Raw genomic sequence first — 57,671 nt, forward strand, 5'->3', positions numbered from 1 at the left:
GCACCACCCCGTCAGTAGCTGAACAGGAGGGACAGCTGATAGAAACAGAAGCCACTGGAGCACCTCAAAAACACCATCATACACTAAATCAGTAAGTTGGCAGCATCACCAAGGCAGATAAGAAACCAACATGACCGCGCTACTCACCGGTAAAGGGATACTGCAAAACAGTCGTGTGAGTGCCGGAACCAGTGCCACCAGCAGGCAAATAACGCTGCCATAAATAAACGATCGTCGCGTGTAATCGCCAGTCTGGGTTAATAAACCAATGGATGAAACAAACGGTGAAAATGGAATTACCGCCAGCGGCACGGTTATCAGCGTCATAAATCCGGTCGCCACAAAGCTGCGACGATAACGCGTATTCCCCGCGCCCTGTTGCGGATAAAAAACATCCGTGCCACGAATCGCACCGTAGGTATTGCTGATATTTACCAGACCTGTAATCACCGCCGTCAGAATAATCCCCGGCGACAAAGCACCGCCACTGCCGAGCGGGAACCACTGCCAGTGCAACTCACCGGAGAGCGAATGCGAAGAAGGAAAGCAAAAGTACCACAACAACCAGCCGGTTATCGTACCGACCAGCAGGCCATAACGGGCAAAACGTTGCGGCAGGAAGATAATCATCGCCAGTACCAGGCACATCACCGCCACCGAGAGCGCGAACGGCGGTAACTGAATTTTAAAATTCGGGTCGGCTATGCCAAACGGCAGCCCGAGCATACCTTTGAAAAAGATAGTGGTCAGCTGCGCGCCCAGCATCAACATAAACAAGACCATCACCGACGGCGTAAATAACCGCGCCAGACGATGACCTAATCCGCTAAAACCAATCAACATCGTCAGCACGCCAGAGAGCGCAATTCCCACCGCCAGGCTGGTAGCGATATCGTTGATCGGTGTCCCGCGCGATGCTTCGCCAAGGGTGATAGTCAGGATGGTTCCCCACCACAGGCCACCCGGCCCTTCCATAATAGCGCGACGATGACCGCAGAACGCCTGAGCGAAGCAGGCCAGTGCGGTAGCAAGAAAAGCATATTGCGTGAGCGTAAGCAGGCTACTTTGCGGCAACTGAAAAGCAGAAAGTAGCGTAGGAGGAACCACAACCGTGTTGCAAAAAATAAAGAAAAACCACTGAAATCCTGATAACAGGCTTTCGCGGCCCACTGCAAAATTGAACATAAACACACCTTAACCGGAGAATGCCCGCCACAAGGACGGGCATTGCAGGGCCAGATTACTGCTGATGTTTAAGGATAAATTGACCTTTCGGCGCAACAGGGAAGCCCTGTTCGATGTCGTAAATCACATCACCACGTAAGATGGTTTTCGTGATACGCGCGCCAATAGTACGGCCAACATACGGGCTGACTTTGTGGCGATATTCCAGATCGTCATTGGTAAGAACATAGCTGCTATTCGGCTGAATGAAGACGAAGTCGGCATCTTTTCCTGGGGCGATACGGCCTTTTTGCTGCAGACCGAAAATATCTGCTGCGTTAGTCGCCATTAATTTGCCGAACATTGGCAGAGACATTCCGCGTTTCTGTACCGCTTCATCGAACATCACGTCCATGCAGCTTTGCAGACCAGCGATACCGCCCCACGCTTTCATGATGTTACCGGCTTTCATTTCCGGCGGGCATGGAGAGTGGTCGGAAACCAGGCAGTCTATTTCACCGTTAAACAGTTTTTCCCACATGCCTTTCTGGTTTTCCAGATCGCGGATCGGCGGTGAACACTTCGCCAGGGTGCCAATTTCTTCGAACTGATCGGTATCCAGCACAAAGTAATGCGGGCAGGATTCACAGGTAACATCCTGGCCTTCCTGACGTGCACGAGTCACTTCTTCAACACCTTCCGGGCTGCTGATATGGCAAACGTGCAGACGGCAACCGGCAACTTTCGCCAGGTACAGCACGCGGCGAATCGCTTCCACTTCGGTAAATACCGGACGCGAAGCCACATAGTCATGTGCGGTTACGCGACCTTCACGTTTCGCTTCTTCGCCAAGTTCGTCACAGATCAGCGCGTTTTCGCAGTGCACCAGCACCGGCTGTCCCAGTTCGCCCAGCTTCTGCGCACCTTTGAAGAACTGCCAGTCATTGACGTCACGGAAGTCGTTGTCGATACCGCGATCGCCACAGGTCGCAACGAAGCATTTGAAGCCGACAACGCCCACTTCATCCAGCTCATGCAGACGGTCGATGTTGTAAGACACCAGGCCACCGAGTTGCGCCGCATCGATAGTCAGCTTGCCTTTGGCGGCATCAAACTTCAGTTCAATCGATGCGCGGTCAACCGTTGCAGGCAGCTGGTTGAGCGGCATTTCGATCATGGTGGTGATACCACCTTTTGCTGCTGCGCGAGTACCGGTTTCATAACCTTCCCAGTGGCTGCGACCCGGTTCAGAAATATGGGTGTGCGCATCAACCATGCCTGGCGAAACCACCAGACCAGACGCATCCATAACTTCTTTTGCATCGCCCAGATCCTGACCGATAGCAGCAATTTTTCCGCCTTTAACGGCGACATCCACTACGCGAGCTTCGTTTTCTAAAATAACGGTGCCGTTTTTAATGATTAAATCAAAAGACATAACAAACTCCTTGTAAAATACAGATTGGTTTTTTAACTCAATGTTCAATATCGGGATTAATTAACCTGTGACTTTTTGTTCTCCTGTTTTTTCTGCTGCAGTACGCTTCTTTAATAAGGCGTAGGCCGCAAAGGCGACAATAACGCCGACAAACCATGAAACGCGTGATAAAGGCTCCATGAACGGAATAAATTTACCACCGAGAGATAAAATAACGGCGACCAAAGTTACTGAGAACGCGGTAAGGTTAAAGCCGTTATCGTAATATTTGAAATCCCCTGCTGCGGTATACAGTTCATCAAGATTAATTTGTCCGCGCATCACCACAAAATAATGCGCCATCATGACACCAATTACCGGACCCAGCATTCCGCCGATAATATCGAGGAACAGATAAATGCTGTCCTGATTTTCCATTAATTTCCACGGGCAGATCAGCAAGCTGATAATACTGGCAATCAGTACGCCGTTTTTATAGGTCAGTTTCGTCGGTGCAATAGCGGCTATCTGATAACCAGCCGGAATAATATTACCGGTGGCGTTAGTGGAGATAGTCGTCATCAGAATAACCAGTACCGCAAAGAACGAGGCAAACAGGCTGTCCCAACGCTGAACAATATCCAGCACGTTCCAGGTGTCCGCGCCGTAGTGAATACTGGCTCCGGCAATAATACATACCCCGGCGACCGCAAACAGAATATAGGCCACAACTAAACCCAGCGTTTGCCCCAGCGCCTGCTCACGAAACGAGTGGGCGTTTTGCGTAAAGTCGGATGCGCTCACCGCCGGTGCCGCCCAGACCGCAACTACCGCGTTAATCACCACCAGGAACAGGAAGCCACCGTTTTCTGCTTTCTGAATACCGCCCGGAATATAGTCAAAGATTGGACCGATCCCGACCAGCGAAATCGCCCAAATCGCCATACCGCCGAAAACGATATAGATGCACGGGTTAAGAATGGCAGTGAATTTATTTAAAACTTTGCCATCACCGAAACCGATTCCGACGTTCACCAGCCAGAAGAGTAAGAAAGTGATTAAACCCGGTAGAGAAAGCCCTAACAGGGTAAAATCACCACCGAGAGTTAAAAATCCCGGCCAGATTTTGCCAATCAGGATCAAGCAGGCCAGCGATCCAGCGTAACATTGCAGGCCAAACCACATAATGGCAGCAATCCCGCCTCTTAATAATCCGGGAAACAGTGCACCACGTACGCCGTAAGAAGCACGCAGGATCATGGCAAAAGGCACACCGTATTTACTGCCCGCAGCACCGTTTAATACCATTACCGCGGCAATGAAAAAGGCGCTGAGGATAATTGCCAGCATAATACTAAAGGTAGACAAGCCGAGAATAAAAAAGCCGCCGACCATCACATAATTGGGAACGTTATGAACCGAACCCATCCATAAGGTAAAATAGTTAAATGTTTTCCAGGTCCGCTGGCTTTGCGTTTTCGGCAATAGATCTTCGCTATAGCCGCGTTGCTGGAATAGTTTTCTCTGATGTTCCATAAATCCCTCTTAATTTCACGTATCGAATAACGTCTTTTTAATCTAGCTATGAGGAACAAATAAAATAAAAATATTATTTTTAATACTGAAGCAACATCTTTGGCTGCTTTCTTTTTTTAATATTGCTGGCCGATTCATTTTCTGATATCGGCCATTTTTATTGCGGGTATCAGGCCAGTTTATGGTTAGCCATTAATTCCAGCGCCTGCACTAACGCAGAGTGATCCAACTGGCTACCACCGTTTGCCGCACAGGTATTAAACAATTCCTGGCAGGTCGCGGTGTTTGGCAGATTCAGCGCCAGTGCTTTCGCACTTTGCAGTGCCAGGTTGAGATCTTTCTGGTGCAGCGCAATTTTAAAACCTGGATTAAAGGTGCGTTTAATCATGCGCTCACCGTGAACTTCCAGAATACGTGAGGAAGCAAAGCCGCCCATCAGCGCCTGGCGCACACGTACCGGATCCGCTCCGGCTTTTGAAGCAAATAGCAGGGCTTCAGAAACCGCTTCAATATTGAGCGCCACGATAATCTGATTTGCCACTTTGCAGGTTTGACCGTCGCCGTTACCGCCCACGAGGGTGATATTTTTACCGAGCAGTTCAAACAGCGGTTTAACACGTTCAAATACCGCTTCGTCACCGCCAACCATAATCGACAACGTCCCTTCACGCGCGCCGATTTCACCGCCGGAGACGGGCGCATCGAGATAATCGCCGCCCAGTTCATTCACCTGACGAGCGAAACGTTTAGTTTCGATCGGGGAAATGGAGCTCATATCAACAATGGTTTTGCCCTTCAGCGAGGCTTTGGTACAACCATTTTCACCAAACAGAACGTCTTCAACCTGTGGCGTATCCGGCACCATAATAAAAATGATGTCCGATGCTTCCGTTACCTGGCGCGCAGTTTCAACACTGACGGCACCCAGTGACAGTAATTCATCAGCAACCGGACCAATGGTTGTGACATGCAGTTGATGACCGGCACGCGCCAGATTAATGGCCATCGGAGTACCCATAATGCCTAAGCCAATAAATCCCAGTTTCATAATTAACCTCTTTTAAATTTCGCTTTTCCTGAATTCAGACAACACGATCCCCTGCCGACTTAGCGACCTAAAAAAGCATTGTCTGAATAGCGTTACGTTTTAACGGTACGGATCCATCCAGCGTAAACCAGCTTCCGTGGTGGTTTGGGGTTTATATTCACAGCCAATCCAACCGTTGTAGTCAGAATTTTCAATTACCGTAAAGAGATATTCGTAATTAATTTCTCCGGTTCCCGGTTCGCCGCGATGCGGATTATCAGCGATTTGCAGGTGACCAATTTTATCGGCCCATTGCGTCATAGTGTTGGTTAATTCACCCTCCATCCGCTGCATGTGATAAATGTCATACTGAATTTTCAAATTGCAGCAACCAACATCATCAATCAATTTCAGCGCCTGCCGAGTTCCGGTGAGATGGAAACCAGGAATATCAAAATGGTTGATAGGTTCAATCAGTAATAAAATATCTTCTTTCATCAGCATATTCGCGGCATAACGCAGGTTTTCTACAAGCGTTGCGTGAATCTGTTCACTGCTGAAACCAGCCGGCGTTTTACCGACCAGACAGTTAATTTTTTTATTACCCAGCGCACGAGCATAACGAATCGCTGCTGCTACGCCATCCCGAAACTCTTCTTCACGGCCAGGAATACAGGCAATACCCCGCTCGCCCGCCGCCCAGTCACCTGCCGGTAAATTGTGCAGCGTATGTTCGAGTTTATTACTCGCCAGCACCTGTTTTAATTCTTCAATGTCGTAGTCATAAGGGAACATAAATTCAACGCCGCGAAAACCACACTGCGCAGCTTTCTCAAAACGGGCGAGAAAATCATATTCACCAAATAACATCGATAAATTAGCAGAGAAACGTAACATTATTTATCTCCCTTATTCATAGTGCATGAAACAGGTTTCAGTCGGTGCGTCCGCTGCGTTATCGGCGATATCTTCAAATTCCATGACGTTATCCAGTTCACTGCCCATCGAAATATTGGTCACACGCTCGAGAATAACTTCCACGACTACAGGTACCCGATATTGCGCTATTAAGACTTTCGCCTGTTCAAAGGCTGGTGCAATATCTTCCGGTTTGAAAACGCGAATTGCTTTACAACCTAAACCTTCCGCTACTTTTACGTGGTCGACGCCATAACCGTTCACTTCGCTGGAGTTAATATTTTCGAAAGCGAGCTGTACGCAGTAATCCATATCAAACGCGCGCTGCGACTGGCGAATCAGCCCCAGATAAGCGTTGTTCACCAGTACATGGATGTACGGAATATTGAACTGTGCGCCAACGGCTAATTCTTCAATCAGGAACTGGAAGTCGAAGTCACCGGAAATCGCCACCACATTGCGCTCTGGATCAGCGGCACACACGCCCAGCGCCGCCGGAATGGTCCAGCCCAACGGGCCTGCCTGCCCACAGTTGATCCAGTGGCGGTCTTTAAAGACATGCAGCATTTGTGCCGCAGCGATTTGTGACAGACCAATGGTGGTGACATAACAAACATCGCGACCAAAGGCTTTGTTCATCTCTTCATACACGCGCTGCGGTTTCACCGGCACATTGTCGAAGTGGGTTTTGCGCAGCAAAGTGCGTTTGCGCTGCTGGCAGTCGGCGACCCATTCTTTACGACACGGCAGACGACCCGCTTTTTGCATCTCCTGCGCCACTTCAACCAGCAGCGTCAGCGCTGCTTTAGCATCAGAGACAATGCCGAGATCCGGACACAGCACGCGGCCAATTTGCGTCGGCTCAATATCGATATGAACGATTTTGCGCCCTTCGGTGTATTTCTCTACCGAACCGGTATGACGGTTAGCAAAACGGTTACCGATACCAAACACCATGTCGGACGCCAGCAGCGTTGCGTTACCGTAACGATGCGCGGTTTGCAGACCCACCATCCCGGCCATCAGTTCATGATCGTCGGGAATACAGCCCCAGCCCATCAGCGTTGGGATCACCGGAACGCTGGTCAGTTCAGCAAACTGTTGTAACAGTGCAGCAGCGTCAGCATTGATTACCCCGCCCCCGGCAACAATCACCGGACGTTCGGCCTGAATTAACATTTCTACAGCTTTTTCGATCTGCATACGGCTGGCAGCAGGTTTGTAGACCGGCAGCGGTTCGTACATGTCAGGATCAAACTCGATTTCCGCAACCTGAACGTCGAACGGTAAATCCACCAGTACCGGACCCGGGCGACCAGAACGCATCAGGTGAAACGCCTGTTGCAGCACACGAGGCACCAGCGCCGCTTCACGAACTGTAACCGCCATTTTGCTGACCGGTTTAGCAATTGCTTCAATATCAACGGCCTGGAAATCTTCTTTATGCAGACGGGCGCGCGGAACCTGGCCGGTAATACACAGAATAGGAATGGAATCAGCAGAAGCAGAATAGAGCGCGGTGATCATGTCCGTGCCCGCAGGACCGGAAGTCCCCAGACATACGCCGATATTCCCTGCCGTTGCGCGGGTATAACCTTCCGCCATGTGCGAAGCACCTTCCACATGACGCGCCAGAATGTGACGAATACCGCCGTGCTTACGCATCGCTGAGTAGAACGGATTGATTGCAGCTCCCGGAACGCCGAAGGCGGTGATGATACCTTCTTTCTCCAGCACATACATTGCCGCGTCAACGGCTCTCATTTTTGCCATTTTATTCCTACCTCTATTAATTGGAAAAATTTTCCAACTTTCAAATTTTGTCAAAAAAACCCGCTCCGCAGAGCGGGATGCGACAGACACTATGGATGTGCTTTCAGTCCCAACGCCGTGCTGATATCGCGGGCGGTGTCTCTGACCAGCTCACCCTGACTGACAAAACGATCTTCTGTCAGTCTTGATGAAGGCCCGGAGATGGAGATAGCGGCAACAACACTACCTACATCATCGTAAATTGCTGAAGCTATGCAATTCAGGCCAACAACATGCTCTTCTTTATCTACGGTATAGCCCAGTTCACGCGCTTGTTCCAGGTCCTTCAGCAAGGTGGGCATATCCACAAGCGTCGTTGGCGTAAACTGCTGCAAACCGGTTTGCAGAATGATGCTCATCAGCTCCTCTTCCGCCAGCGGATAAAGCAGCGCCTTGCCCGCACCGGAAGCATGCAGCGGCAGACGACTGCCCAGCGGCGCACACATCCTGACCATCGATTTACACTCTAACTGACCAATTAATACCGCTTCATTGCCGTTACGGATCGCGACATTGACCGTTTCGCCGGAAAGTAACATCAGGCGGCGCATAAACGGCCCGGCGACGGAGAGGACATCGCGGTTATGGATGTACGCTGCACCGACGTTAAAGACACCTAATCCTATATGCCACCAGCCTAACTGACTGTCCTGATAGACAAAATCCGCTGCCTGTAAAACCTTCAGCAAGCGAAAGGTCGTGGAGAGCGGCAAATCCAGATTGAGAGAAATATCGCTAACCGATGAACTTCCCCCACTTTTTTCCAGATATTGCAGAATCGCAATTCCCCGCTCTAACGCCTGTGCGCCCTTCTGTGCCACAGGCTCCGCCTGTCCTGGCCTGCCGCGCCGTCTAACTTCCGTCATACCTACGTTAACTCCGACCTACAAGTGAGCATAAACAATGAACAATTCGTTTATCTTATGCAAGTCGGTTGCAGGCGTCACGCAAAACAGAGTTCCTGTTCAGGAATACTTTCAACATCACAGTTGTCACTGCCGCCGCGATCGATGGTCAAGAAATCGGTGACGCGCTGCCAGGCGAAAAGTGGATGATGCCAGACGTTACGATGGTAATTCACCCCCTGTTCGCCGTTGGTAATAAACGCCCGCAGAGTTGACAGGTCTGGTTTGTCGTCACCTAACGCCACGACCACCACAAACACTTCCCCTTTCATCGGGATAAAGGCCTGAGTACCCAGCGGATGACGTTCGAGTTCGTGAAGGGTCAGCGGCAGATTCGCCGGTTGCGCGCGGTTAATGCTGATAAGCGTACGGTCTTGCTCAAGAATCTCAACCAGCGCCAAATCGTGGTAACGCTCCACCAGTCCATTGTTAATATGGAAAAAATCCCGTTGCTGCGTTTCGATTACGTCGCCATAAGCACTAAAGGCTTCCTGACTTAACGGTAATACCTGAAGTTTCATCTTTTTGTCCTTGTAACATAATTCCGTTCAACCACCGCCGACCGGTCAGCTTGGTTTCAATAACAGGCAATCTAAAACCTTAAGAGAACAACATCAACACAAAAGTTGGAATATTTTTCCAAAACTAGATTTAGTCCACAAATTGAACAGGGTTATCATGTAAAAATACTGATAAATCAGAGGATAAGAAAATCACGCAACTTGCGGATTTAAAAGGGGATACCTGAAGATGTTCGATCCAGAAACCTTGCGGACTTTCATTGCGGTTGCTGAAACAGGTAGTTTTTCAAAAGCGGCAGAACGATTATGTAAAACCACGGCGACGATCAGTTATCGCATTAAACTTCTGGAAGAGAATACCGGAGTAGCGCTGTTTTTCCGTACGACTCGTAGCGTAACGTTGACAGCGGCTGGCGAGCATCTACTTTCCCAGGCCAGAGACTGGCTGAGCTGGCTGGAAAGTATGCCAAGCGAGCTGCAACAGGTGAATGATGGCGTGGAACGCCAGGTGAATATTGTCATCAACAACCTGCTCTATAACCCCCAGGCCGTTGCCCAGTTGCTGGCGTGGCTGAATGAGCGTTACCCCTTTACCCAGTTTCACATCTCCCGACAAATCTATATGGGCGTCTGGGACTCGCTATTGTACGAAGGTTTTTCGCTGGCTATCGGCGTCACGGGAACTGAGGCGCTGGCAAATACCTTTAGTCTTGATCCCTTAGGATCGGTGCAATGGCGCTTTGTCATGGCGGCGGATCATCCGCTGGCGAACGTTGAAGAGCCGCTAACAGAAGCGCAGTTGCGGCGCTTTCCGGCGGTCAATATTGAAGACAGCGCCCGCACACTAACCAAACGCGTCGCCTGGCGATTGCCGGGGCAAAAAGAGATTATTGTTCCCGATATGGAAACGAAAATCGCCGCCCATCTGGCGGGCGTTGGCATTGGTTTTTTGCCAAAATCACTTTGCCAGTCAATGATCGATAATCAACAACTGGTCAGCCGGGTAATCCCAACGATGCGCCCTCCTTCACCATTGAGTCTGGCATGGCGCAAATTTGGCAGCGGCAAAGCGATAGAAGATATTGTGACCTTGTTTACCCAGCGCAGGCCGGAAATCAGCGGATTTTTAGAAATTTTCGGCAACCCACGCAGTTAAAAATCAAGTTTCCTTGCGCGTTGGCGCGTAAAATAGCGCGCAAGCTGATTTGAGGTTCACTTTTTACTATGCAAGAGAGACACACGGAACAGGACTATCGTGCCCTGCTGATTGCTGATACGCCCATTATTGATGTTCGCGCCCCCATCGAGTTTGAGCAAGGCGCAATGCCTGCCGCTATCAACCTGCCGTTAATGAATAACGATGAACGCGCCGCCGTTGGCACCTGCTATAAACAGCAAGGGTCAGACGCGGCGCTGGCGCTGGGTCATAAACTGGTGGCGGGTGAAATTCGTCAGCAGCGCATGGACGCCTGGCGGGCAGCGTGCCTGCAAAATCCGCAAGGTATTCTCTGCTGCGCCCGAGGCGGTCAGCGCTCACATATTGTCCAAAGCTGGTTGCATGCAGCGGGGATTGATTATCCGCTGGTGGAAGGCGGTTATAAGGCACTGCGCCAGACCGCGATTCAGGCGACTATTGAACTGGCACAAAAACCGATAGTGCTGATTGGCGGTTGTACCGGCAGCGGTAAAACGCTGTTAGTGCAGCAACAGCCGAACGGTGTTGATCTGGAAGGGTTGGCGCGTCATCGCGGTTCGGCGTTTGGTCGCACCTTACAACCACAACTTAGCCAGGCGAGTTTTGAAAACCTGCTGGCTGCCGAAATGCTAAAAACCGACGCCCGTCAGAATTTGCGCCTGTGGGTGCTGGAAGACGAAAGCCGGATGATCGGTTCGAATCACCTGCCGGAATGCCTGCGCGAGCGAATGACTCAGGCGGCGATTGCGGTGGTAGAAGATCCGTTTGAGATCCGTCTTGAGCGCCTGAACGAAGAGTATTTCTTGCGTATGCATCATGATTTTACCCACGCGTACGGCGACGAACAGGGCTGGCAGGAGTATTGCGAATACCTGCATCACGGACTTTCGGCTATTAAGCGTCGGCTGGGGCTACAGCGATATAACGAACTGGCTGCAAGGCTGGATGCAGCACTGACAACGCAACTCACCACCGGCAGCACCGACGGTCATCTGGCCTGGCTGGTGCCGTTACTTGAAGAATATTACGACCCGATGTATCGCTATCAGCTTGAGAAAAAAGCGGAAAAAGTTGTCTTTCGCGGTGAGTGGGCGGAAGTGGCGGAATGGGTGAAGTCGCGGTAATAGGCGGTATTCTGTGCACGCTGTTCATGCCGGATGCGGCGTGAACGCCTTATCCGGCCTACGGTTAAGTGCAGTTTTGTAGGCCTGATAAGACGCGCCAGCGTCGCATCAGGCAATCTAACGCCTGTCATCATCCCGCAAACTGCCTGAACAGCGCCTTACCCTTAACCAGTCGCGCACCCAGCCAGCCGCCGCAAAGCGACAGCAGCAGCGCACCGCTGCACGGCAGCACAATCCACAATCGCCAGTCTGGCTCCCACGGGAAATCAAACACTTTCGCCTGCAACACTGCCAGCGCCGTTTCCGCACCAATTGCGGCCACCAGGCCAGAAACAAACCCAAGCATGGCGAACTCACACCACAATGTCGTGCGCAGCAGCTTTTTCCCCGCACCGAGTGTGCGCCACACCACCAGCTCCTGATGACGCTGACGCATTCCCACCTGCACCTGTGCCAGCAACAGCAACATACCGCAGGCGGTGACCAGCACCACCATCACCTCCAGCGCCCGACTTACCTGCTCCAGCACCTGACCGACCTGTTTTAAAATCGCGCCAATGTCTAACAGGCTAATGGTCGGGAACTGGCGGTTGAGTTGCGTCAACATGCCGTTGCCATTCTCCCAGCGGAAACTGGTAAGCCAGCTCTGCGGTTGCCCGTCTAATGCCCCTTCAGGGAAAATAAAATAGAAATTAGGCCGCAGACTTTCCCAGTCCACTTTGCGCAGGCTGGTCACTTTAGCGCGGAACTCCTGGGTATCGCCCATAAAAGTCACGGTATCACCGAGGGCAACGTTTAAGCGTTTCGCCAGCCCCTCTTCCATCGACACTTCATCGGCTTTTGGCGGCCAGTTACCGGCGACAATCGGATTATGATCGGGCCGCGTATTTTGCCAGGTAAGATTGAGTTCGCGATTGAGCGCCTCATCTTCATTGCCTTCTGTCGGCTTGCCGTTAATCGCCGTCAGTCTCGCCCGCACCACCGGATAAAACGATTCCGGGACTATCTGATGTTCCGCGAGGAACGCTTTTAGCGGTGCTACCTGTTCTGTGGCGATGTTAATTAAAAAGTAGTTCGGGCTTTCTGGAGGTAGCTGCTGCTGCCAGCGGTCGAGCAGATCGCCACGCAACACCAGCAGCAGTGCCAGCAGCATAAAGGAGAGCGAAAATGCCGAAAGCTGGCTTAACGTTGACCACGGCTGACGTAACAGGCGGCTAACCGCCAGGCGCAGAGGCAGCGATTTCAGCGTCATGCGGCGAAGTACATTCAGCAGCATCCAGCCCAGCACACCGCACAGCAAAGCCAGTACTACCGCGCCCGCCAGCACCGCCCAAAGCAGCATGCTGCCACCCATTAATCCGGCGAGCAGCAGCACAACCACTACACTGACAATCGGCAGATAAAACTTCAGCGGCCAGACGTTCGCTACCACATCATTACGTAATACGCGTAAAGGCTGCGTTGCCAGCAACAAGCGGTATGGTCGTAGCCCCACCAGCAGCGAGATAACCGTCATGGTGCCGAGCGCCCACAGCCACGGCCAGAGGCTGGCTGGCGGTAGTGCGGCAGGCAGAACGGGCTTGAGCAGCACCATCAACACGTTTTCGAACAACAGGCCTATCGCCCCACCGGTAACGGCTGAAAGCGTCAGCACCATCAACCACTGACCGACGATTAGCTTACGCAGTTGCGCTCGCCCTGCCCCCAGCGTTTTGAGGATCGCCACCAGATCGTAGCGACTGCGACAGTAATGATTCATCGCCACCGCCACCGCTGCCACTGCCAGCAGCAAGGTCAGAAGCGCAGAAAGCAGCAGGAACTGTTGCGAGCGTTCCATCGAGCGCCCCAGCGCGCCTTCGTCCTGTTCCAGACCGTACCAGCGTTGTTCGGGTTTAAGCTGGGGTAACAACCATTTCTCATAGCCGTCGAGCTGGTTCTCGTTGCCGCCGAATTTATAGCGCCAGGTGACCCGACTTCCCGGCTGCACGGCTCCGGTTTTATCGACATCCGCCAGATTCATCATCAGACGCGGAGCCATCTGGAAGGGGTTAAAACCGGAATCCGGTTCCTGAATCACTTCTCCGGCAATCCGCAAGGTGGCATCGCCCACGTCAATGGTGTCGCCCGTTTTCAGGTTAAGCAGTGCCATCAGGCGTGGGGCCAGCAATACGCTGCCCGCCTGCGGTTTCAGGCCTGGGGGATTGGTTTGCAGATCGCCATACATCGGGTAGATATCATCCACCGCTTTGACGTTCGCCAGCTGCGGTGTGTCGCCTGCAAATGTCATGGTGGCGAAAGTCAGCTGCTTGCCGACTTTCAGGCCGCGCTTTTGCGCTTCCTCCAGCCACGCTTGCGGCACTTCGCGCGAACTGCGCAACGCCCGATCGCCCGCCATAAACTCCCGGCTTTGCTGGCTTAAGCCCTTCTCCATGCGATCGCTGATATTGCCCAGCGCCAGCACGCAGGCCACCGCCAGGCTTAGCGCCAGCCAGACAATTAATAGCGACGGCGAGCGCCATTCGCGCCAGAACCAACGTGCAATCATGTTTCCTCCTGCAACTGCCCGTTCACCAGCCGTAAGCAGCGGTCGCAGCGTGCCGCCAGTTGCAGGTCGTGGGTCACCATAATCAACGTGGTGCCATGTTCACGGTTGAGGGAAAACAGCAGGTCGGCAATTTTATCGCCCGTCTGGCGGTCAAGATTGCCGGTGGGTTCGTCGGCAAACAGCACATCAGGCCGACCATTAAAAGCTCGCGCCAGCGCCACTCGTTGCTGTTCGCCGCCGGAAAGCTGTGCCGGAAGATGATCCAGACGTTTACCCAGTCCTAACTGTTCGAGCAACGCTTTTGCCCCGTTACGACTTTCTGCGCTACTCTCACCACGCAGCAGCGCCGGAAGCTCGACGTTTTCCAGCGCGTTAAGGGTAGGAATTAACATAAATGACTGAAAAACAAAGCCTACGTGCTTCGCGCGCAACTTTGCCCGCGCTTCTTCGTCCATATTATGTAGCGGTTGTCCCACCAGACTCACTTCGCCACTGCTGCCGTCATCCAGCCCGGCGAGGATCGCCAGCAAGGTTGACTTACCCGATCCCGACTCGCCCACCAGCGCGATGGTCTCGCCACGTTTGACAACCAGCTCAACTCCGGTGAGGATGGAGAGTTCATGCTCCCCCTGACCGACGGACTTCTTAAGATGATGAACTTCAACAATGTTTTCCGCTGGCATTTGCCCTTCCTGTTCCTGGTCCTGTTAACCTTCCGTGCCGCTGCAGCGGACACGTTATTGATTCTGGGTGATAGCCTGAGCGCCGGGTATCGAATGTCTGCCAGCGCGGCCTGGCCTGCCTTGTTGAATGATAAGTGGCAGAGTAAAACGTCGGTAGTCAATGCCAGCATCAGCGGCGACACCTCGCAACAAGGGCTGGCGCGCCTTCCGGCTCTGCTGAAACAGCATCAGCCGCGCTGGGTGCTGGTAGAACTGGGCGGCAATGACGGTTTGCGTGGTTTTCAGCCACAACAAACCGAGCAAACGCTGCGCCAGATTTTGCAGGATGTCAAAGCCGCCAACGCTGAACCATTGTTAATGCAAATACGTCTGCCTGCAAACTATGGTCGCCGTTATAATGAAGCCTTTAGCGCCATTTACCCCAAACTCGCCAAAGAGTTTGATGTTCCGCTGCTGCCCTTTTTTATGGAAGAGGTCTACCTCAAACCACAATGGATGCAGGATGACGGTATTCATCCCAACCGCGACGCCCAGCCGTTTATTGCCGACTGGATGGCGAAGCAGTTGCAGCCTTTAGTAAATCATGACTCATAAAGCAACGGAGATCCTGACAGGTAAAGTTATGCAAAAATCGGTCTTAATTACCGGATGTTCCAGTGGAATTGGCCTGGAAAGCGCGCTCGAATTAAAACGCCAGGGTTTTCATGTGCTGGCAGGTTGCCGGAAAGCGGATGATGTTGAGCGCATGAACAGCATGGGATTTACCGGCGTGTTGATCGATCTGGATTCACCAGAAAGTGTTGATCGCGCAGCCGACGAAGTGATCGCCCTGACCGATAATTGTCTGTATGGGATCTTTAACAATGCCGGATTCGGCATGTATGGCCCCCTTTCCACCATCAGCCGTGTGCAGATGGAACAGCAGTTTTCCGCCAACTTTTTCGGCGCACACCAGCTCACCATGCGCCTGTTACCCGTGATGTTACCGCACGGTGAAGGACGTATTGTGATGACCTCATCGGTGATGGGATTAATCTCCACGCCGGGTCGTGGCGCTTACGCGGCCAGTAAATATGCGCTGGAGGCGTGGTCAGACGCACTGCGCATGGAGCTACGTCACAGCGGAATTAAAGTTAGCCTGATCGAACCCGGTCCCATTCGTACTCGCTTCACCGACAACGTCAACCAGACGCAAAGTGATAAACCTGTCGAAAATCCCGGCATCGCCGCCCGCTTTACGTTGGGACCGGAAGCGGTGGTCGACAAAGTGCGCCATGCTTTTATTAGCGAGAAGCCGAAGATGCGCTATCCAGTAACGCTGGTGACCTGGGCAGTAATGGTGCTTAAGCGCCTGCTGCCGGGGCGCGTGATGGACAAAATATTGCAGGGGTGAGTTGAAGCGCGCGCTTAAGCCCCCATGTCAAAGAAAATATCGACAACAGAGAGCGACTCCATGTCCGTAGAAAATATTGTCAACATTAACGAATCTAACCTGCAACAGGTTCTTGAACAGTCGATGACCACTCCGGTGCTGTTCTATTTTTGGTCTGAACGTAGCCAGCACTGTTTGCAGTTAACCCCAATTCTGGAAAGCCTCGCGGCGCAGTACAACGGGCAATTTATTCTGGCGAAGCTGGACTGCGACGCGGAGCAGATGATTGCCGCCCAGTTTGGTCTGCGCGCGATTCCGACCGTGTATCTGTTCCAGAACGGGCAACCGGTAGACGGCTTCCAGGGGCCGCAACCGGAAGAGGCGATCCGCGCCCTGCTGGATAAAGTGCTGCCGCGCGAAGAAGAGCTGAAAGCGCAGCAGGCGATGCAGCTGATGCAGGAAGGCAATTACACCGACGCCTTGCCATTGCTGAAAGACGCCTGGCAGTTGTCGAATCAGAACGGGGAGATCGGCCTGCTGCTGGCAGAAACGCTGATTGCGCTGAACCGTTCTGAAGATGCTGAAGCCGTGCTGAAAACCATTCCTTTACAGGATCAGGACACCCGCTACCAGGGGCTGGTGGCGCAAATCGAACTGCTGAAGCAGGCGGCAGATACGCCGGAAATTCAACAGCTGCAACAGCAGGTGGCGGAGAATCCAGAAGATGCCGCACTGGCGACGCAACTGGCACTGCAACTGCACCAGGTTGGGCGCAATGAAGAGGCGCTGGAGTTACTGTTTGGGCATCTGCGTAAAGATCTCACCGCCGCAGACGGTCAGACGCGTAAAACGTTCCAGGAGATCCTCGCTGCGCTGGGTACAGGTGATGCACTGGCGTCGAAGTATCGCCGCCAGCTGTATGCGTTGTTGTATTGAGTTTCCGTTGAAATGCGATGTGCTGGTTTGTAGGCCTGATAAGACGCGCCAGCGTCGCATCAGGCATCCGCGCATAGCCGCCGGATGCGGCGTGAACGCCTTATCCGGCCTACCAAACCGTGCTAATTCAATACATTGCAGGTGCCATGTAGGTCTGATAAGACGCATCAGGCATCGCATTATTTCTTCTTCAATTGCGTCACCACCAACTGGTGGCGCGAATTATAAAATTTACGATAGGTTAAATAGCAGGCAATAATGGTCGACAGGCTGGCAGTTGAGAGCAGCATAAAGGTCACCATAATCTGATATTTAATCGCCTTCACCGGATCAATCCCGGCAAATATCAGCCCGGACATCATTCCTGGTAAACTCACTAAGCCAACCGTTTTTGCTGAATCGACCGTCGGAATTAAAGCCGCGCGAATACTGTCGCGAATCAATATCGCTGAAGCCTGTTTCGGCGTCGCGCCAAGACTCAGTTTCTCCTGAATCTGTTGCTGTTCGCTAATCACGCGTTGCCCTAAATTGTTGTAACACAACCCCACCGCTACCATGGCGTTACCGGCTATCATCCCGGCGATAGGGATCACCTGCATCGGGATAAATTCAATCGACCCTGAGAGAATCAGCACCGCCAGGGTAATTCCCGCCCCGACCGTAATGGCAATAAACGATGAGATAAAAGCTTTAGCAATATATTTACTGCGTTTTTGCGCATTCCACGCCGCATTAAAGCAGATAAATAACACCATCAATAATGTCAGGCTGGCATCATCCACGCTGAAAATATACTTCAGCACATAGCCGACAATAATCAGCTGAATTATCGCGCGCCCGACGCTCCAGAGAATATCTTTCTCCAGCGCCAGTTTTTCTTTATGGCTAATTAAGATTGCCACCACCACCAGCATTAATGCCAGTGCCAATGATTCGTTAGTAATATTATGCGAGTTCATAGCGTGCTTCCTGCATTTCTCCGGCATGCGGTTGCAGTGTAATCACCTTATCCGCATGATTAATTTCGTCTTTATCGTGTGTCACCCACAGCACGGCAATATTTTGCTCGTGCACATAACGATGGATCATCTCATTAACGTTATGTTTATTACTTTCATCCAGCGCACTGGTGATTTCATCCAGCAATAAAACCTTCGGCATAAATTGAAGATTACGAATCAATGAGATGCGTTGTTTTTCACCACCAGATAGCTCGGCGATATTTTTCGTCAAAATGGTGTCCGGCAAAGCGAAGCGTTCGAGAAAATCGAGAAAAATGGCTGGTTCAGGCTGCTGGTTACGGATCTGCCAGGGAAAGATCAGATTATCGTATACCGTATCGCCAAACAGCGTCGGCGTCTGGGCGCAGTAAGACACTTGCTGGCGGTAGATTTCTGGCTTTAGTGTGCTGACATCCTCACCTTCAAACAGTAACGTTCCGCTGGTTGGGCTGATCAATGAAGCAACTATTTTTAGCAGCGTACTTTTGCCACAACCAGAAGGACCGGTAATTAACTTAAATTCGCCAGCACGCAGCGAAAAATTGATGTTATTAAGAATCTTCGCATCACTCGCCAGATATCCTACGTTTTGTAGCTGAAGCAAAGGACTATTTTCCTGCATCACTGTTCCCTTTTTCTGATTTTTACTAAAAACAGTTTATCCTTCGCAGGAATAAGGGGGAACTCTCTTTCAGTAATCAGGTATAATTTGTTTAATCAAGCAGCAATTTTGCTGATTATGGACGGTACAACAGGAGGTTTTTCCGATGCTTATCTTTATCCCTATTCTCATTTTTGTCGCGCTGGTCATTGTCGGCGCGGGCGTCAAAATCGTGCCGCAGGGCTATCAATGGACGGTAGAGCGTTTTGGTCGCTATACCAAAACGTTACAGCCAGGTCTAAGCCTAGTGGTGCCCTTTATGGATCGCATTGGTCGCAAGATCAATATGATGGAGCAAGTGCTCGACATCCCTTCCCAGGAAGTTATCTCGAAAGATAACGCCAACGTTACCATCGACGCCGTGTGCTTTATTCAGGTGATTGATGCCCCGCGCGCCGCTTATGAAGTCAGCAATCTGGAGCTGGCGATCATCAACCTGACCATGACTAACATCCGTACCGTGCTGGGTTCAATGGAACTTGATGAAATGCTCTCTCAGCGCGACAGCATCAACTCACGCCTGCTGCGTATTGTCGATGAGGCCACCAACCCGTGGGGGATTAAAGTCACCCGTATTGAAATTCGCGACGTGCGCCCACCGGCAGAGCTTATCTCTTCAATGAACGCGCAGATGAAAGCGGAACGTACCAAACGCGCTTACATCCTTGAAGCGGAAGGGATCCGTCAGGCGGAAATCCTCAAAGCCGAAGGTGAAAAACAGTCGCAAATCCTGAAAGCGGAAGGTGAACGTCAGTCGGCATTCTTACAGGCCGAAGCGCGTGAACGTTCTGCCGAAGCGGAAGCCCGCGCCACCAAAATGGTGTCTGAAGCCATTGCCTCCGGCGATATTCAGGCGGTGAACTACTTCGTCGCACAGAAATACACCGAAGCGTTACAGCAGATCGGTTCCTCCAGTAACAGCAAAGTAGTGATGATGCCATTAGAGGCCAGCAGCCTGATGGGGTCGATTGCCGGGATTGCCGAGCTGGTGAAAGACAGCGCCAACAAACGGACTCAGCCATGATGGAGTTAATGGTCGTTCATCCACATATTTTCTGGCTCAGTCTCGGCGGGTTGCTGCTGGCAGCCGAGATGCTGGGCGGAAATGGTTATTTGTTGTGGAGCGGCGTGGCAGCGGTGATTACCGGCCTGGTGGTCTGGCTGGTGCCGCTGGGTTGGGAGTGGCAAGGGGTGATGTTTGCCATCCTGACGCTGCTCGCCGCCTGGCTGTGGTGGAAATGGTTGTCGCGGCGGGTGCGCGAACAAAAGCACAGCGACAGTCATTTAAACCAGCGCGGGCAGCAGCTGATTGGCCGACGTTTTGTGCTGGAATCTCCGCTGGTCAACGGGCGCGGTCATATGCGCGTCGGCGACAGTTCATGGCCTGTCAGCGCCAGCGAGGATCTCGGTGCAGGTACGCATGTTGAAGTCATTGCGATAGAAGGGATAACGCTGATCATCCGTGCGGTCATCGCCTGATGCGACGCTGACGCGTCTTATCATGCCTACAAAATATGCCCGAATCGTAGGCCAGATAAGGCGCTTGCGCCGCATCCGGCATATAGCCGAGTAGAGGCAAAATTACTCTTCCCGGCCTTTACCCATACTTTTTTGGTCTTCATCCGGATAGTGTTTTTTTAGATATTCCAGGACGTTTTTATTGACCTTGTGTTGGGTATACACCCACCCTTTCCAGTAATCAGGTTGGTCCAGGTAAACTTCTGGCGGAATGGTGAAATCAGAAAGCGTTAACCATTCGGCTAACAGATCGGGGTTTCGTTTCTGGATCAACTGCAACAGCATGATCAGCGACATGGCAGAGGCAGGAGCCGTACTATCGCCGCTTAAATACTTCCACACTGTCGACCGGTTCGAACGAAAAAGGATCGGTAGCAATGCCCGGTCCAGATTCATTTCATTAAAAATCTTCTCAAATTCATTCATTTAAATTTCCTGCCTGGCGTAAACCTCTTAAAAATTGAGATTTATCAAAGAAACGCATTTTAGCACACATCAGGAACCGCTTCACGTTTAGTCCAGAAACAGAATTTATTTCGCTTATCAAAACAAGTCTTTACTCTTTTTTACATTGAAAGAGCACGAAATAATTTCCTTTTTTATTTATATAAGAAACTATTTTTGTTCCTTATTGGTGGTGTTTACGCTTACACAAGACAAAAATGCGCTTTACATCACACAAATGGCGGCGTAGATTTCGATCAAATTGCAACGCAGTTTATTTCTTAAAACAATATTATTTGTTTCTTATAGAAACATTAATGCGACTTATTTTGAACAAGAGAAAATGAATGAAAACTGTAAACGTAGCTTTACTGGCACTCATAATTTCAGCAATATCCAGCCCTGTTGTTTTAGCTGGTGATACCATTGAAGCGGCGGCAACAGAGCTTTCAGCCATTAACTCTGGCATGTCGCAATCGGAGATTGAGCAGAAGATTACCCGCTTTTTAGAACGCACAGACAACAGCCCCGCTGCGTATACCTATTTGACTGAACATCACTACATCCCTTCTGAAACACCTGATACCACTCAGACTCCCACTGTCCAGACAGATCCTGACGCAGGACAAAAAACCGTTGCCGCTACAGGTGATGTACAGACAACCGCCCGTTATCAGAGCATGATCAACGCCCGACAGTCTGCGGTAACTGATGCCCAGCAAACGCAAATTACAGAGCAACAGGCGCAGATCGTAGCCACACAAAAAACGCTCGCCGCGACTGGAGATACGCAAAATACCGCGCATTATCAGGAGATGATTAATGCCAGACTGGCGGCTCAAAATGAGGCTAATCAGCGCACTACCACGGAACAAGGGCAGAAAATGAATGCACTGACAACCGATGTGGCAGCACAACAGCAAAAAGAAAGGGCTCAATACGATAAACAAATGCAAAGTCTGGCGCAGAAGTCTGTCCAGGCACATGAGCAAATTGAAAGTCTGAGACAAGATTCCGCACAAACGCAGCAACAGTTAACCAACACGCAAAAACGGGTCGCAGATAACAGCCAACAAATTAACACGCTCAATAACCATTTCGATTCTCTGAAAAACGAAGTTGAGGACAATCGTAAAGAAGCCAATGCGGGAACTGCATCTGCCATTGCTATCGCCTCACAACCACAGGTGAAAACCGGTGACGTGATGATGGTGTCAGCGGGAGCGGGAACGTTCAACGGTGAATCTGCGGTGTCTGTAGGAACATCTTTTAATGCCGGAACGCATACGGTACTTAAAGCAGGTATTTCTGCGGATACACAATCTGATTTCGGTGCGGGTGTCGGCGTGGGATATTCGTTCTAATTTTAACAGCAATTTCTTATTCGCAATTTTCCGCACATTATTTAAGGTTAACAATGATGAATAGCTCCATTAAATCGTTTTCCCTGCTGGCGGTTATATTACTGGCTGGCTGTAGTTCACCCACTTCCCGCATCGCAGATTGCCAGGCGCAGGGCGTCAGCCATGACACCTGTTATCTCGCAGAACAGCAGCGTCAGACGGCTATTTTAAGTGCATCCGAGGCGCAGGCATTTAAAAATGCAGAAGCCGCACAACATGCCCAGGCGGCAAAGAAAGCCATTTATAAAGGATTTGGCATGACCTTTAGAATGAGCAGTAAGAACTTTGCTTATCTCAATGATTCATTATGTGCAATTGATGAAGACAATAAAGATGCCACTGTTTATCAGTCAGGTCTTTATAACGTCATTGTTTATCACCACACGGGAAAAGTCGCCTTAATGAAGGAAGGTCAGTTTGTGGGTTATTTAAAATGAAGGAGCAAAGGAAAATCCCCCTGACGCATATTATGATTATCGGTGCGTTTATTTTTGCCTTCTTGCAAGTGGTGTTATTAGCCTCCCTGGTTCACGCTGTGAATGTTAACAACGAAATCCAGGAAGGCTTATTTCAGTCGGGGCGCATTATGGTAGAAAGTTTGCAGCATATTCTTTCGGTGCAAACGGGGATTAACTGATTTTCACCCCGCCCGATGATGACAGCAGCCGGAGAGATTTTCGATAATCGGGCAGTCGGCGCTGTCATCACCGGGGCAGGCATTCGCCAGCGCCAGTAGCTGGTTGCGCATGGATTGCAGTTCTTCGATATGCCGTTCGATCTCCGCTACCTTCTCCAACGTACGACGTTTGACGTCGGCACTGTGACGCTGCGGATCGTTAAACAGATTCACCAGCTCGCCGCTCTCTTCCAGGTTAAAGCCCACCTGGCGTGCCTGCCGCAGTAAGGTCAGTTCGTTGAGATGCTGCTGCGTGTAGGTTCGATAACCATTTTCGCTGCGCATCGGCGGCGTCACCAGCCCCTTCTCTTCATAGAAGCGGATTGCTTTGCTGGTCAGGCCGGTAATTTTTGCTACATCGCTAATGTTCATCGTTCGCGCAACGCCTCCTGTGCTTTGTTAAAGGGTTTCAACAAATATTCAAGCACGTTTTTTTGCCAGTGCGAATATCGACCGCCACCACAATAATACAGGAAGTACTGCGCACAGAGAGGTGTTATACGGTTTTATTGCGCTTCATGACCATTGCCACAATAAGGCTGAGTAAGATTGCGCCAATAATCCATATCAACGCACGGCTGCCCTGGGACCACAGGCTGTAGATAAAGCCAACGATCACCAACAACATCACCGACGTACCAACGATAAGAATCGGCAACGAGGCGTGAATATCATGACGCAGGCGGATCGCCACCACAAACACCGCCAGATAGCAGATCAAAAAGGTGGCGCTGGCAACGCTGGCGAGTGAGCCTAAATTCAGCGCCGCCGTCATCAGCATAATCAGCACCACGACAATGATGTTGCCCCAGGTACTCTGCCGCCACAGGGATTTATTCATTAGCTTCGGCAGTTCGCGTTCGCTGCCCATGTTGTCCATGATGTTAAACACGGCGAACAGGTTCGCGTTGATGGCTGAAGCCGTCGCCAGTAAAGCGCCGATGACGACGATCACATAACCCACATGCCCGAGCAGCGGAGAAGCAGCCTGCGCTACGGCGGTATCGGCATATTTTTCTAACTCTAATGCCGATACATCGCTAAGCAAAACCAGCGCCAGCGAGATATAAAGCAACGTGGTAACGCCAATCGCCACCAGAAACGCCCGTGGCATAATGATCTGCGGATCTTTCACTTTATCCGCCGCGTTCGCCATCATGCCAAAGCCCGCATAGGCAAGGAAGGTTATCCCAATACAGGAGAAGAACGCACCGGAGCTGGGGGGCGCAGAGACGGAAATATGTGCCGGTTGCAGCGACCAGACACCTGCAATGATCAGCAATAACAGGATCATCATTTTAATGCCGACGAGGATCACTTCCAGCCGCCCTACCGCATGGTTGCTTAAGGAGTTGAAAAGCGTCATCACCGCAATGATCCCCAACGCGTAGAGCAATATAAGGTGCTCCTCCTGACTGCCTTCATGCAAAAACTGCACGGCATAAGCGCCAAAAGCACGGGCGACCATGGCGATGCTCACCGCCAGCGTCAACAGGTACAATAACGAGAGTGCCAGCGAAAAGACGCCGTTGCCTAATCCGCGACGAAAGAAGTCGATAATACCGCCATTGCTGGGATAGCTCGCCCCCAGGCGCGCATAGGCATAACCGGAAAACATCGCCACAATACCGCCAAAAGCAAAGGCGACCCAGGTCGAGGCTTCCATTAGCAACGCAGCCTGCCCCAGCAGCGCGAAGATCCCCGCCCCCACCATTGCCCCAATGCCGATGGAAACGACGTTCCATAGACCGAGGGGTTTGTTACCGTTATTACCTTCCGTGTTCATCATGATCAGCCCTTAAACACGTTATAGCCGAGTTGCTTAGCGACCGATGCCACCATTTTTTGACCGCGAACACTGTTGCCTTCTTCGTCCAGCGGTGGTGAGAACGCGGCAATTCCCATCACGCCAGGGACGACCGCCAGAATACCGCCACCTACACCGCTTTTGCCCGGTAAACCAACGCGATACGCCCAGTCACCGGAGCGACCATACAGCCCTTCCATCATCATTTCGGCCAGAATGTACGGCACGTTGTCGGCCTGAAGAACGCGTTTATGCGTCAGCGGATTCACTCCCCCCGCCGCCAGCGTCGCGCCAAGCGTTGCCAGTTCAACAGTATTGATGAGCGTGGAGCACTGACGGGTGTACACGTCACAGGCTTCCATTGCATCACAATAGAGATATCCGGCGGAGTACAGCAGCCAGGCAATGGCCCGGTTATGGAAGTTGGTTGTTTGTTCCGACTGGTTGACTTCATCAGAGAGCGCTACCTGCTCACCAGCCAGTTGTTGTTGGATATGTAAAATTCGCTGCCAGCGTTGTTCGGCATTTTCAGCGTTAATCAGGCTGGTGGTGGCAATAGCGCCAGCATTTACCAGTGGCGACAGCGGTTTGCCGCCATGCAACTCTAAGGCGATAACTGAATTAAAGGGCAATCCGGTCGGGTCAGCGCCAATTTTGTCCTGTACCGCCTGCGGGCCGACATCTTCTAACGCAAGGGCTAACGTACAGACTTTCGAGATGGATTCCAGCGCAAAGCGGTAATCACAGTCACCCGCACTATAGACGTTGCCATCGCTGGTCACGATAGCCACTGCCGCCAGTTGACCAGGTACATTCGCCAGAAAGGGAATGTAATCGGCATTTTGTCCGCCGTTAAGTGAGTGAAATTGGGTGTAAGCCTGATCCACTGCCTGCTGTAATTTGTTTGCATCTAACATCTTTTGTTAACTCCTTTTTATAGATGCGGGAGGTAATTCCTCACCCCGGTGCCGATTTTCAGGCATCCTGATTTAACTTAGCACCCGCAACTTAACTACAGGAAAACAAAGAGATAAATGTCTAATCCTGATGCAAATCGAGCCGATTTTTTAATCTTTACGGACTTTTACCCGCCTGGTTTATTAATTTCTTGACCTTCCCCTTGCTGGAAGGTTTAACCTTTATCACAGCCAGTCAAAACTGTCTTAAAAGGAGTGTTTTATGTCACAAACTATCGACCTGACCCTGGACGGCCTGTCCTGCGGTCACTGCGTTAAACGCGTGAAAGAAAGTCTCGAACAGCGCCCGGATGTTGAGCAGGCGGATGTGTCTGTCACTGAAGCGCACGTTACCGGGACTGCCAGTGCAGAACAGCTGATCGAAACCATCAAACAAGCGGGTTATGACGCATCTGTAAGCCACCCAAAGGCTAAACCGCTGGCGGAGTCATCAATCCCGTCGGAAGCACTGACAGCGGTTTCTGAGGCGCTTCCGGCAGCGACCGCCGATGACGATGACAGCCAGCAGTTGCTGCTGAGCGGCATGAGCTGCGCCAGCTGTGTCACCCGCGTACAAAATGCGCTGCAAAGCGTACCGGGCGTCACTCAGGCACGGGTAAACCTGGCGGAGCGTACTGCGCTGGTGATGGGCAGTGCCTCCCCACAAGATTTAGTGCAGGCGGTGGAAAAAGCGGGCTACGGTGCGGAAGCGATTGAAGATGACGCGAAACGCCGTGAGCGCCAGCAAGAAACCGCCGTCGCTACGATGAAGCGCTTCCGCTGGCAGGCGATTGTCGCACTGGCGGTGGGTATCCCGGTGATGGTCTGGGGGATGATCGGCGATAACATGATGGTCACCGCCGACAACCGCAGCCTGTGGTTGGTTATCGGCCTGATAACCCTGGCGGTAATGTTTTTCGCCGGCGGGCATTTTTACCGCAGCGCATGGAAAAGCCTGCTGAACGGTGCAGCGACGATGGATACGCTGGTGGCGCTGGGTACTGGCGTGGCGTGGCTCTATTCGATGAGCGTCAACCTGTGGCCGCAGTGGTTCCCGATGGAAGCGCGACATCTTTACTATGAAGCCAGTGCGATGATTATCGGTCTGATCAATCTCGGCCATATGCTGGAAGCGCGCGCACGTCAGCGTTCTTCTAAGGCGCTGGAGAAATTACTCGATTTAACCCCACCGACGGCGCGCCTGGTCACCGACGAAGGTGAAAAAAACGTGCCGCTGGCAGATGTTCAGCCAGGTATGTTACTGCGCCTGACGACCGGCGACCGTGTGCCGGTAGATGGTGAGATTACTCAAGGCGAAGCGTGGCTGGATGAAGCGATGCTGACGGGCGAACCTATCCCGCAGCAAAAAGGCGAAGGCGATAGCGTCCATGCCGGGACAGTGGTACAGGACGGCAGTGTGCTGTTTCGTGCCAGTGCGGTCGGCAGCCATACTACGCTGTCACGGATCATTCGCATGGTGCGCCAGGCCCAGAGCAGCAAGCCTGAAATCGGCCAACTGGCGGATAAAATCTCAGCCGTATTTGTGCCGGTAGTAGTGGTTATTGCGCTTGTCAGTGCGGCAATCTGGTATTTCTTTGGTCCGGCACCGCAGATTGTCTATACCCTGGTGATTGCCACCACGGTGCTGATTATTGCCTGTCCGTGTGCGCTGGGACTGGCGACGCCGATGTCGATTATTTCGGGCGTCGGGCGGGCGGCTGAGTTTGGCGTGCTGGTACGGGACGCCGACGCGCTGCAACGCGCCAGTACGCTCGATACCGTAGTGTTCGATAAAACCGGGACGCTGACCGAAGGTAAACCGCAGGTTGTCGCAGTGAAAACGTTTGCTGATGTTGATGAAGCGCAGGCATTGCGTCTGGCGGCGGCACTGGAGCAAGGTTCCAGCCATCCGCTGGCACGAGCGATCCTCGATAAAGCAGGCGATATGCAGCTGCCGCAGGTCAACGGTTTCCGCACATTGCGCGGGCTGGGCGTGAGCGGTGAAGCTGAAGGTCATGCGTTATTGCTGGGCAATCAGGCGCTGTTAAATGAGCAACAGGTTGATACCAAAGCTATCGAAGCGGAGATTACTGCTCAGGCATCGCAAGGGGCAACGCCTGTGCTGCTGGCGGTTGACGGGAAAGCGGTAGCCCTGCTGGCTGTACGCGATCCATTGCGTAGTGATAGCGTGGCGGCGCTGCAACGCCTGCATAAAGCGGGATATCGTCTGGTGATGTTGACCGGGGATAACCCAACCACCGCCAATGCGATCGCCAAAGAAGCCGGGATTGATGAGGTGATCGCCGGGGTGCTGCCGGACGGTAAAGCCGAAGCGATTAAACGCCTGCAAAGTGAAGGACGTCAGGTGGCAATGGTGGGCGACGGCATTAACGACGCGCCAGCGCTGGCTCAGGCGGATGTCGGTATTGCGATGGGTGGCGGCAGTGATGTTGCCATTGAAACCGCGGCGATTACCCTGATGCGCCATAGCCTGATGGGTGTTGCGGATGCGCTCGCGATTTCCCGCGCAACGCTGCGCAATATGAAGCAGAACCTGCTCGGTGCGTTTATCTACAACAGCATTGGTATTCCGGTCGCCGCCGGTATTTTGTGGCCGTTCACCGGTACGCTGCTTAACCCGGTGGTTGCCGGAGCGGCAATGGCGCTCTCGTCGATTACCGTAGTGAGTAACGCCAACCGGTTGCTGCGGTTTAAACCGAAGGAATAAGTATGTCATTGCGGATGCGCTGCTTTAGGGTGGCGCATCTGGCATCGACGCATGCCTGCCGGATGCGGCATAAACGCCTTATCCGGCCTACGATTCAGGCACAGGGTTGTAGGCCTGATAAGACGCGTAAGCGTCGCATCAGGCAATGGTGCTCGGATGCCGGATGCCGGATGCGGCGATGTTTTGGCATTACGCGACCTTTTTGCACGTTTTCCCCGGCGTGCCAAATATTTAATCCGTCCCAACTCCATTTGCGCCATCCCTCACCGCGCGCTAGCATGATATTTCACAAAGGGAGGTCGTATGGATCTGTTGTACCGGGTAAAAACGCTTTGGGCCGCGCTGCGCGGTAATCATTACACCTGGCCTGCTATCGATATCTCTCTTCCCGGCAATCGCCATTTTCATCTGATCGGCAGTATTCATATGGGTAGCCACGATATGGCTCCCCTGCCCACCCGTTTGCTCAAAAAGCTCAAAAACGCCGATGCGCTGATCGTCGAGGCGGATGTTTCCACCAGCGATACGCCTTTTGCTAATTTGCCTGCCTGCGAGGCGCTGGAAGAGCGCATTAGCGAGGAGCAACTCCAAAACCTGCAGCACATTAGCCAGGAGATGGGCATTTCTACCTCACTCTTTTCTACCCAACCGCTGTGGCAAATCGCGATGGTTCTTCAGGCGACGCAGGCACAAAAACTGGGGCTCCGGGCAGAATATGGTATCGATTACCAGCTATTGCAGGCGGCGAAGCAACAACATAAACCCGTGATTGAACTGGAAGGGGCAGAAAACCAGATTGCCATGTTGCTCCAGCTCCCTGACAAAGGACTGGCACTGCTGGACGATACGCTGACCCACTGGCACACCAATGCACGGTTGCTGCAACAAATGATGAGCTGGTGGCTGAATGCACCGCCGCAAAATAATGAAATAACGCTGCCCAATACGTTCAGTCAGTCGCTGTACGATGTGCTGATGCATCAGCGAAATCTCGCCTGGCGGGATAAATTACGCGCCATGCCGCCGGGGCGATATGTGGTCGCGGTCGGTGCACTACACCTGTATGGAGAAGGGAATTTGCCGCAAATGTTGCGCTAAAAAAATGGCCAATATCGCTATTGGCCCGTCAAAGAGGAATTTCATTTTTTTATTATTATGCCGTCACTTTAAGCGACGGTGTAACTCGATTGTCGCTCAATCTCACCATCCTGCCAATACTCTTAGGCAAGATGACTCTTTTTTTTGGACCGCCATCAGGCGTATGCTTGCTTCGTTTTTTTGTTTAAGGCAGGAAAATTACCATGACACCCGCAGTTAAATTACTCGAAAAAAACAAGATTTCGTTTCAAATCCATACCTACGAGCACGATCCGGCTGAAACCAATTTTGGCGATGAAGTCGTCAAAAAATTAGGTTTGAATCCGGATCAGGTCTACAAAACACTGCTGGTCGCAGTGAACGGTGATATGAAACACCTTGCCGTGGCCGTTACGCCGGTCGCAGGTCAACTGGATCTTAAAAAAGTAGCAAAAGCGCTGGGTGCCAAGAAAGTTGAGATGGCCGATCCGATGGTTGCGCAGCGTTCGACGGGATATCTGGTTGGGGGGATTAGCCCACTGGGGCAGAAAAAACGTCTGCCAACGATTATCGACGCCCCCGCACAAGAATTTGCCACTATTTATGTTTCCGGCGGCAAGCGCGGGCTGGATATCGAACTGGCGGCAGGCGATCTGGCAAAGATCCTCGATGCCAAATTTGCTGATATCGCCCGCCGCGATTAAGCATTGTGCCGGATGCAAATATCCGGCACTTTCGGATTACTGCCAGCTCACCTCACCTTTCGGTTCATAAACACTCACATCCAGCGGCGAGCTTTTCTGGATATACGCTTTAAGCACTTCGGCATCAATAAAGCCGGTATTCACATAGCCCGGTTTGTTATCAAGGCGCGGATAGCCATCACCGCCGGTGGCATTGAAGTTTAATGTCGCCATACGATAAGTTTTCGCCGGATCGACCGGTTCGCCTTTGATTTTAAGGTCGTCCAGTTTGCCGCCTTTCGCCACAAAGCTAACGTTAGCAAATTGCGGGTAGGCACCTGAATCTGGCTTCATCTGCGCGACGGCGGTCAGGTAATCAATCACCTCTTTCCCGGTCATGTCGGCATACACCACCACATTGCCGAATGGCTGCACTTTCAGCACGTTTTTATAGCTGATATCGCCTGCTTCGATAGAATCACGAATTCCGCCTCCACTCATCACCGCAAAGTCAGCACCAGTGCGATCCATTTGGGCTGCCAGAATTAACCGCCCCATATTGGTCTGTACAAAACGCACTTTGTCACGATCGCCTTCCAGACGACCATTGGTTTCGCCTATTTTCACTTCCAGCTGCGCTTTGCCTTTGTTCTGGAACGGCGATAACAGCGAGATCATTTGCTGGTTTTCAGCGATTTCAGGAGTGTAAAGCACGCGCTCGCTTTTCCCGTCTTCCCAGGTCACTTTCTTCTTCAGGTTCACCGGAATCAGCTGGTAGTTAACCATTTTCATTTCGCCATTACGAAACTCAAAATCAGCCCGTCCCACGTATTTGCCCCACTCATGCGCCTGCACAATCCAGATGCCGTTTTGTTGATCCGGTTTGCATGGCGTACCTGGCACGTAATCGACCTGTTTTTTGTTTTCTGCCGCCATGCAGACCGGATCTTGCGAGTGACCACCAACGATCATCGCCAGCGATCCGGCAGGCAGCGCGCGCGCCATCTCCACATCGCCCGGTGCGTTAGAGCCGTGCTCACCATTGTCGTAATGCCCCATATGGGTCGCCGCGATAATAATGTCTGGCTTTTCTGTCTGTTGCAGCTCCTGAATCACCAGCTTCGCTTCATCGGCGGGCTTACGGAACTCAATATCGGTGAAGTTTTCTGGGTTGCCTAACTTCGCTGTATCATCCGTCGTCAGGCCAATAACGGCAATTTTCAGATCCTGACGCTTAAACAGCGCCCATGGTTTAAACAGGCGCTCGCCGGTACTTTTCTGGTAGATATTGGCAGAAAGTAACGGGAACTTTGCCCACTTTTCCTGCTGGCGTAATACGGTGAGCGGGTTATCAAATTCATGATTACCGATTGCCATCGCATCGTAGCCCACCAGATTCATGCCGCGAAAATCAGGTTCGGCATCCTGTAAGTCAGACTCGGGCACGCCAGTGTTAATGTCACCACCGGAAAGTAGCAGCACGCTACCGCCTTCAGCCGCAACCTCTTTGCGGATACCATCTACCAGCGTTTTTTGCGCCGCCAGACCATATTCGCCATATTCATTGCGCCAAAAATGCCCATGATGATCATTGGTATGCAGAACTGTAATTTTGTAGGTTTTATCCTGCTCATACGCCAGAGCAGCTTCACTCGCCAGTGTAAATGTGGTTAACAGTGCTAACGCCACGCCCCGCTGCAATAATTTCATACTTCTCTCCCTGACCTGATTTCAACGTGTTGAAAAATAGTATGACGCGACATCATAGACAAGTCTGCGTCCGGTGAAGATAAATCTGCATCCAGATTAGAAATTCTGTATTCAGCGTTGAGACTTCCTTCAGGCGACGCATACAGGTATGTTAGTCGGGTAATAATCACAAATAAGATCATTCTTTACATCGCAACCCTGAAAAAGTGACTTTCCTATGGCAATGAGTGAACAAACCCAGCCTGTGGCGGGCGCGGCTGCGTCAACGACCAAGGCCCGAACATCGTTTGGTATTTTAGGTGCTATCAGCCTCTCACATCTGCTGAACGACATGATCCAATCGCTGATTCTGGCGATTTATCCGCTGCTTCAGTCAGAGTTTTCTCTGACATTTATGCAGATTGGCATGATAACCCTCACCTTCCAGCTCGCCTCTTCGCTACTGCAACCGGTGGTCGGTTACTGGACCGATAAATATCCGATGCCGTGGTCGTTGCCAATTGGCATGTGCTTTACCTTAAGTGGTCTGGTGCTGCTTGCGCTGGCGGGCAGTTTTGGCGCAGTTCTGCTGGCGGCGGCGCTGGTCGGTACCGGTTCATCGGTCTTTCATCCGGAATCTTCTCGCGTGGCCCGTATGGCTTCCGGCGGGCGGCATGGCCTGGCGCAATCTATCTTTCAGGTCGGCGGCAACTTTGGCAGTTCCCTGGGCCCCTTGCTGGCGGCGGTGATTATCGCGCCTTATGGTAAAGGCAACGTTGCCTGGTTTGTGCTTGCGGCACTGCTGGCGATCGTGGTGTTGGCGCAAATCAGCCGTTGGTACTCGGCACAGCACCGAATGAATAAAGGAAAACCCAAAGCGACGATTATCAATCCACTGCCGCGTAACAAAGTGGTACTGGCGGTCAGCATTCTGTTAATCCTCATTTTCTCGAAATATTTCTATATGGCGAGCATCAGCAGCTATTACACCTTTTATCTGATGCAAAAATTCGGATTATCTATCCAGAATGCTCAGCTTCATCTGTTTGCCTTCCTGTTTGCCGTTGCGGCAGGTACGGTGATCGGCGGGCCTGTAGGGGATAAAATTGGGCGGAAATATGTGATTTGGGGCTCTATCCTCGGCGTTGCGCCGTTTACGCTGATTTTACCCTACGCCAGCCTGCACTGGACGGGGGTTTTAACGGTGATTATTGGATTTATCCTCGCTTCGGCATTCTCTGCCATTCTGGTCTACGCTCAGGAGCTGCTTCCGGGACGTATCGGTATGGTTTCTGGACTCTTTTTCGGTTTTGCTTTTGGCATGGGAGGTCTGGGAGCGGCAGTTCTGGGGCTTATCGCCGATCACACCAGCATCGAGTTAGTCTATAAAATCTGTGCTTTCCTGCCACTATTGGGGATGTTGACCATATTCCTGCCTGATAACCGGCATAAAGACTGATTTCATTGCAGCCAAAGGCAAACTTTGGCTGCATCGTTTTACAGTCGCCATAAGCCTTTCCTCTGTTAAACCGCCTTCAGTTTTCCGATCCGTGCTTTTTTTGCAGCTAATTCCATTTTTCTGCAAAATTCAACAATTATTCATAAACATCATCAATGAAATTGTCATAAACTATTACCTGTAATTTTGGTTTTCCCGGCCAAAAATGGACAATAACCACCAGGAAAAGGAGACGGAATGCATCACGCCACCCCGCTTATCACCACCATTGTTGGCGGCCTTGTGCTCGCCTTTATCCTCGGCATGCTGGCCAATAAACTACGTATTTCTCCTCTGGTGGGATATCTGTTAGCGGGTGTGCTGGCAGGACCATTCACTCCGGGCTTTGTTGCCGATACCAAGCTTGCGCCGGAACTGGCTGAACTGGGCGTCATTCTGTTGATGTTTGGCGTGGGTCTGCACTTTTCGCTGAAGGATTTGATGGCGGTAAAGGCCATCGCCATTCCCGGTGCGATCGCCCAGATAGCCGTGGCGACGCTGCTGGGTATGGCGCTCTCCGCCGTGCTGGGCTGGTCGTTAATGACCGGTATCGTGTTCGGCTTATGCCTTTCCACCGCCAGTACCGTGGTGTTACTGCGCGCACTTGAAGAACGGCAATTAATAGACAGTCAGCGTGGGCAAATCGCCATCGGTTGGTTGATTGTGGAAGACCTGGTAATGGTTCTGACGCTGGTGTTGCTGCCCGCAGTGGCAGGAATGATGGAACAAGGCGATGTGGGCTTTGCCACTCTTGCTGTCGATATGGGGATCACCATCGGCAAGGTGATCGCATTTATCGCCATTATGATGCTGGTAGGTCGCCGTCTGGTGCCGTGGATTATGGCACGTAGCGCAGCAACCGGTTCCCGTGAGCTGTTTACCCTGTCGGTGCTGGCGCTGGCGTTAGGGATTGCCTTTGGTGCGGTGGAGCTGTTTGATGTCTCCTTTGCACTCGGTGCGTTCTTTGCCGGGATGGTACTGAACGAGTCTGAACTGAGTCACCGTGCCGCCCACGATACGCTGCCATTGCGCGACGCGTTTGCGGTGCTGTTTTTTGTCTCCGTCGGGATGTTGTTTGATCCGTTAATTCTGATTCAGCAACCGCTGGCAGTGCTGGCGACGCTGGCGATTATTCTGTTTGGTAAGTCGTTAGCCGCGTTTTTCCTGGTGCGACTGTTTGGTCACTCCCAACGTACGGCATTAACTATCGCCGCCAGCCTGGCGCAAATTGGTGAGTTCGCGTTTATCCTGGCGGGACTGGGCATGGCGCTGGATCTGTTGCCGCAAGCCGGGCAGAACCTGGTACTGGCAGGGGCGATTTTGTCGATTATGCTCAACCCGGTCCTGTTTGCGCTGCTGGAGAAATATCTGGCGAAGACCGAAACGCTGGAAGAGCAGACGCTGGAAGAGGCTATCGAAGAAGAGAAGCAGATCCCAGTGGATATTTGCAACCATGCGCTACTGGTAGGTTACGGTCGTGTAGGCAGCCTGCTGGGGGAGAAATTGCTCGCCTCTGATATTCCGCTGGTGGTGATTGAGACGTCACGAACCCGTGTTGATGAACTGCGAGAGCGCGGGGTCCGCGCAGTATTGGGCAATGCGGCGAACGAAGAAATTATGCAACTGGCGCATCTGGAATGTGCAAAATGGCTGATCCTGACGATTCCCAACGGTTATGAAGCGGGCGAGATTGTGGCATCTGCCCGCGCGAAAAATCCGGATATTGAGATTATCGCCCGCGCCCATTATGACGATGAAGTGGCGTATATCACGGAACGTGGTGCGAATCAGGTAGTGATGGGTGAGCGTGAAATTGCTCGTACTATGCTGGAACTGCTGGAAACACCACCGGCGGGTAAAGTGGTGACGGGGTAAACGGTGGTTGCCGGATAATAGGCGCGGATATGTAGGCCTGATAAGACGCGCCAGCGTCGCATCAGGCATTGAGAGCAAAATGCCAGATGCGGCGTGAACGCCTTATCTGGCCTACGAACCGACGATAACTTAACGATCCCAGTAAGACTCTTCCAGGCTGTCTTCACGCTCCGGCAAGCCGCGCGTTAAACGAGGTGAATGCTGGTTCAGTACCTGATAGCTCACACGGTTAGCATATTTACACACCTGCGCTAACGATGAATAAGTTAACCAGGTGAATTTATGTTTGCTGGAGTTTGGTACGTTGCTACGGTGGTAGCTGTTGGCGGTAATGTCATGCAGCAACGCTGCCAGTGCGCCATCTCCTGCTCCGTTGGTATTCATGATTTTTTCCGGCCCGCCCATGTACGGCGCAATGTGCGAATAGACACGCAGCGGATTCTGGCAATCCTTGTGGCGCATGGCGCGGCTAAACTCATACTGGTTAAATTCCGCTATAGCACCCGGCAGCAGCGGATGCTGGGTTTTACGTTTCGCTTCGTCTTCGGTAAAGCCCGCCATATACAAGCCGATTGGCCCGGCGGTGCACAGCACCAGATCAACCCAGTCCAGCGCCTTGTCAGATGCCAACAACGGATCGCTTTCTCCGGTCAACGCTTCGGCTTCATCTTCGTTCATCGCAAGGATAGAGACGTGGTCTTTGAGGAATTGCTGCCACCACTGCGGATTCTCGGCAATGACAAACTTGGTGCCCAGCGTCAGCACCACCGGTACGTTATATTTCTTCGCGTACTCAATGGCTTTCATAGTTGCTTCCGGCATGGGTTCACCCGGCTTGCAACGCACCAGATAAGAGGTGAGAACCAGAGCCGAGGCTCCGGCAATCACATCTTCCGGAATACTTTCAGCCCGCAGCTGGTTCATGTGGCCGGGGCTGATAGCAAAGGTACGTTCCCCGGACTCGCCAATCAGCGTAAAGCAACGACCAATCGGGCCATCCACGCCTTGTAGATAGTTAAGATCGGTACGGCTGGAGGTATTACACAGGTAACGATAGGCATAGCTGCCAATTTCAATATTGCTGCACATCACACCCAGCAGCACCGAACGGTCGTCCGCGAGCACCGAGTAGTTGTGCATGGTGTTGCCAATGGTGCCACCCGCAAACTGATGGGTAATCAGGTTTTTCTGTTTTAGTTCCTGATAAAGCGCTTCGGCTACGTCATCCTCAATCACCAGTGAATGCCCGGCGCTTAATCCATAACGCTCAATGAATTCATCATCCACTTTCGCTTCAATATCGACCAGCGTTTGATCGATACCCACTACCCAGGCAGCGCTGGTTTCGTTTTCTGGCTGGAATTGCTGAAGCAGCGGATCGCGTGCATTTACGGGGAAGTAATGTTTGGATTTACGTTTACCGGGAAATTTCATGGTTGTTTTTACGGGTGGTTAACTGAGCGGCGAATGTTAACACAATCTGACGGGAGCGCGCGAGATGCAGCCAGTTTCAATATCAGCAGGCGGGATCGCATTTTCATGGCAGTGGTTCCTTACAATGACGTAATTTGAAAGGAGTTTTTGCATGAAGCCGGAAAACAAATTACCCGTTCTGGACCTTATTTCTGCTGAAATGAAGACCGTTGTGAATACTCTTCAGCCGGATTTACCGCCCTGGCCCGCAACGGGAACGATTGCTGAGCAACGACAGTATTACACGCTTGAGCGCCGATTCTGGAATGCGGGCGCTCCAGAAATGGCAACCAGAGCTTACATGGTTCCAACAAAATATGGGCAGGTGGAAACACGTCTCTTTTGTCCGCAGCCAGATAGTCCGGCGACGCTATTTTATTTGCATGGCGGCGGTTTTATTCTCGGCAATCTCGATACCCACGATCGCATCATGCGCCTGCTGGCAAGCTACAGCCAATGTACGGTGATTGGCATTGATTACACCCTTTCACCTGAAGCGCGTTTTCCGCAAGCGATAGAGGAAATTGTGGCTGCCTGTTGTTATTTCCACCAGCAGGCGGAGGATTATCAAATCAATATGTCCCGCATTGGCTTTGCCGGTGATTCCGCAGGTGCCATGCTGGCGCTCGCCAGTGCGTTGTGGTTGCGTGATAAACAGATCGATTGCGGTAAAGTTGCGGGCGTTTTGCTGTGGTATGGGCTTTACGGATTACGGGATTCCGTGACTCGTCGTCTGTTGGGCGGTGTCTGGGATGGCTTAACGCAACAGGATTTACAGATGTATGAAGAGGCGTATTTAAGCAACGACGCGGACCGCGAGTCGCCGTATTACTGCCTGTTTAATAATGATCTCACTCGCGAAGTCCCGCCCTGTTTTATTGCCGGGGCGGAGTTCGATCCGCTGCTGGATGACAGCCGTCTGCTTTACCAGACGTTAGCGGCGCATCAGCAGCCCTGCGAGTTCAAACTCTACCCAGGCACGCTGCACGCCTTTTTGCATTATTCACGGATGATGAAAACCGCCGACGAGGCTCTTCGCGACGGCGCTCAGTTCTTTACCGCTCAGCTTTAGCGATACGCGGCAACAAGATTAGCCATCATTTCGATATGTTCTGGCGTGGCATTAAGCGCCGGAATATATTCATATTTTTTCCCGCCCGCACCGAGGAAGACCTCACGGTTTTGCTCGGCAATCTCTTCCAGCGTCTCCAGACAATCCGCAGCAAAGCCCGGGCACATCACCTGAATATGACCTACGCCTTTTTCTCCGAGCATTTTCAGCGTTTCGTCGGTATAAGGCATCAGCCAGGGTTCCCGCCCAAAGCGCGACTGAAAGGTCATCATCACTTTTTCCGGTGCCATCTCCAGTGCGGAAGCCAGTTCGCGAGTCGTTGTGCGGCAATGTTGCGGATAATCATCGCCTTCATCTGCATAACGCTGGGGAATGCCATGATAAGAGAGCAACAGCAGATCCGGTTCGCCATGTTTGGCAAAAGAAGCGCGTACGCTGTTCGCCAGTGCATTAATATAATCGTGGTTATCGGCGTAATCACGAATAAACGATATCCCCGGAATGCTACGTTTGCGCGCCAGAATTCGCGCCAGTTCATCCCATACCGCACCGACAGTTGAACAGGAGTATTGCGGATAAAGCGGCAGCACCACAATATGATCTACATGCTCTGCCAGAAGTTCATCTACGGCGCTTTCCAGTGATGGCGAGCCGTAGCTCATTCCCAGCGCTACGGGCGTCTCCGGTAAACGTTGTGCCAGCGCCTGCTGTTGCTGGCGGCTGTAAACCATCAGCGGCGAGCCACCTTCCATCCAGACAGAGGCATACAGCTTCGCCACACGCGGCGAGCGCAGCGGCAAAATCACGCCGCGCAGCAACGGCCACCATAACAACCGTGAGGTATCAACCACGCGTCTGTCGCTTAAAAATTGTTTCAGATAGCGTTTTACCGCTTCAGGTGTGGGGGCATCGGGCGTACCCAGGTTTGCCAGCAGGATACCGGTTTTAGTCTGACGCATTACCGCCTCTTATCGATTCAACTTGTTGATAATTGTAGCGGAAAAGTGAAGAAGAAGAACTAATTGCTGTGAGAGGTATTGCCTGAGGAGGATGAGCAGACCTGCCCGAAAGCAGATCTGCTGCGGCTTGATTAGCCGAGGATTTTTTCCAGATCAGCGCGAACTTCAGCAACCGGCTTGGTGCCGTCAACTTTCGCGTATTTGGTGTTACCTGCTTCCGCTTCTTTGGAGTAGTAGCCGATCAGCGGTGCAGTCATCTGATGGTATTCAACCAGACGTTTACGCACGGTTTCTTCCTGATCGTCTTTACGGGTAGTCAGTTCTTCACCGGTAACGTCGTCTTTGCCTTCTACTTTAGGCGGATTGAATTTAACGTGATAAACACGACCAGACGGCGCATGAACGCGGCGGCCTACAATACGATCAACAATCAGTTCGTCCGGTACGTCGAATTCCAGAACGTAATCAACATTGATGCCCGCTTCTTTCATCGCGTCTGCCTGCGGAATGGTACGCGGGAAGCCGTCCAACAGGAAACCATTACGGCAGTCTTCCTGAGCAATGCGCTCTTTAACCAGCGCGATCACCAGTTCGTCGGTGACCAGTTTGCCAGCATCCATAATGTCTTTTGCTTGTTTACCCAGCTCGGAGCCAGATTTGACCGCAGCACGCAGCATATCGCCAGTGGAGATTTGCGGAATACCATATTTCTCCATGATGAACTGAGCCTGAGTCCCTTTCCCCGCGCCCGGAGCGCCAAGCAGAATGATACGCATTGCGAAAATCCCCTTAAAATGTGTCGAATTTTTTGAAAAAGCGATAAACGATACCACCAACAAGCGATTGCCTCAAGAAAGGCACCTGGGGCTGAAACGGTTAATGGCGAGATAATTTGCGGAAAGTGCAGATGATGAAAAGAAAAATGCCGGATGACACAAAGGTCATCCGGCATGACATCAGGAAACCAGCAGCTGGTTCATACGACGAATAAACAGGTTCGGATCTTCCAGCGTGCCGCGTTCTGCCAGCAGCGCCTGATCCAGCAGCAGTTCTACCCACTCGCTGAACTTGGCTTCATCTTCAGTATCTGCCGCACGTTTCACCAGTACGTGATCCGGGTTCAGTTCGAAGATGTATTTCACTTCCGGCACTTTCTGGCCCGCTGCGGCAAACAGTTTCGCCATCTGGGTGCTCATTTCGTCCGCGTCGGTAGAGACAATCGCTGGCGTATCGGTCAGACGGTGAGTCAGACGGACATCTTTCACGCGCTCGCCGAGCAGGGCTTTCACACGGTCGATGAACGGAGTCAGTGCTTTCTCCGCTTCTTTCGCGCTCTCATCAACTTCGTCAGCCAGTTTTTCCAGCGACTCGTCAACTTTAGACACAGACTGGAACGGTTTACCGTCGAACTCAGTCAGATAGTTCATCATCCACTCATCGATGCGGTCGGAAAGCAGCAGAACTTCGATGCCTTTCTTACGCAGCAGTTCCAGGTGCGGGCTGCTCTTCGCTGCCGCATAGCTGTCTGCGGTGATGTAGTAGATTTTCTCCTGCCCTTCTTTCATGCGGGAAACGTAGTCTTCCAGAGATACGGTCTGCGCAGAAGAATCGGTATGGGTAGAAGCAAAACGCAGCAATTTGGCGATCGCTTCCTGGTTAGCGAAATCTTCCGCCGGACCTTCTTTCAGTACCAGGCCAAACTGTTGCCAGAAGGTCTGGTATTTTTCCGCGTCGTCTTTCGCCAGTTTTTCCAGCATTTGCAGCACACGCTTGGTCAGCGCATTGCGCAGGTTACGCGTTACCGTGCTGTCCTGGAGGATTTCACGGGAAACGTTCAGCGGCAGATCGCTGGAGTCAATCAGACCACGCACGAAGCGCAGATAGTTCGGCATGAACTGTTCTGCGTCGTCCATGATGAACACACGCTGGACGTACAGTTTCAGTCCGTGTTTATGATCGCGGTTCCACATATCCCACGGAGCCTGGGACGGAATGTACAGCAGGCTGGTGTACTCCTGCTTACCTTCAACGCGGTTGTGGCTCCAGGTCAGCGGATCGTTAAAGTCGTGGGCGATGTGTTTGTAGAACTCTTTGTACTCTTCATCGGTGATTTCCGACTTGTTACGAGTCCACAGCGCCTGCGCTTTGTTGATTTTCTCCCAGGAGATAACGGTTTCGCCGTCTTTCTCTTCGCGTTTTTCGATCTCTACCGGCAGCGCGATATGGTCGGAGTATTTGCTGATGATGGAACGCACGCGCCAGTCATCGAGGAACTCGTCTTCGCCTTCACGCAGATGCAGGGTGATTTCAGTACCACGATCTTCTTTGGTGATATCGGCAACGGTGTATTCACCTTCGCCAGCCGATTCCCAGAAGACGCCATTTTCTGGTTTTTCGCCTGCCGCGCGAGTACGCACGGTCACTTTGTCGGCCACGATAAACGCAGAGTAGAAACCAACACCAAACTGACCGATCAGCTGGCTGTCTTTCGCCTGGTCAGAACCCAGGGATTCGAGGAATGATTTGGTGCCGGATTTAGCGATAGTCCCCAGATGGTCAATCACTTCGTCGCGGGTCATCCCCACGCCGTTATCGGAGATGGTCAGCGTGCGCTTGTCTTTATCGAAAGAGACACGAACGCGCAGTTCGCCATCACCTTCGTACAGGTCCGGGTTAGAGAGCGCGCGGAAACGCAGCTTGTCCGCCGCATCGGAGGCGTTAGAGATAAGCTCACGCAGGAAGATTTCTTTATTGGAATAGAGAGAATGGATCATCAGGTGCAGAAGCTGTTTCACTTCTGACTGAAAACCACGAGTTTCTTGTCCTTTCATGTAGGTCTACCTCAATAATGCCATTTTAAGGTTAAAAACAGGATGAGGGAGAGATGGGGACAAGGGAGAATAATTTCAAGCGAGAGCAGGTGATCCTGCTCTCGTTTGCTTAAAAACGAATCTTATGACGCCCGGCAAGGGAGTGTGACAGCGTGGTGCCATCGACCATTTCCAGTTCGCCGCCAACCGGTACGCCATGAGCGATTCGGCTGGCTTCCACGTCATATTGCGCACAAAGCTCGGCAATGTAGTTAGCGGTAGCTTCACCTTCAACCGTGGGATTGGTGGCGAGGATCACTTCAGTGATTTTTTCCTCTGCCAGACGCTGTTCCAGACGATCAAGGCCGATATCATCCGGACCGATGCCGTCCAGCGGTGACAGATGCCCCATCAACACAAAATAACGACCTGAAAACTGCCCCGTCTGCTCAATGGCGTAAATGTCCGCCGGACTCTCCACCACGCAGATTTGACCGTTTTCCTGACGACGCGGATTCGAACAGATGTTACAGACTTCCTGTTCGGTGAAGGTGCGGCAATCGGCGCAGTGGCCGATTTCCGACATCGCCCGGGTGAGCGCCTGCGCCAGACGCATCCCGCCGCTACGATCGCGCTGAAGCAGCGTGAACGCCATACGCTGCGCCGACTTCGGGCCAACGCCCGGCAGACAGCGCAGTGCTTCCATAAGCTGTGTTAACAGCGGGCTGGTTTGCATCAGAACGGCATCTTAAAGCCAGGCGGCAGCTGCATTCCGGAGGATACAGAGGCCATTTTTTCTTTCTGCGTTTCTTCAATACGACGTGCTGCGTCGTTGAATGCTGCAGCCACCAGGTCCTCCAGCATCTCTTTGTCGTCTTCCAGCAGGCTCGGGTCGATCTCTACGCGACGGCAGTTGTGTGCACCGTTGATGGTCACTTTTACCAGACCTGCGCCAGATTCGCCGGTGACTTCCAGCTGCGCGATCTCTTCCTGCATTTTCTGCATTTTTTCTTGCATCTGCTGGGCTTGCTTCATCAGGTTACCCAGACCGCCTTTACCAAACATAGGTTTCTCTCTCAATCACGTTAAGGATGACGAACGTAAGCTGTGCTTACGATCAAATGGGGCGGATACTTTCTTCATCCAGCTCCGCATCGAAGAATCGACGCAGGGTCTGAATATTATTATCCGCAATAATGGACTCGCGCGCCTGCGCAAGTTTTTCTTCGTATATCGCCTGACGCCATTCCAGCGGCGTACGCACCGCGGGATTATCATCTTCAACGATAGTCAGTTCAACCGTTGAACCTTTTAACGTGCTCAACGCTTCAGCCAGTTTTTGCTGTGCGCCGCGGTTGTTCAAATGCCGCTGAGAGGAGCGCAAATGCAGACATACTGCGTTGTCGCTCTCCTCTTTCCAGGCATTTAACGCCACCTGTTCGACCAGTTTTGGTAGCGAAAGTTGACTCACCTGAGCCGCCCACGGGTCGCGCTCAATGGCTTCTGCCGCCAGCTTCGCCGCCAGTTCCGGCGTTTTTTCATGTTCCAGCGCTTTTTTCAGCGCCTTCGGCGTGGCGACCACTTCTTTTTGCTGCATCACTGGAGTGGTCGCCTTCCAGCGATACGCTTCTTTTTTGGCTGGCGCTTTTTCCAGCGCCGATGGCACCGGGCGCGCCTGAACGCGATCGGTGACCGAAGCCAGTCTTTCCAGCGCAGCGTTATTCACCGGCCGCGCGCGGGTAGCGGCTGCCGGTTCACTCTTTTTTGCTTTGGTTGCTCCCTGCACGCGCTGCAACTGCTGGCGCGCCGCCAGCACCTGGCTGGTGGTTTCCGGGAGCGGTACAGTCGGTGCCTGCTGCGGCGCTGATTGCGGTTGCGGCGGCACCTGGGTTGGCGTCATTACTGCCGTTGGCGCAACGGGCGCAAAGGACTGGCGTGGCACTTCTGGCTCAGGCAGAGGCATACGCGGATGGAACGCCAGCGCGCGCAGCAGCGTCATCTCAACGCCCATGCGGCGGTCCGGCGCATACGGTAATTCTTTGCGACCAATCAACAGCGTTTGATAGTAAAGCTGAATATCCGTCGGCGGTATGGTACGCGCCAGTTCACGCATCCGCAGCTCGATGGCGGCCATGTCGTTGCCAAGTGCAGCAGGCGAAAGTTGTACCATCGCAATACGATGCAACAAACCGAGCATTTCCACCAGCAACGCTTCCCACTCGATACCACGGGCAGCAGCTTCATTAATTAGCGCCATTACGCGCTCGCCGTTGGCCTCGACCATCGCTTCAACCAGCGACAACGCCTGATCGTCGTCAAGCGTACCCAGCATCGCACTGACGGCCTGGGTTGAAACCTGGCCGTCACCGCTGGCAATCGCCTGGTCGGTCAGACTTAAGGCATCTCGCAAGCTGCCTTCAGCGGCGCGCGCCAGTAATTGCAACGCCCGCGGCTCGTGAGCGATATGTTCTTCGTTGAGGATGTGCTCAAGCTGATGGCGAATTTGCTCGACATCCAGCGCCTTGAGATGGAATTGCAGACAGCGCGACAAAATCGTCACCGGCAATTTCTGCGGATCGGTCGTCGCCAGCAGAAACTTAACGTGCTCCGGCGGCTCTTCAAGGGTTTTTAACAGTGCGTTAAAGCTGTGGCGCGACAGCATATGCACTTCGTCGATGAGATAAACTTTGAAACGACCACGCGCCGGAGCGTACTGGACGTTATCCAGCAGGTCGCGAGTGTCTTCAACTTTAGTACGCGAGGCGGCGTCGATTTCAATCAGATCGACAAAGCGCCCCTGCTCGATTTCACGACAGTTATCGCACACGCCGCACGGCGTCGCGGTAATGCCGGTTTCGCAGTTTAGCCCCTTCGCCAGCAGTCGGGCGATAGAGGTTTTTCCGACGCCACGGGTACCGGAAAAAAGATAAGCATGATGAATACGCCCTAACGACAAGCCGTTCGCCAGTGCGGTCAGCACATGTTCCTGGCCGACGACGTCAGCAAAGGTTTGTGGGCGCCATTTTCGGGCTAAGACCTGATAACTCATTGGCAGGCTCTGAAACGCTGGAAGGTGGATTCACGAGGGGGTAATGCTAACACAGCCCCGTCAGAACGGCGAGGCTGAATGCACATCTTGTGCTGTCCGTAGCGTGGGCAGCACAAGACTGGCGATAATTAATGGCCCGGGAACGGGACAAGGCTGTAGCTGGTAATGCCCTGTTTTTCGAGACGCTGCTCGCCGCCGAGATCGAACAGGTTGATAATGAACGCAGCGTCAGCTACTTCACCACCCAGACGACGGATCAGTTTAACGGTCGCTTCGATAGTGCCGCCGGTTGCCAGCAGATCGTCCACCACCAGAACTTTGTCGCCCGGTTTGATGGCATCAACGTGGATTTCCAGCTGATCGGTGCCGTATTCCAGGTCGTAAGTTTCACTGATGGTTTCACGCGGCAGTTTGCCCGGTTTACGGACCGGTACAAAGCCAACGCCCAGACCCAGAGCTACCGGAGCGCCAAACAAGAAGCCACGCGCTTCGGTGCCGACAACTTTGGTAATGCCCGCATTTTTGTAACGCTCAACCAGCAAGTCGATGCTGAGAGCGTAAGCTTTCGGGTCTTCCAGTAAGCTGGTGACATCACGGAAAAGAATGCCGGGTTTTGGGTAGTCCTGAATGCTTTTGATGCTATTTTTGAGATACTCAAGCTGCTGTGCAGTCGCGGTCATAAGTGTATGCCTGCTTGTTACGGTGGTACTCACGGCGCGTTTTAAACGTATCAAAAGTAACAGTTGTTTAACCTTTGACCGCCTGCGCCTGTGCTCGAAAACGCCAGAATGTACTGGCTGTACGCAATAATTGCAACTGCGATTGTTGTGCTTCAGTGCTTTTCTTGCTTTTCATCAATCACCGGAATTCGCCACATATAAAAAAGCAAACAGGCGAGAATTACCAGCAACATGATGCGCACCCATGGCATCTGGACGAACCACAGAGAAATGGCAAACGTGAGCAAAATAAGCAAAATCGCCCGCGGTTTGACGCCGCGCGGCATCGCATGATGTTTCTGCCAGAAACGTAGATAGCTGCCAAACCATGAGCGGTACAGCAACCAGGCGTGAAAGCGCGGGGAAGAACGGGCAAAGCACCAGGCCGCCAGCAGGATAAACGGCGTCGTCGGTAATACCGGTAATACCACGCCCAGCGTACCCAGCACTACCGCCAGCCAGCCAATGATGATTAAAATGATTCGTTGCATATTGAGTGTTGTCAGCTTACAGAGTTGCTACTTTAGCATAACAATTATCATTTTCATTGAGGTCTTATCGTGAAAACCGCCCTGCTGCTGGAAAAACTGGAAGGACAGCTCGCCACGCTGCGTCAGCGTTGTGCCCCGGTAGCGCAATTTGCCACGCTAAGTGCCCGTTTTGACAGGCACCTTTTTCAGACCCGTGCGACAACACTACAGGCTTGTCTCGATGAGGCGGGCGATAATCTGTCTGCGCTTCGTCATGCCGTTGAGCAACAGCAACTGCCGCAAGTGGCCTGGCTGGCGGAACATCTGGCGGCGCAACTGGAGGCTATAGCGCGTGAAGCCACAGCCTGGTCGCTACGCGAGTGGGACAGTGCGCCACCGAAAATTGCCCGCTGGCAGCGTAAACGTATTCAGCATCAGGATTTTGAGCGGCGGCTACGTGAGATGGTTGCCGAACGTCGAGCCCGCCTGGCGCGGGTGACCGATCTCGTGGAACAGCAAACGCTGCATCGTGAAGTGGAAGCCTATGAAGCGCGCCTGGCACGCTGCCGCCATGCGCTGGATAAAATCGAAAACAGGCTAGCGCGTTTAACCCGCTAGCAATGGAGAAAGTATGTCACTGGAAAATGCCCCTGACGATGTCAAACTGGCTGTCGATTTGATTGTACTGCTGGAAGAAAATCAGATCCCAGCCCGCACCGTGCTGCGCGCGCTGGATATTGTAAAGCGTGATTATGAAAAGAAGTTACAGAGCGATGATGAGGCGGAAAAGTGAGAAATAAATGGGGTCGCTAAATGTCCCCTAAGATTGCGGGCAAACGCAAAACTGCCTGATGCGCTACGCTTATCAGGCCTACACCGCTCCTGCAATATATTGAATTCTTGCGGTTTCGTAGGCCGGATAAGGCGGTCACGCCGCATCCGGCATGAACAACGCGCACTTTGTCAGTAATCTCGGGGCAACTAAATGTCGCCCCCTTTGGTTATTACCCTACCGCTGGTGTCGGATCGTCGCCTTTGTAGTCGCGTTTGACTTCCGTCACCTCATCGCCCTTCTCGTTGTGCAGATGCACTTCAAGCTGGTTAAAGGCAATGTTGATGTCGTTTTCACGGCACAGCTGATCGATAGTACGGTTCAGCTCATCGACAGTACGGCTACGGTCACGCAGTTCACGCACATACAGACGCAGCTCATGATCCAACGTGCTGGCACCAAACGCCGTAAAGAAGACTTCCGGCATTGGTTCGTGCATCACCCTTGGGTGCTCAGTCGCCGCCTTCAGTAATACTTTACGCACTTTTTCCAGATCGGAGCCATAGGCCACGCCGAGACGGATCACCAGACGCGTAGTCGTGTCAGTCAACGACCAGTTGATCAGACGCTCGGTAACAAACGCTTTGTTCGGGATGATCACTTCTTTGCGATCGAAATCGGTAATCGTTGTCGCACGAATACGGATCTTACTTACCGTCCCCGAGAAGCTACCAATGGTTACCGTATCGCCAATGCGCACCGGACGTTCGAACAGAATGATCAAACCGGAGACGAAGTTACCGAAAATTTCTTGTAAACCAAAACCAAGACCTACGGATAATGCTGCCGCCAGCCACTGGAGTTTATCCCAAGAGACGCCCAGCGATCCGAACACCGTCATCGCACCAACGGCAATAATGATGTAGTTAAGGATGGTAGTAATGGCATACGACGCGCCCTGGCGCATATTCAATCGCGAGAGCACCAGCACTTCCAGCAAACCAGGCAGGTTGCGAATCAACGCCCAGGCCACCATTGAGGCGATAATCGCAAACAACAGACTGCCCATGGTGACGTTTTTCACCACCGCAGCACCAGCTTCAGTACCGTTGTAATGCCAGAGCGTAATGCTGTCGAGATAGCTGAACACGGTGATCAAATCGGACCAAATTGCCCAGAACATGACACCGAACAGCGCAAACATCAGCAACATGGTAATACGCAGCGTCTGCTGGTTAACTTGCTCCAGTGCAATGGTGGGTTCTTCCGGCGGTTCGGCACCTTCTGCGCCCTCTTTCACCAGATTCTGCCGACGCGCCAGCGCACGACGCCAGGCGATACGCCGCGCCGCTACGCTTAAGCCGCGCAATACCGTCTGGTACAGCAGGTTCCAGATGATCACCAAATAAACGGTTTCAATCCAACGCCCGGAGAGGCGCAGCGTGGTGTAGAAATAACCCGTGGCGGTCAGCACCATCAACGCAATCGGGATAATCGACAGTACGGTAATGGTGACCAGTCGCATGGTGTGCGACTCTTTATCACGCCAGCTTTCGCGGCACATCGGCCACACCAGGAAGGCAATCAGCAGCAAGTTGAAGAAAATCATCGCCTGCCCCAGCACATCATCCATCAGATGCAGCGGGGAAAGTTCTGCCACCACAGACCAGAAATGGATAGGCAGCAATGCGAGACTGATGCGGACAATTTGCCGACGCCAGTGGCTGGTCTGCTGTTCCGGCATGCCGAAGTGACGCACGGCAACGCCGTTTTTCTCCAACACTTTCCAGCACAGGCCAAACACCAGCCAGAAAATCGCCAGTTTTTTACTGAACGACCATAGCAGTTCGCTGATGTTGAGCTGCATGGTCAACAGAATCAGGCCAACCGCGAGAATAATCAGGCACACCGGCAGCGCACGGATCAGGTCGATAAGGATCGCTTTTGGTGTGTTGAGCTGGCTGTCGTTACGCAGGGAACCCACAGCGGAAGCCAGTTTTTGTTGATACGCTTTCAGCCAGCCCAGACGCCAGTGGATCAGCCCGGCAATCAACAGCAGCGGCAAACCAGCGAGGAAAGCGATAAAAACGGCAGGCCAGGCTTTTTCCCAGTTCACCGTGATTTTCATCGACTTAAATTCATCTTTCAGGCTTTGCGGGAACGCTTTGATCCAGTTCCAGTCCATTGGACGGTTACTGTTCACCCAAAAGATTTGCTGAGTCAGGATGGATTTCAGGTTTTTCGACACACTCATTAACTGCTGCTGGTTGATTTGCAGGTTAATGGCCATCATCAATTGGTTACCCAACTGTTTGTTAAGCTGATCCAGCAATTCGCGACGCATATCAACCACTTGCAATAATGCATCGTGAACTTCGCTGTTGACTTCGTTGGTGTGACCTTCTTCCAGTTTGTTGACGAACGCATCGCTCTGGAAGAGTGCATCACGCTGCTGGTTAACTTCAAACTGTTCGAGACGCAAATCCGCGATGCGGTTGGTCATGTTTTCCAGTTCATCCGCCGAGGGCAGCGTTTGTTGTTGCTGGTAAAGGATACGAGACAACAGCAGGCTGCCCTTCAGGACGGCAATCTGCTCTTTAATATTGCGTTCCGATTGCAGCGCCCGCTCCAGCCAGTTTTTGACTTTAATGTTTTGCTGCATCAACTGATTACCGTTTTCAGTCGCGGTAATCAGACGCTGACTTAACTGCTGGTTAATTTCCAGTTCCTGCTTCACCAGCGGATTAGCCTGAATACGCGCGGCTTCATCCGGGGAGACGGCCTCCTGCGCCGTTTGTTCGGTTAAAGTCAGGCGCTTGCTGTTTACCGCTTCTTGCAACAGCTGCAACTGGTGCTCCAGACGGGCGCTGTTCGCCGTCACGTAATCCCGTTGCTTTTGCAAGGTATCCTGTAAGACTGTGTTTCCTTCCAGGCTTTTACGCTGCTGGTCAATCTCCGCATTCAGCAACGCCTGCTGGGCCTGCATTAACACTTTCTGGCTGGGACGTAAGGCAGTCTCGCCGACATCAGTCCCATCCAGACGACTGCGAATTTGTTGCAGCTGCTGCGAAGCGTTATACATCGCATTTTGCACGCGTTCGGGCTGCGTCTGTAACGAAACCAGCTGGCTGTTATAAGACGCCAGATCGTTTTGTGCGTTTTGCAAATCGTCCAGCGCCTGGGCAACGCGAGTTTCCAGCTGGCGCAACGAAAGCGTGCTCAGAATTTTGCGCGTTTCTTCGTCATTATCGACATCGCTAAGTGCTGTTAACGCTGCGGTCGCCTGACGCATTTTTTCCGGCGCTTCAGCGACTTTTTGCCGTAGCTGAACTGTCTCTTCTTTTACGCGATCGATTTTATCGAGGGTGGCTAATGTATCTGTCAGATCCTGCTGCACCAGTTTGTCCTGAGCAGAAAGATCTTTTTGTTTATTCAGTGAGTCAAGTTGTGCCTGCAGGTCCGCTTTTGTCGGCAGATCACCATTCGATGACGCCCGCGCAAACGCCGTGTTCTGGCATAACAAGACAAAAACAAAAGCAATAAATGCTGAAAAAACAAAATGCCGTGATCGTTTGTAATACTGGAACATAGTCATGATGAATGAAGGTTTCTGAACCTGAAGAACGACCTGAAAAAGTCAAACCGCAAGAATATCACGACGCAGTGAACCAGAATAGCAACGACGAAAATGTCCAGGAAAAATCCTGGAGTCAGATTCAGGGTTATTCGTTAGTGGCAGGATTACGAAGCGTGGGGCACAGGAGATACATCTCCAGTAAGATGGCGACGTAATCGCGGGCTTCTTTTTTAAGATCAAAAGATTGCGGGGCAAAGAGCCAGTTTTCCATCAGGCCGGAAATATAGCCGCGCATAATAATTGCTGCGCGACGCGTCATTAAATCCGCAGGCAACATTTTCGCTTCAATACAATGTTTTAACGTTTGTTCTATACGGTCATAACTTTCCAGACAGAGATTACGTTGTGCCTGTTGCACAACAGCCATTTCTCCGACAAATTCGCATTTGTGGAATATAATCTCCATCAATAATCGACGCCGTTCTTCTGTCACCGTGGATTCAAGAACATGAATTAATATCTCTCTTAATACTGAGAGTGGATCGCCAGGGAATTTTGCCTGATACTCAAGCTCTAGTTCACCAATATTGGATTCTGACAGTTCCCAGATCTCACTGAACAAATCCGACTTGTCTTTAAAATGCCAGTAGATTGCACCGCGCGTAACGCCAGCTGCTTTTGCAATCTCGCCCAGCGAGGTGGATGATACCCCCTGCTGTGAGAAAAGACGTAGAGCCACATCGAGGATGTGTTGGCGCGTTTCTTGCGCTTCTTGTTTGGTTTTTCGTGCCATATGTTCGTGAATTTACAGGCGTTAGATTTACATACATTTGTGAATGTATGTACCATAGCACGACGATAATATAAACGCAGCAATGGGTTTATTAACTTTTGACCATTGACCAATTTGAAATCGGACACTCGAGGTTTACATATGAACAAAAACAGAGGGTTTACGCCTCTGGCGGTCGTTCTGATGCTCTCAGGCAGCTTAGCCCTAACAGGATGTGACGACAAACAGGCCCAACAAGGTGGCCAGCAGATGCCCGCCGTTGGCGTAGTAACAGTCAAAACTGAACCTCTGCAGATCACAACCGAGCTTCCGGGTCGCACCAGTGCCTACCGGATCGCAGAAGTTCGTCCTCAAGTTAGCGGGATTATCCTGAAGCGTAATTTCAAAGAAGGTAGCGACATCGAAGCAGGTGTCTCTCTCTATCAGATTGATCCTGCGACCTATCAGGCGGCATACGACAGTGCGAAAGGTGATCTGGCGAAAGCCCAGGCTGCAGCCAATATCGCGCAATTGACGGTGAATCGTTATCAGAAATTGCTCGGTACTCAGTACATCAGTAAGCAAGAGTACGATCAGGCTCTGGCTGATGCGCAACAGGCGAATGCTGCGGTCACTGCGGCGAAAGCTGCCGTTGAAACTGCGCGGATCAATCTGGCTTACACCAAAGTCACCTCGCCGATTAGCGGTCGCATTGGTAAGTCGAACGTGACAGAAGGCGCATTGGTACAGAACGGTCAGGCGACTGCGCTGGCAACCGTGCAGCAACTTGATCCGATCTACGTTGATGTGACCCAGTCCAGCAACGACTTCCTGCGCCTGAAACAGGAACTGGCAAATGGCACGCTGAAACAAGAGAACGGCAAAGCCAAAGTGTCGCTGATCACCAGTGACGGCATTAAGTTCCCGCAGGACGGTACGCTGGAATTCTCTGACGTTACCGTTGATCAGACCACCGGGTCTATCACCCTACGCGCTATCTTCCCGAACCCGGATCACACTCTGCTGCCGGGTATGTTCGTACGTGCGCGTCTGGAAGAAGGGCTTAATCCAAACGCTATTTTAGTCCCGCAACAGGGCGTAACCCGTACGCCGCGTGGCGATGCCACCGTACTGGTGGTTGGCGCGGATGACAAAGTGGAAACCCGTCCGATCGTTGCAAGCCAGGCTATCGGCGATAAGTGGCTGGTGACAGAAGGTCTGAAAGCAGGCGATCGCGTAGTAATAAGTGGGCTGCAGAAAGTGCGTCCTGGTGTCCAGGTAAAAGCACAAGAAGTTACCGCTGATAATAACCAGCAAGCCGCAAGCGGTGCTCAGCCTGAACAGTCCAAGTCTTAACTTAAACAGGAGCCGTTAAGACATGCCTAATTTCTTTATCGATCGCCCGATTTTTGCGTGGGTGATCGCCATTATCATCATGTTGGCAGGGGGGCTGGCGATCCTCAAACTGCCGGTGGCGCAATATCCTACGATTGCACCGCCGGCAGTAACGATCTCCGCCTCCTACCCTGGCGCTGATGCGAAAACAGTGCAGGACACGGTGACACAGGTTATCGAACAGAATATGAACGGTATCGATAACCTGATGTACATGTCCTCTAACAGTGACTCCACGGGTACCGTGCAGATCACCCTGACCTTTGAGTCTGGTACTGATGCGGATATCGCGCAGGTTCAGGTGCAGAACAAACTGCAGCTGGCGATGCCGTTGCTGCCGCAAGAAGTTCAGCAGCAAGGGGTGAGCGTTGAGAAATCATCCAGCAGCTTCCTGATGGTTGTCGGCGTTATCAACACCGATGGCACCATGACGCAGGAGGATATCTCCGACTACGTGGCGGCGAATATGAAAGATGCCATCAGCCGTACGTCGGGCGTGGGTGACGTTCAGTTGTTCGGTTCACAGTACGCGATGCGTATCTGGATGAACCCGAATGAACTGAACAAATTCCAGCTAACGCCGGTTGATGTCATTACCGCCATCAAAGCACAGAACGCCCAGGTTGCAGCTGGTCAGCTCGGTGGTACGCCGCCGGTGAAAGGCCAACAGCTTAACGCCTCTATTATTGCTCAGACGCGTCTGACCTCTACTGAAGAGTTCGGCAAAATCCTGCTGAAAGTGAATCAGGATGGTTCCCGCGTGCTGCTGCGTGATGTGGCGAAAATTGAGCTGGGTGGTGAGAACTACGACATCATCGCAGAGTTTAACGGCCAACCGGCTTCCGGTCTGGGGATCAAGCTGGCGACCGGTGCAAACGCGCTGGATACCGCTGCGGCAATCCGTGCTGAACTGGCGAAGATGGAACCGTTCTTCCCGTCGGGTCTGAAAATTGTTTACCCGTACGACACCACGCCGTTCGTGAAAATCTCTATTCACGAAGTGGTTAAAACGCTGGTCGAAGCGATCATCCTCGTGTTCCTGGTTATGTATCTGTTCCTGCAGAACTTCCGCGCGACGTTGATTCCGACCATTGCCGTACCGGTGGTATTGCTGGGGACCTTTGCCGTCCTTGCCGCCTTTGGCTTCTCGATAAACACGCTAACAATGTTCGGGATGGTGCTCGCCATCGGCCTGTTGGTGGATGACGCCATCGTTGTGGTAGAAAACGTTGAGCGTGTTATGGCGGAAGAAGGTTTGCCGCCAAAAGAAGCTACCCGTAAGTCGATGGGGCAGATTCAGGGCGCTCTGGTCGGTATCGCGATGGTACTGTCGGCGGTATTCGTACCGATGGCCTTCTTTGGCGGTTCTACCGGTGCTATTTATCGTCAGTTCTCTATTACCATTGTTTCAGCAATGGCGCTGTCAGTACTGGTGGCGTTGATCCTGACTCCGGCTCTTTGTGCCACCATGCTGAAACCGATTGCCAAAGGCGATCACGGGGAAGGTAAAAAAGGCTTCTTCGGCTGGTTTAACCGCATGTTCGAAAAGAGCACGCACCACTACACCGACAGCGTAGGCGGTATTCTGCGCAGTACAGGGCGTTACCTGGTGCTGTATCTGATCATCGTGGTCGGCATGGCCTATCTGTTCGTGCGTCTGCCAAGCTCCTTCTTGCCAGATGAAGACCAGGGCGTATTTATGACCATGGTTCAGCTGCCAGCAGGTGCAACGCAGGAACGTACGCAGAAAGTGCTCAATGAGGTAACGCATTACTATCTGACCAAAGAAAAGAACAACGTTGAGTCGGTGTTCGCCGTTAACGGCTTCGGCTTTGCGGGACGTGGTCAGAATACCGGTATTGCGTTCGTTTCCTTGAAGGACTGGGCCGATCGTCCGGGCGAAGAAAACAAAGTTGAAGCGATTACCATGCGTGCAACACGCGCTTTCTCGCAAATCAAAGATGCGATGGTTTTCGCCTTTAACCTGCCCGCAATCGTGGAACTGGGTACTGCAACCGGCTTTGACTTTGAGCTGATTGACCAGGCTGGCCTTGGTCACGAAAAACTGACTCAGGCGCGTAACCAGCTGCTTGCAGAAGCAGCGAAGCACCCTGATATGTTGACCAGCGTACGTCCAAACGGTCTGGAAGATACCCCGCAGTTTAAGATTGATATCGACCAGGAAAAAGCGCAGGCGCTGGGTGTTTCTATCAACGACATTAACACCACTCTGGGCGCTGCATGGGGCGGTAGCTATGTGAACGACTTTATCGACCGCGGTCGTGTGAAGAAAGTTTACGTCATGTCAGAAGCGAAATACCGTATGCTGCCGGATGATATCGGCGACTGGTATGTTCGTGCTGCTGATGGTCAGATGGTGCCGTTCTCGGCGTTCTCCTCTTCTCGTTGGGAGTACGGTTCGCCGCGTCTGGAACGTTACAACGGCCTGCCATCCATGGAAATCTTAGGCCAGGCGGCACCGGGTAAAAGTACCGGTGAAGCAATGGAGCTGATGGAACAACTGGCGAGCAAACTGCCTACCGGTGTTGGCTATGACTGGACGGGGATGTCCTATCAGGAACGTCTCTCCGGCAACCAGGCACCTTCACTGTACGCGATTTCGTTGATTGTCGTGTTCCTGTGTCTGGCGGCGCTGTACGAGAGCTGGTCGATTCCGTTCTCCGTTATGCTGGTCGTTCCGCTGGGGGTTATCGGTGCGTTGCTGGCTGCCACCTTCCGTGGCCTGACCAATGACGTTTACTTCCAGGTAGGCCTGCTCACAACCATTGGGTTGTCGGCGAAGAACGCGATACTTATCGTCGAATTCGCCAAAGACTTGATGGATAAAGAAGGTAAAGGTCTGATTGAAGCGACGCTTGATGCGGTGCGGATGCGTTTACGCCCAATCCTGATGACCTCGCTGGCGTTTATCCTCGGCGTTATGCCGCTGGTTATCAGTACTGGTGCTGGTTCCGGCGCGCAGAACGCAGTAGGTACCGGTGTAATGGGCGGGATGGTGACCGCAACGGTACTGGCAATCTTCTTCGTTCCGGTATTCTTTGTGGTGGTTCGCCGCCGCTTTAGCCGCAAGAATGAAGATATCGAGCACAGCCATACTGTCGATCATCATTGATACAACGTGTAATCACTAAGGCCGCGCAAGCGGCCTTTTTTATGCATAACCTACGAACATTAAGGAGTCATTGAACCACCAACTCAGGATCTCATACGAAAACCAGTATTAAACACGTATAAAATTCATAAAAAATACTGATTGTTAGTTAATTTATATTAAGTAGCGCTAATAGATTTAATAATCCATAATCATTTAGAGGCTATTCTTAATTATTTGCGGTAATTCTTTATTCATTCCTCGGTTATTACGTCATATTCAGAGCAATCCTGGTATTAGTGTTACCAATTTCATCTGGCGATAATCCTGAAATGTTATGAACAGTTCGAGCAAACTGCTTTTACCTGCTGCGGGTTAGTGCTAGTATGAAAAAGTAAGTCCTGTCCCGCTTCCTTCCTAATTGTAATTTTTCGTAATAATGCGATGAAAACCTGCAAAGAGTGGCTTATAGTTAAGCTAACAAACGAGAGGGCAAGTCCAGGTCAGTAAGTTTTTTCCATCCCGAAAGGTGTCCGTTAGTTCAACCGCTAAGAAGGGGACGAGTTATGGATGAATACTCACCCAAAAGACATGATATCGCACAGCTTAAGTTTCTCTGTGAAACCCTGTATCATGACTGTCTTGCAAACCTTGAAGAAAGCAATCATGGCTGGGTTAACGACCCAACCTCGGCGATCAACCTCCAGTTGAATGAACTGATTGAGCATATTGCGACTTTCGCACTTAATTACAAAATTAAGTATAATGAAGACAATAAGCTCATTGAGCAGATCGACGAATATCTGGATGACACCTTTATGTTGTTCAGCAGTTATGGTATTAATATGCAGGATCTCCAAAAATGGCGGAAGTCAGGTAATCGACTATTCCGTTGTTTTGTCAATGCGACGAAAGAGAATCCTGCGAGTTTATCTTGTTAGAATTATTACAACCATGGGTAGAAGTATGTCCGAAAAACCTTTAACGAAAACCGATTATTTAATGCGTTTACGTCGTTGCCAGACAATTGACACGCTGGAGCGTGTTATCGAGAAAAATAAATACGAATTATCAGATAATGAACTGGCGGTATTTTACTCAGCCGCAGATCACCGCCTCGCCGAATTGACTATGAATAAACTGTACGACAAGATCCCTTCCTCAGTATGGAAATTTATTCGCTAATAAATAATTGGCTTTCGGAGCTATAACCAGCTGTTTATTAAGAATTTTATACTTTATCGCCATGAAGGCATACCCTATGTGATCTTCATCACACAGACGTAATGGGAACGTTCTCTTCACTGACTTTTCGTCTTACTGTGTTGCCGCATTTTCAGCAACCGGAGGTCAGTAATGAGCACAGAAAAAGAAAAGATGATTGCTGGTGAGTTGTATCGCTCGGCAGATGAGACGTTATCTCGCGATCGCCTGCGCGCTCGTCAGCTTATTCACCGATACAATCATTCCCTGGCGGAAGAGCACACATTACGCCAGCAAATTCTCGCTGATTTATTCGGTCAGGTGACAGAGGCTTATATTGAGCCAACGTTTCGCTGTGATTATGGCTATAACATTTTTCTCGGCAATAATTTTTTCGCCAACTTCGATTGCGTGATGCTTGATGTCTGCCCTATTCGCATCGGTGATAACTGTATGTTGGCACCAGGCGTTCATATCTACACGGCAACACATCCCATCGACCCTGTAGCACGTAATAGCGGTGCTGAACTGGGGAAACCCGTCACCATCGGTAATAACGTCTGGATTGGCGGACGCGCGATCATTAACCCTGGTGTGACCATTGGTGATAACGTCGTGGTAGCCTCAGGTGCAGTTGTCACAAAAGATGTCCCGGACAACGTTGTCGTGGGCGGTAATCCAGCCAGAATAATTAAAAAATTGTAACCAGTTTTTCGCAACTGTTATGCAAAATCGTGGCAAATCTGTTACTTTCCCTCTACTATTCCCACGTTAAAATAGGGTGTTCCCTGGAAAGTTGCAGATACCACGAAGGCAAACGATGACCGAAATACAACGCCTGCTGACCGAAACGATTGAGTCTCTGAATACCCGCGAAAAACGCGACAACAAACCCCGCTTTAGTATCAGTTTTATCCGTAAACATCCGGGGCTATTTATCGGTATGTATGTTGCTTTTTTTGCCACCCTGGCGGTGATGTTGCAGTCCGAAACGCTTTCAGGCTCTGTCTGGCTACTGGTGGTATTATTTATCCTGCTAAATGGTTTCTTCTTTTTCGATGTCTACCCACGCTACCGCTATGAAGATATCGACGTGCTGGATTTCCGCGTTTGCTAT

52 protein-coding genes, 2 pseudogenes and 1 other annotated feature (1 of these 55 running past the window's edge) are annotated in these 57,671 nt (G+C 51.8%); of the genes and pseudogenes, 24 read left to right on the forward strand and 30 right to left on the reverse strand.

Going from position 1 to position 57,671, the window contains the following annotated elements:
- The 9 genes and pseudogenes from ACJHWR_RS18120 to allA all read right to left on the reverse strand — a co-directional run.
- Positions 1–55: IS1 family transposase (locus ACJHWR_RS18120; protein WP_129692851.1), on the reverse strand; the 55-nt coding region annotated here is incomplete at its 3' end.
- A gap of 56 nt (positions 56–111) precedes the next feature.
- Positions 112–1,185, reverse strand: a pseudogene (locus ACJHWR_RS18125) (uracil/xanthine transporter); the annotation flags it as partial.
- 55 nt (positions 1,186–1,240) lie between these two features.
- Positions 1,241–2,602, reverse strand: coding sequence for an allantoinase AllB (gene allB, locus ACJHWR_RS18130; RefSeq protein ID WP_000006912.1), 1,362 nt, complete (start codon positions 2,600–2,602; stop codon positions 1,241–1,243).
- A 60-nt stretch (positions 2,603–2,662) separates the two neighbouring features.
- Entirely contained in the window at positions 2,663–4,117 is a 1,455-nt protein-coding gene (locus ACJHWR_RS18135) for an allantoin transporter (RefSeq protein ID WP_000401107.1), read from the reverse strand.
- Positions 4,118–4,286: 169 nt separating this feature from the next.
- Positions 4,287–5,165: a 2-hydroxy-3-oxopropionate reductase gene (gene glxR / locus ACJHWR_RS18140; protein WP_000765837.1), complete on the reverse strand. Its 879-nt coding sequence runs from the start codon at positions 5,163–5,165 to the stop codon at positions 4,287–4,289.
- Between the two features lie 99 nt (positions 5,166–5,264).
- Positions 5,265–6,041, reverse strand: coding sequence for a hydroxypyruvate isomerase (gene hyi, locus ACJHWR_RS18145; protein WP_000943559.1), 777 nt, complete (start codon positions 6,039–6,041; stop codon positions 5,265–5,267).
- A 12-nt stretch (positions 6,042–6,053) separates the two neighbouring features.
- Positions 6,054–7,835, reverse strand: a complete 1,782-nt coding sequence (gene gcl, locus ACJHWR_RS18150) for a glyoxylate carboligase (protein WP_012311873.1) — start codon at positions 7,833–7,835, stop codon at positions 6,054–6,056.
- 89 nt (positions 7,836–7,924) lie between these two features.
- Entirely contained in the window at positions 7,925–8,740 is an 816-nt protein-coding gene (gene allR / locus ACJHWR_RS18155) for an HTH-type transcriptional repressor AllR (RefSeq protein WP_000141275.1), read from the reverse strand.
- 77 nt (positions 8,741–8,817) lie between these two features.
- Positions 8,818–9,300 carry an ureidoglycolate lyase gene (gene allA, locus ACJHWR_RS18160; RefSeq protein ID WP_000776393.1) on the reverse strand — a complete coding sequence of 161 codons (483 nt, stop codon included), beginning with the start codon at positions 9,298–9,300 and terminating at the stop codon, positions 8,818–8,820.
- 229 nt (positions 9,301–9,529) lie between these two features.
- On the opposite strand from allA, the gene allS reads away from it, so the two are divergent.
- Both allS and mnmH read left to right on the forward strand, forming a co-directional pair.
- On the forward strand, positions 9,530–10,456 hold the full coding sequence (gene allS, locus ACJHWR_RS18165; protein WP_000460140.1) for an HTH-type transcriptional activator AllS: 927 nt from the start codon (positions 9,530–9,532) through the stop codon (positions 10,454–10,456).
- A gap of 68 nt (positions 10,457–10,524) precedes the next feature.
- Positions 10,525–11,619 (forward strand): tRNA 2-selenouridine(34) synthase MnmH, encoded by a 1,095-nt coding sequence (gene mnmH, locus ACJHWR_RS18170; protein WP_001157989.1) that lies wholly within the window; start codon positions 10,525–10,527, stop codon positions 11,617–11,619.
- A 130-nt stretch (positions 11,620–11,749) separates the two neighbouring features.
- On the opposite strand, the gene ybbP is transcribed toward mnmH, so the two are convergent.
- Complete coding sequence (ybbP, locus tag ACJHWR_RS18175) at positions 11,750–14,164, reverse strand: putative ABC transporter permease subunit YbbP (protein ID WP_000561873.1); 2,415 nt, start codon at positions 14,162–14,164, stop codon at positions 11,750–11,752.
- Positions 14,161–14,847, reverse strand: coding sequence for a putative ABC transporter ATP-binding protein YbbA (gene ybbA / locus ACJHWR_RS18180; RefSeq protein ID WP_001110574.1), 687 nt, complete (start codon positions 14,845–14,847; stop codon positions 14,161–14,163). Before ybbA ends, ybbP begins: the two co-directional genes overlap by 4 nt.
- Between ybbA and tesA the strand changes: the two genes are divergently transcribed.
- The 3 genes from tesA to cnoX are packed head-to-tail and all read left to right on the forward strand — an operon-like array spanning position 14,818 to position 17,155.
- Complete coding sequence (gene tesA, locus ACJHWR_RS18185; protein WP_001295836.1) at positions 14,818–15,441, forward strand: multifunctional acyl-CoA thioesterase I/protease I/lysophospholipase L1; 624 nt, start codon at positions 14,818–14,820, stop codon at positions 15,439–15,441. The genes ybbA and tesA overlap by 30 nt on opposite strands.
- On the forward strand, positions 15,431–16,240 hold the full coding sequence (gene ybbO, locus ACJHWR_RS18190) for an NADP(+)-dependent aldehyde reductase (RefSeq protein ID WP_000148933.1): 810 nt from the start codon (positions 15,431–15,433) through the stop codon (positions 16,238–16,240). Before tesA ends, ybbO begins: the two co-directional genes overlap by 11 nt.
- Positions 16,241–16,300: 60 nt before the next feature.
- Positions 16,301–17,155 (forward strand): chaperedoxin, encoded by an 855-nt coding sequence (cnoX, locus tag ACJHWR_RS18195; RefSeq protein WP_001295322.1) that lies wholly within the window; start codon positions 16,301–16,303, stop codon positions 17,153–17,155.
- Positions 17,156–17,334: 179 nt separating this feature from the next.
- On the opposite strand, the gene fetB is transcribed toward cnoX, so the two are convergent.
- Positions 17,335–18,114: an iron efflux ABC transporter permease subunit FetB gene (gene fetB, locus ACJHWR_RS18200; protein WP_001295323.1), complete on the reverse strand. Its 780-nt coding sequence runs from the start codon at positions 18,112–18,114 to the stop codon at positions 17,335–17,337.
- Positions 18,101–18,778, reverse strand: coding sequence for an iron efflux ABC transporter ATP-binding subunit FetA (gene fetA, locus ACJHWR_RS18205; RefSeq protein WP_012311584.1), 678 nt, complete (start codon positions 18,776–18,778; stop codon positions 18,101–18,103). Before fetA ends, fetB begins: the two co-directional genes overlap by 14 nt.
- Before the next feature lie 145 nt (positions 18,779–18,923).
- Here fetA and ACJHWR_RS18210 point away from each other — a divergent pair, with 145 nt between their 5' ends.
- Entirely contained in the window at positions 18,924–19,841 is a 918-nt protein-coding gene (locus ACJHWR_RS18210; protein WP_000904502.1) for an SPFH domain-containing protein, read from the forward strand.
- Complete coding sequence (locus ACJHWR_RS18215; RefSeq protein ID WP_000970324.1) at positions 19,838–20,296, forward strand: NfeD family protein; 459 nt, start codon at positions 19,838–19,840, stop codon at positions 20,294–20,296. Before ACJHWR_RS18210 ends, ACJHWR_RS18215 begins: the two co-directional genes overlap by 4 nt.
- Positions 20,297–20,398: 102 nt before the next feature.
- Here the strand turns inward: ACJHWR_RS18215 and ACJHWR_RS18220 are convergent, their stop codons facing one another.
- Positions 20,399–20,761: a hypothetical protein gene (locus ACJHWR_RS18220; RefSeq protein ID WP_001001644.1), complete on the reverse strand. Its 363-nt coding sequence runs from the start codon at positions 20,759–20,761 to the stop codon at positions 20,399–20,401.
- Between the two features lie 365 nt (positions 20,762–21,126).
- Between ACJHWR_RS18220 and ACJHWR_RS18225 the strand changes: the two genes are divergently transcribed.
- From ACJHWR_RS18225 to ACJHWR_RS18235, 3 genes are read left to right on the forward strand one after another with little or no spacing between them, the layout of a single operon-like run.
- A complete protein-coding gene (locus ACJHWR_RS18225) occupies positions 21,127–22,143 on the forward strand; it encodes a YadA family autotransporter adhesin (RefSeq protein ID WP_000859803.1) in 1,017 nt (338 codons plus the stop codon).
- 53 nt (positions 22,144–22,196) lie between these two features.
- Entirely contained in the window at positions 22,197–22,619 is a 423-nt protein-coding gene (locus tag ACJHWR_RS18230; RefSeq protein ID WP_001339231.1) for a hypothetical protein, read from the forward strand.
- A complete protein-coding gene (locus ACJHWR_RS18235; protein ID WP_000664216.1) occupies positions 22,616–22,819 on the forward strand; it encodes a hypothetical protein in 204 nt (67 codons plus the stop codon). Before ACJHWR_RS18230 ends, ACJHWR_RS18235 begins: the two co-directional genes overlap by 4 nt.
- 3 nt (positions 22,820–22,822) lie before the next feature.
- Here ACJHWR_RS18235 and cueR read toward each other — a convergent pair whose 3' ends face one another.
- The 4 genes and pseudogenes from cueR to glsA form a co-directional block, all read right to left on the reverse strand.
- Entirely contained in the window at positions 22,823–23,230 is a 408-nt protein-coding gene (gene cueR, locus ACJHWR_RS18240; protein WP_001026752.1) for a Cu(I)-responsive transcriptional regulator, read from the reverse strand.
- Positions 23,227–23,324, reverse strand: a pseudogene (locus tag ACJHWR_RS18245) (hypothetical protein); the annotation flags it as partial. The gene cueR and the pseudogene ACJHWR_RS18245, both read right to left, overlap by 4 nt.
- 30 nt (positions 23,325–23,354) lie before the next feature.
- Complete coding sequence (locus tag ACJHWR_RS18250) at positions 23,355–24,647, reverse strand: APC family permease (protein WP_000982164.1); 1,293 nt, start codon at positions 24,645–24,647, stop codon at positions 23,355–23,357.
- Between the two features lie 2 nt (positions 24,648–24,649).
- Positions 24,650–25,582: a glutaminase A gene (glsA, locus tag ACJHWR_RS18255; RefSeq protein ID WP_000883035.1), complete on the reverse strand. Its 933-nt coding sequence runs from the start codon at positions 25,580–25,582 to the stop codon at positions 24,650–24,652.
- Between the two features lie 262 nt (positions 25,583–25,844).
- Here glsA and copA point away from each other — a divergent pair, with 262 nt between their 5' ends.
- From copA to ybaK, 3 genes are all read left to right on the forward strand, one after another.
- Complete coding sequence (gene copA, locus ACJHWR_RS18260; RefSeq protein WP_000083989.1) at positions 25,845–28,349, forward strand: copper-exporting P-type ATPase CopA; 2,505 nt, start codon at positions 25,845–25,847, stop codon at positions 28,347–28,349.
- Between the two features lie 303 nt (positions 28,350–28,652).
- A complete protein-coding gene (locus tag ACJHWR_RS18265) occupies positions 28,653–29,447 on the forward strand; it encodes a TraB/GumN family protein (protein WP_000365157.1) in 795 nt (264 codons plus the stop codon).
- Between the two features lie 203 nt (positions 29,448–29,650).
- Positions 29,651–30,130 (forward strand): Cys-tRNA(Pro)/Cys-tRNA(Cys) deacylase YbaK, encoded by a 480-nt coding sequence (gene ybaK / locus ACJHWR_RS18270; protein ID WP_000186631.1) that lies wholly within the window; start codon positions 29,651–29,653, stop codon positions 30,128–30,130.
- A 36-nt stretch (positions 30,131–30,166) separates the two neighbouring features.
- Here ybaK and ushA read toward each other — a convergent pair whose 3' ends face one another.
- Entirely contained in the window at positions 30,167–31,819 is a 1,653-nt protein-coding gene (gene ushA, locus ACJHWR_RS18275) for a bifunctional UDP-sugar hydrolase/5'-nucleotidase (RefSeq protein ID WP_000771727.1), read from the reverse strand.
- A 217-nt stretch (positions 31,820–32,036) separates the two neighbouring features.
- Between ushA and fsr the strand changes: the two genes are divergently transcribed.
- Together fsr and ybaL are read left to right on the forward strand one after the other, a co-directional pair.
- A complete protein-coding gene (gene fsr / locus ACJHWR_RS18280; protein ID WP_001251634.1) occupies positions 32,037–33,257 on the forward strand; it encodes a fosmidomycin MFS transporter in 1,221 nt (406 codons plus the stop codon).
- 237 nt (positions 33,258–33,494) lie between these two features.
- The gene (gene ybaL, locus ACJHWR_RS18285; RefSeq protein WP_000546225.1) at positions 33,495–35,171 is read left to right on the forward strand and encodes a YbaL family putative K(+) efflux transporter; all 1,677 of its coding nucleotides are present in this window, start codon (positions 33,495–33,497) and stop codon (positions 35,169–35,171) included.
- A 129-nt stretch (positions 35,172–35,300) separates the two neighbouring features.
- Here ybaL and gsk read toward each other — a convergent pair whose 3' ends face one another.
- On the reverse strand, positions 35,301–36,605 hold the full coding sequence (gene gsk / locus ACJHWR_RS18290; protein ID WP_000671574.1) for an inosine/guanosine kinase: 1,305 nt from the start codon (positions 36,603–36,605) through the stop codon (positions 35,301–35,303).
- Positions 36,606–36,756: 151 nt separating this feature from the next.
- Between gsk and aes the strand changes: the two genes are divergently transcribed.
- Positions 36,757–37,716, forward strand: a complete 960-nt coding sequence (aes, locus tag ACJHWR_RS18295; protein WP_000801813.1) for an acetyl esterase — start codon at positions 36,757–36,759, stop codon at positions 37,714–37,716.
- On the opposite strand, the gene hemH is transcribed toward aes, so the two are convergent.
- The 8 genes from hemH to ACJHWR_RS18335 all read right to left on the reverse strand — a co-directional run bounded on the left by hemH (position 37,713) and on the right by ACJHWR_RS18335 (position 45,744).
- Complete coding sequence (gene hemH / locus ACJHWR_RS18300; protein WP_001250112.1) at positions 37,713–38,675, reverse strand: ferrochelatase; 963 nt, start codon at positions 38,673–38,675, stop codon at positions 37,713–37,715. The genes aes and hemH overlap by 4 nt on opposite strands.
- 131 nt (positions 38,676–38,806) lie before the next feature.
- Positions 38,807–39,451 carry an adenylate kinase gene (gene adk / locus ACJHWR_RS18305; RefSeq protein WP_001220233.1) on the reverse strand — a complete coding sequence of 215 codons (645 nt, stop codon included), beginning with the start codon at positions 39,449–39,451 and terminating at the stop codon, positions 38,807–38,809.
- A gap of 180 nt (positions 39,452–39,631) precedes the next feature.
- Positions 39,632–41,506 carry a molecular chaperone HtpG gene (htpG, locus tag ACJHWR_RS18310; protein WP_000678201.1) on the reverse strand — a complete coding sequence of 625 codons (1,875 nt, stop codon included), beginning with the start codon at positions 41,504–41,506 and terminating at the stop codon, positions 39,632–39,634.
- A gap of 109 nt (positions 41,507–41,615) precedes the next feature.
- Entirely contained in the window at positions 41,616–42,221 is a 606-nt protein-coding gene (recR, locus tag ACJHWR_RS18315; protein WP_001195025.1) for a recombination mediator RecR, read from the reverse strand.
- Positions 42,221–42,550, reverse strand: coding sequence for a YbaB/EbfC family nucleoid-associated protein (locus ACJHWR_RS18320; RefSeq protein WP_000467098.1), 330 nt, complete (start codon positions 42,548–42,550; stop codon positions 42,221–42,223). The genes recR and ACJHWR_RS18320 overlap by 1 nt, the downstream gene beginning before the upstream one ends.
- 52 nt (positions 42,551–42,602) lie before the next feature.
- Positions 42,603–44,534, reverse strand: coding sequence for a DNA polymerase III subunit gamma/tau (dnaX, locus tag ACJHWR_RS18325; RefSeq protein WP_000122015.1), 1,932 nt, complete (start codon positions 44,532–44,534; stop codon positions 42,603–42,605).
- Positions 43,206–43,270: a sequence feature (DnaX frameshifting element), on the reverse strand. Its footprint overlaps the gene before it by 65 nt.
- 128 nt (positions 44,535–44,662) lie before the next feature.
- Entirely contained in the window at positions 44,663–45,214 is a 552-nt protein-coding gene (gene apt / locus ACJHWR_RS18330) for an adenine phosphoribosyltransferase (RefSeq protein ID WP_000127356.1), read from the reverse strand.
- A 152-nt stretch (positions 45,215–45,366) separates the two neighbouring features.
- Positions 45,367–45,744: a DUF454 family protein gene (locus tag ACJHWR_RS18335; protein WP_001188905.1), complete on the reverse strand. Its 378-nt coding sequence runs from the start codon at positions 45,742–45,744 to the stop codon at positions 45,367–45,369.
- A 69-nt stretch (positions 45,745–45,813) separates the two neighbouring features.
- Here ACJHWR_RS18335 and priC point away from each other — a divergent pair, with 69 nt between their 5' ends.
- Positions 45,814–46,341, forward strand: a complete 528-nt coding sequence (gene priC, locus ACJHWR_RS18340; RefSeq protein WP_000844860.1) for a primosomal replication protein N'' — start codon at positions 45,814–45,816, stop codon at positions 46,339–46,341.
- Between the two features lie 13 nt (positions 46,342–46,354).
- The gene (gene rsmS / locus ACJHWR_RS18345) at positions 46,355–46,516 is read left to right on the forward strand and encodes a pleiotropic regulatory protein RsmS (protein WP_000051142.1); all 162 of its coding nucleotides are present in this window, start codon (positions 46,355–46,357) and stop codon (positions 46,514–46,516) included.
- 211 nt (positions 46,517–46,727) lie between these two features.
- Here rsmS and mscK read toward each other — a convergent pair whose 3' ends face one another.
- Positions 46,728–50,090, reverse strand: a complete 3,363-nt coding sequence (gene mscK / locus ACJHWR_RS18350) for a mechanosensitive channel MscK (RefSeq protein ID WP_000177751.1) — start codon at positions 50,088–50,090, stop codon at positions 46,728–46,730.
- A 127-nt stretch (positions 50,091–50,217) separates the two neighbouring features.
- A complete protein-coding gene (gene acrR, locus ACJHWR_RS18355; protein ID WP_000101737.1) occupies positions 50,218–50,865 on the reverse strand; it encodes a multidrug efflux transporter transcriptional repressor AcrR in 648 nt (215 codons plus the stop codon).
- 141 nt (positions 50,866–51,006) lie between these two features.
- Here acrR and acrA point away from each other — a divergent pair, with 141 nt between their 5' ends.
- The 6 genes from acrA to ACJHWR_RS18385 all read left to right on the forward strand — a co-directional run.
- Positions 51,007–52,200, forward strand: coding sequence for a multidrug efflux RND transporter periplasmic adaptor subunit AcrA (acrA, locus tag ACJHWR_RS18360; RefSeq protein ID WP_001295833.1), 1,194 nt, complete (start codon positions 51,007–51,009; stop codon positions 52,198–52,200).
- 22 nt (positions 52,201–52,222) lie between these two features.
- Positions 52,223–55,372 carry an efflux RND transporter permease AcrB gene (gene acrB, locus ACJHWR_RS18365; RefSeq protein ID WP_001132469.1) on the forward strand — a complete coding sequence of 1,050 codons (3,150 nt, stop codon included), beginning with the start codon at positions 52,223–52,225 and terminating at the stop codon, positions 55,370–55,372.
- A gap of 545 nt (positions 55,373–55,917) precedes the next feature.
- Positions 55,918–56,292, forward strand: coding sequence for an Hha toxicity modulator TomB (tomB, locus tag ACJHWR_RS18370; protein ID WP_000344800.1), 375 nt, complete (start codon positions 55,918–55,920; stop codon positions 56,290–56,292).
- A 25-nt stretch (positions 56,293–56,317) separates the two neighbouring features.
- The gene (locus tag ACJHWR_RS18375) at positions 56,318–56,536 is read left to right on the forward strand and encodes an HHA domain-containing protein (protein ID WP_001291435.1); all 219 of its coding nucleotides are present in this window, start codon (positions 56,318–56,320) and stop codon (positions 56,534–56,536) included.
- A gap of 171 nt (positions 56,537–56,707) precedes the next feature.
- A complete protein-coding gene (maa, locus tag ACJHWR_RS18380) occupies positions 56,708–57,259 on the forward strand; it encodes a maltose O-acetyltransferase (RefSeq protein ID WP_000102561.1) in 552 nt (183 codons plus the stop codon).
- A 115-nt stretch (positions 57,260–57,374) separates the two neighbouring features.
- Positions 57,375–57,671: the 5' portion of a YlaC family protein gene (locus ACJHWR_RS18385; protein ID WP_000136192.1), read on the forward strand. Its footprint extends 174 nt past the window's final position; the window shows 297 of its 471 coding nt (coding positions 1–297); its start codon is at positions 57,375–57,377; its stop codon lies beyond the right edge, outside the window.

The organism is Escherichia sp. WS568 (assembly GCF_046486085.1).
Taxonomy (GTDB): domain Bacteria; phylum Pseudomonadota; class Gammaproteobacteria; order Enterobacterales; family Enterobacteriaceae; genus Escherichia; species Escherichia coli.

Coding starts and splice junctions, on each gene's coding strand:
- ushA (WP_000771727.1), bottom strand. CDS start 31,819: ATGAAATTATTGCAGCGGGGCGTGGCGTTAGCACTGTTAACCACATTT.
- glsA (WP_000883035.1), bottom strand. CDS start 25,582: ATGTTAGATGCAAACAAATTACAGCAGGCAGTGGATCAGGCTTACACC.
- allB (WP_000006912.1), bottom strand. CDS start 2,602: ATGTCTTTTGATTTAATCATTAAAAACGGCACCGTTATTTTAGAAAAC.
- mnmH (WP_001157989.1), top strand. CDS start 10,525: ATGCAAGAGAGACACACGGAACAGGACTATCGTGCCCTGCTGATTGCT.
- tomB (WP_000344800.1), top strand. CDS start 55,918: ATGGATGAATACTCACCCAAAAGACATGATATCGCACAGCTTAAGTTT.
- copA (WP_000083989.1), top strand. CDS start 25,845: ATGTCACAAACTATCGACCTGACCCTGGACGGCCTGTCCTGCGGTCAC.
- htpG (WP_000678201.1), bottom strand. CDS start 41,506: ATGAAAGGACAAGAAACTCGTGGTTTTCAGTCAGAAGTGAAACAGCTT.
- ACJHWR_RS18225 (WP_000859803.1), top strand. CDS start 21,127: ATGAAAACTGTAAACGTAGCTTTACTGGCACTCATAATTTCAGCAATA.
- ybaL (WP_000546225.1), top strand. CDS start 33,495: ATGCATCACGCCACCCCGCTTATCACCACCATTGTTGGCGGCCTTGTG.
- apt (WP_000127356.1), bottom strand. CDS start 45,214: ATGACCGCGACTGCACAGCAGCTTGAGTATCTCAAAAATAGCATCAAA.
- fetB (WP_001295323.1), bottom strand. CDS start 18,114: ATGAACTCGCATAATATTACTAACGAATCATTGGCACTGGCATTAATG.
- allS (WP_000460140.1), top strand. CDS start 9,530: ATGTTCGATCCAGAAACCTTGCGGACTTTCATTGCGGTTGCTGAAACA.
- acrR (WP_000101737.1), bottom strand. CDS start 50,865: ATGGCACGAAAAACCAAACAAGAAGCGCAAGAAACGCGCCAACACATC.
- ybbA (WP_001110574.1), bottom strand. CDS start 14,847: ATGCCAGCGGAAAACATTGTTGAAGTTCATCATCTTAAGAAGTCCGTC.
- maa (WP_000102561.1), top strand. CDS start 56,708: ATGAGCACAGAAAAAGAAAAGATGATTGCTGGTGAGTTGTATCGCTCG.
- acrB (WP_001132469.1), top strand. CDS start 52,223: ATGCCTAATTTCTTTATCGATCGCCCGATTTTTGCGTGGGTGATCGCC.
- hemH (WP_001250112.1), bottom strand. CDS start 38,675: ATGCGTCAGACTAAAACCGGTATCCTGCTGGCAAACCTGGGTACGCCC.
- fsr (WP_001251634.1), top strand. CDS start 32,037: ATGGCAATGAGTGAACAAACCCAGCCTGTGGCGGGCGCGGCTGCGTCA.
- ACJHWR_RS18215 (WP_000970324.1), top strand. CDS start 19,838: ATGATGGAGTTAATGGTCGTTCATCCACATATTTTCTGGCTCAGTCTC.
- ybbP (WP_000561873.1), bottom strand. CDS start 14,164: ATGATTGCACGTTGGTTCTGGCGCGAATGGCGCTCGCCGTCGCTATTA.
- adk (WP_001220233.1), bottom strand. CDS start 39,451: ATGCGTATCATTCTGCTTGGCGCTCCGGGCGCGGGGAAAGGGACTCAG.
- glxR (WP_000765837.1), bottom strand. CDS start 5,165: ATGAAACTGGGATTTATTGGCTTAGGCATTATGGGTACTCCGATGGCC.
- acrA (WP_001295833.1), top strand. CDS start 51,007: ATGAACAAAAACAGAGGGTTTACGCCTCTGGCGGTCGTTCTGATGCTC.
- gcl (WP_012311873.1), bottom strand. CDS start 7,835: ATGGCAAAAATGAGAGCCGTTGACGCGGCAATGTATGTGCTGGAGAAA.
- aes (WP_000801813.1), top strand. CDS start 36,757: ATGAAGCCGGAAAACAAATTACCCGTTCTGGACCTTATTTCTGCTGAA.
- cueR (WP_001026752.1), bottom strand. CDS start 23,230: ATGAACATTAGCGATGTAGCAAAAATTACCGGCCTGACCAGCAAAGCA.
- dnaX (WP_000122015.1), bottom strand. CDS start 44,534: ATGAGTTATCAGGTCTTAGCCCGAAAATGGCGCCCACAAACCTTTGCT.
- hyi (WP_000943559.1), bottom strand. CDS start 6,041: ATGTTACGTTTCTCTGCTAATTTATCGATGTTATTTGGTGAATATGAT.
- ACJHWR_RS18230 (WP_001339231.1), top strand. CDS start 22,197: ATGATGAATAGCTCCATTAAATCGTTTTCCCTGCTGGCGGTTATATTA.
- ACJHWR_RS18250 (WP_000982164.1), bottom strand. CDS start 24,647: ATGATGAACACGGAAGGTAATAACGGTAACAAACCCCTCGGTCTATGG.
- ybaK (WP_000186631.1), top strand. CDS start 29,651: ATGACACCCGCAGTTAAATTACTCGAAAAAAACAAGATTTCGTTTCAA.
- ACJHWR_RS18135 (WP_000401107.1), bottom strand. CDS start 4,117: ATGGAACATCAGAGAAAACTATTCCAGCAACGCGGCTATAGCGAAGAT.
- cnoX (WP_001295322.1), top strand. CDS start 16,301: ATGTCCGTAGAAAATATTGTCAACATTAACGAATCTAACCTGCAACAG.
- gsk (WP_000671574.1), bottom strand. CDS start 36,605: ATGAAATTTCCCGGTAAACGTAAATCCAAACATTACTTCCCCGTAAAT.
- ACJHWR_RS18235 (WP_000664216.1), top strand. CDS start 22,616: ATGAAGGAGCAAAGGAAAATCCCCCTGACGCATATTATGATTATCGGT.
- ACJHWR_RS18335 (WP_001188905.1), bottom strand. CDS start 45,744: ATGCAACGAATCATTTTAATCATCATTGGCTGGCTGGCGGTAGTGCTG.
- ACJHWR_RS18220 (WP_001001644.1), bottom strand. CDS start 20,761: ATGAATGAATTTGAGAAGATTTTTAATGAAATGAATCTGGACCGGGCA.
- mscK (WP_000177751.1), bottom strand. CDS start 50,090: ATGACTATGTTCCAGTATTACAAACGATCACGGCATTTTGTTTTTTCA.
- fetA (WP_012311584.1), bottom strand. CDS start 18,778: ATGCAGGAAAATAGTCCTTTGCTTCAGCTACAAAACGTAGGATATCTG.
- rsmS (WP_000051142.1), top strand. CDS start 46,355: ATGTCACTGGAAAATGCCCCTGACGATGTCAAACTGGCTGTCGATTTG.
- tesA (WP_001295836.1), top strand. CDS start 14,818: ATGAACTTCAACAATGTTTTCCGCTGGCATTTGCCCTTCCTGTTCCTG.
- recR (WP_001195025.1), bottom strand. CDS start 42,221: ATGCAAACCAGCCCGCTGTTAACACAGCTTATGGAAGCACTGCGCTGT.
- ACJHWR_RS18210 (WP_000904502.1), top strand. CDS start 18,924: ATGCTTATCTTTATCCCTATTCTCATTTTTGTCGCGCTGGTCATTGTC.
- ACJHWR_RS18320 (WP_000467098.1), bottom strand. CDS start 42,550: ATGTTTGGTAAAGGCGGTCTGGGTAACCTGATGAAGCAAGCCCAGCAG.
- allA (WP_000776393.1), bottom strand. CDS start 9,300: ATGAAACTTCAGGTATTACCGTTAAGTCAGGAAGCCTTTAGTGCTTAT.
- ACJHWR_RS18375 (WP_001291435.1), top strand. CDS start 56,318: ATGTCCGAAAAACCTTTAACGAAAACCGATTATTTAATGCGTTTACGT.
- ACJHWR_RS18265 (WP_000365157.1), top strand. CDS start 28,653: ATGGATCTGTTGTACCGGGTAAAAACGCTTTGGGCCGCGCTGCGCGGT.
- ybbO (WP_000148933.1), top strand. CDS start 15,431: ATGACTCATAAAGCAACGGAGATCCTGACAGGTAAAGTTATGCAAAAA.
- allR (WP_000141275.1), bottom strand. CDS start 8,740: ATGACGGAAGTTAGACGGCGCGGCAGGCCAGGACAGGCGGAGCCTGTG.